At 57.2% G+C, this 57,671-nt stretch carries 47 protein-coding genes and 1 pseudogene; 19 read left to right on the forward strand and 29 right to left on the reverse strand.

The features are described 5' to 3' along the window. Positions 1-67: 67 nt before the first annotated feature. Complete coding sequence (locus ACW9IR_RS01060) at positions 68-832, reverse strand: CHAD domain-containing protein (RefSeq protein WP_095120490.1); 765 nt, start codon at positions 830-832, stop codon at positions 68-70. Between the two features lie 79 nt (positions 833-911). Then, on the reverse strand, positions 912-1,190 hold the full coding sequence (locus ACW9IR_RS01065) for a hypothetical protein (protein ID WP_016770894.1): 279 nt from the start codon (positions 1,188-1,190) through the stop codon (positions 912-914). A 216-nt stretch (positions 1,191-1,406) separates the two neighbouring features. Here ACW9IR_RS01065 and ACW9IR_RS01070 point away from each other — a divergent pair, with 216 nt between their 5' ends. Beyond that, the gene (locus tag ACW9IR_RS01070) at positions 1,407-2,444 is read left to right on the forward strand and encodes a patatin-like phospholipase family protein (protein WP_077573989.1); all 1,038 of its coding nucleotides are present in this window, start codon (positions 1,407-1,409) and stop codon (positions 2,442-2,444) included. Positions 2,445-2,568: 124 nt separating this feature from the next. On the opposite strand, the gene ACW9IR_RS01075 is transcribed toward ACW9IR_RS01070, so the two are convergent. The 6 genes from ACW9IR_RS01075 to kdpF all read right to left on the reverse strand — a co-directional run bounded on the left by ACW9IR_RS01075 (position 2,569) and on the right by kdpF (position 10,846). After that, positions 2,569-3,267 carry a response regulator gene (locus ACW9IR_RS01075; RefSeq protein ID WP_102899954.1) on the reverse strand — a complete coding sequence of 233 codons (699 nt, stop codon included), beginning with the start codon at positions 3,265-3,267 and terminating at the stop codon, positions 2,569-2,571. A gap of 48 nt (positions 3,268-3,315) precedes the next feature. Then, positions 3,316-5,967 carry a sensor histidine kinase gene (locus tag ACW9IR_RS01080; RefSeq protein ID WP_102899955.1) on the reverse strand — a complete coding sequence of 884 codons (2,652 nt, stop codon included), beginning with the start codon at positions 5,965-5,967 and terminating at the stop codon, positions 3,316-3,318. A gap of 130 nt (positions 5,968-6,097) precedes the next feature. Continuing rightward, on the reverse strand, positions 6,098-6,643 hold the full coding sequence (gene kdpC / locus ACW9IR_RS01085) for a potassium-transporting ATPase subunit KdpC (RefSeq protein WP_457461257.1): 546 nt from the start codon (positions 6,641-6,643) through the stop codon (positions 6,098-6,100). A gap of 336 nt (positions 6,644-6,979) precedes the next feature. Further along, complete coding sequence (kdpB, locus tag ACW9IR_RS01090; RefSeq protein WP_102899957.1) at positions 6,980-9,043, reverse strand: potassium-transporting ATPase subunit KdpB; 2,064 nt, start codon at positions 9,041-9,043, stop codon at positions 6,980-6,982. A gap of 10 nt (positions 9,044-9,053) precedes the next feature. Further along, the gene (kdpA, locus tag ACW9IR_RS01095) at positions 9,054-10,748 is read right to left on the reverse strand and encodes a potassium-transporting ATPase subunit KdpA (protein WP_122597149.1); all 1,695 of its coding nucleotides are present in this window, start codon (positions 10,746-10,748) and stop codon (positions 9,054-9,056) included. A gap of 8 nt (positions 10,749-10,756) precedes the next feature. Beyond that, a complete protein-coding gene (gene kdpF, locus ACW9IR_RS01100; protein WP_007899818.1) occupies positions 10,757-10,846 on the reverse strand; it encodes a K(+)-transporting ATPase subunit F in 90 nt (29 codons plus the stop codon). Between the two features lie 416 nt (positions 10,847-11,262). On the opposite strand from kdpF, the gene eat reads away from it, so the two are divergent. The 3 genes from eat (at position 11,263) to ACW9IR_RS01115 (ending at position 13,616) form a co-directional block, all read left to right on the forward strand. Further along, positions 11,263-12,627 (forward strand): ethanolamine permease, encoded by a 1,365-nt coding sequence (eat, locus tag ACW9IR_RS01105; protein ID WP_102899959.1) that lies wholly within the window; start codon positions 11,263-11,265, stop codon positions 12,625-12,627. A gap of 129 nt (positions 12,628-12,756) precedes the next feature. After that, entirely contained in the window at positions 12,757-12,924 is a 168-nt protein-coding gene (locus ACW9IR_RS01110; protein WP_007908505.1) for a DUF2897 family protein, read from the forward strand. Between the two features lie 137 nt (positions 12,925-13,061). Then, positions 13,062-13,616 carry a TetR/AcrR family transcriptional regulator gene (locus ACW9IR_RS01115; protein ID WP_038364332.1) on the forward strand — a complete coding sequence of 185 codons (555 nt, stop codon included), beginning with the start codon at positions 13,062-13,064 and terminating at the stop codon, positions 13,614-13,616. Here ACW9IR_RS01115 and fabF read toward each other — a convergent pair. The 6 genes from fabF to ACW9IR_RS01145 form a co-directional block, all read right to left on the reverse strand. After that, positions 13,613-14,887 carry a beta-ketoacyl-ACP synthase II gene (fabF, locus tag ACW9IR_RS01120; RefSeq protein ID WP_457461260.1) on the reverse strand — a complete coding sequence of 425 codons (1,275 nt, stop codon included), beginning with the start codon at positions 14,885-14,887 and terminating at the stop codon, positions 13,613-13,615. The two genes, ACW9IR_RS01115 and fabF, sit on opposite strands and share 4 nt — an antisense overlap. A 22-nt stretch (positions 14,888-14,909) precedes the next feature. After that, positions 14,910-15,713 (reverse strand): SDR family NAD(P)-dependent oxidoreductase, encoded by an 804-nt coding sequence (locus ACW9IR_RS01125; RefSeq protein WP_150706477.1) that lies wholly within the window; start codon positions 15,711-15,713, stop codon positions 14,910-14,912. Between the two features lie 315 nt (positions 15,714-16,028). Next, positions 16,029-16,364: a ComEA family DNA-binding protein gene (locus ACW9IR_RS01130; protein ID WP_110720396.1), complete on the reverse strand. Its 336-nt coding sequence runs from the start codon at positions 16,362-16,364 to the stop codon at positions 16,029-16,031. A 114-nt stretch (positions 16,365-16,478) separates the two neighbouring features. Beyond that, complete coding sequence (locus ACW9IR_RS01135; protein ID WP_102900048.1) at positions 16,479-18,473, reverse strand: polysaccharide biosynthesis protein; 1,995 nt, start codon at positions 18,471-18,473, stop codon at positions 16,479-16,481. A gap of 102 nt (positions 18,474-18,575) precedes the next feature. Further along, a complete protein-coding gene (locus tag ACW9IR_RS01140) occupies positions 18,576-19,604 on the reverse strand; it encodes an MraY family glycosyltransferase (protein WP_457461263.1) in 1,029 nt (342 codons plus the stop codon). Beyond that, positions 19,601-20,572 (reverse strand): UDP-glucose 4-epimerase family protein, encoded by a 972-nt coding sequence (locus tag ACW9IR_RS01145; RefSeq protein WP_457461265.1) that lies wholly within the window; start codon positions 20,570-20,572, stop codon positions 19,601-19,603. The genes ACW9IR_RS01140 and ACW9IR_RS01145 overlap by 4 nt, the downstream gene beginning before the upstream one ends. A 465-nt stretch (positions 20,573-21,037) precedes the next feature. Here ACW9IR_RS01145 and ACW9IR_RS01150 point away from each other — a divergent pair, with 465 nt between their 5' ends. From ACW9IR_RS01150 to ACW9IR_RS01200, 11 genes and pseudogenes are all read left to right on the forward strand, one after another. Then, complete coding sequence (locus ACW9IR_RS01150) at positions 21,038-22,018, forward strand: glycosyltransferase family 2 protein (RefSeq protein ID WP_457461267.1); 981 nt, start codon at positions 21,038-21,040, stop codon at positions 22,016-22,018. A gap of 176 nt (positions 22,019-22,194) precedes the next feature. Further along, a complete protein-coding gene (locus ACW9IR_RS01155) occupies positions 22,195-23,028 on the forward strand; it encodes an ABC transporter permease (RefSeq protein WP_412071112.1) in 834 nt (277 codons plus the stop codon). Then, positions 23,018-24,358 carry an ABC transporter ATP-binding protein gene (locus ACW9IR_RS01160; protein ID WP_102899966.1) on the forward strand — a complete coding sequence of 447 codons (1,341 nt, stop codon included), beginning with the start codon at positions 23,018-23,020 and terminating at the stop codon, positions 24,356-24,358. The genes ACW9IR_RS01155 and ACW9IR_RS01160 overlap by 11 nt, the downstream gene beginning before the upstream one ends. Positions 24,359-24,362: 4 nt before the next feature. After that, on the forward strand, positions 24,363-28,106 hold the full coding sequence (locus ACW9IR_RS01165) for a glycosyltransferase (RefSeq protein ID WP_457461270.1): 3,744 nt from the start codon (positions 24,363-24,365) through the stop codon (positions 28,104-28,106). Next, complete coding sequence (locus ACW9IR_RS01170; protein WP_457461272.1) at positions 28,103-29,449, forward strand: glycosyltransferase family 4 protein; 1,347 nt, start codon at positions 28,103-28,105, stop codon at positions 29,447-29,449. The genes ACW9IR_RS01165 and ACW9IR_RS01170 overlap by 4 nt, the downstream gene beginning before the upstream one ends. 170 nt (positions 29,450-29,619) lie before the next feature. Beyond that, the gene (locus ACW9IR_RS01175) at positions 29,620-31,029 is read left to right on the forward strand and encodes a glycosyltransferase (RefSeq protein ID WP_110720390.1); all 1,410 of its coding nucleotides are present in this window, start codon (positions 29,620-29,622) and stop codon (positions 31,027-31,029) included. Positions 31,030-31,045: 16 nt separating this feature from the next. Then, positions 31,046-31,984: an NAD-dependent epimerase/dehydratase family protein gene (locus tag ACW9IR_RS01180; protein ID WP_110720389.1), complete on the forward strand. Its 939-nt coding sequence runs from the start codon at positions 31,046-31,048 to the stop codon at positions 31,982-31,984. Positions 31,985-32,272: 288 nt separating this feature from the next. Next, positions 32,273-33,496, forward strand: coding sequence for an acyltransferase family protein (locus ACW9IR_RS01185; protein WP_110720388.1), 1,224 nt, complete (start codon positions 32,273-32,275; stop codon positions 33,494-33,496). 2 nt (positions 33,497-33,498) lie between these two features. Then, on the forward strand, positions 33,499-33,960 hold the full coding sequence (locus tag ACW9IR_RS01190; RefSeq protein ID WP_110720387.1) for a hypothetical protein: 462 nt from the start codon (positions 33,499-33,501) through the stop codon (positions 33,958-33,960). Between the two features lie 356 nt (positions 33,961-34,316). Continuing rightward, a pseudogene (locus ACW9IR_RS01195) lies at positions 34,317-34,816 on the forward strand (haloacid dehalogenase-like hydrolase); the annotation flags it as partial. Between the two features lie 28 nt (positions 34,817-34,844). Next, positions 34,845-35,339 carry a hypothetical protein gene (locus ACW9IR_RS01200; protein ID WP_457461275.1) on the forward strand — a complete coding sequence of 165 codons (495 nt, stop codon included), beginning with the start codon at positions 34,845-34,847 and terminating at the stop codon, positions 35,337-35,339. Between the two features lie 452 nt (positions 35,340-35,791). Here the strand turns inward: ACW9IR_RS01200 and ACW9IR_RS01205 are convergent, their stop codons facing one another. The 15 genes from ACW9IR_RS01205 to mtnA all read right to left on the reverse strand — a co-directional run bounded on the left by ACW9IR_RS01205 (position 35,792) and on the right by mtnA (position 53,609). Further along, complete coding sequence (locus tag ACW9IR_RS01205) at positions 35,792-36,766, reverse strand: glycosyltransferase (RefSeq protein WP_457461277.1); 975 nt, start codon at positions 36,764-36,766, stop codon at positions 35,792-35,794. Between the two features lie 29 nt (positions 36,767-36,795). Beyond that, a complete protein-coding gene (gene rfbA, locus ACW9IR_RS01210) occupies positions 36,796-37,686 on the reverse strand; it encodes a glucose-1-phosphate thymidylyltransferase RfbA (protein WP_027612427.1) in 891 nt (296 codons plus the stop codon). Then, positions 37,683-38,576 (reverse strand): dTDP-4-dehydrorhamnose reductase, encoded by an 894-nt coding sequence (rfbD, locus tag ACW9IR_RS01215; RefSeq protein ID WP_457461279.1) that lies wholly within the window; start codon positions 38,574-38,576, stop codon positions 37,683-37,685. Before rfbD ends, rfbA begins: the two co-directional genes overlap by 4 nt. Then, positions 38,573-39,649 carry a dTDP-glucose 4,6-dehydratase gene (gene rfbB, locus ACW9IR_RS01220; RefSeq protein ID WP_457461281.1) on the reverse strand — a complete coding sequence of 359 codons (1,077 nt, stop codon included), beginning with the start codon at positions 39,647-39,649 and terminating at the stop codon, positions 38,573-38,575. The genes rfbD and rfbB overlap by 4 nt, the downstream gene beginning before the upstream one ends. Before the next feature lie 222 nt (positions 39,650-39,871). Further along, positions 39,872-40,111: a lipopolysaccharide assembly protein LapA domain-containing protein gene (locus ACW9IR_RS01225; protein WP_110720384.1), complete on the reverse strand. Its 240-nt coding sequence runs from the start codon at positions 40,109-40,111 to the stop codon at positions 39,872-39,874. A gap of 27 nt (positions 40,112-40,138) precedes the next feature. Further along, positions 40,139-40,435 carry an integration host factor subunit beta gene (gene ihfB, locus ACW9IR_RS01230; RefSeq protein WP_003189779.1) on the reverse strand — a complete coding sequence of 99 codons (297 nt, stop codon included), beginning with the start codon at positions 40,433-40,435 and terminating at the stop codon, positions 40,139-40,141. A 152-nt stretch (positions 40,436-40,587) separates the two neighbouring features. Then, complete coding sequence (locus ACW9IR_RS01235; protein WP_102899978.1) at positions 40,588-40,866, reverse strand: hypothetical protein; 279 nt, start codon at positions 40,864-40,866, stop codon at positions 40,588-40,590. A gap of 204 nt (positions 40,867-41,070) precedes the next feature. Continuing rightward, positions 41,071-42,753 carry a 30S ribosomal protein S1 gene (rpsA, locus tag ACW9IR_RS01240; RefSeq protein WP_007908431.1) on the reverse strand — a complete coding sequence of 561 codons (1,683 nt, stop codon included), beginning with the start codon at positions 42,751-42,753 and terminating at the stop codon, positions 41,071-41,073. A 119-nt stretch (positions 42,754-42,872) separates the two neighbouring features. After that, positions 42,873-43,562 carry a (d)CMP kinase gene (cmk, locus tag ACW9IR_RS01245; RefSeq protein WP_064391442.1) on the reverse strand — a complete coding sequence of 230 codons (690 nt, stop codon included), beginning with the start codon at positions 43,560-43,562 and terminating at the stop codon, positions 42,873-42,875. Continuing rightward, positions 43,559-45,766, reverse strand: coding sequence for a bifunctional prephenate dehydrogenase/3-phosphoshikimate 1-carboxyvinyltransferase (locus ACW9IR_RS01250; RefSeq protein ID WP_258380136.1), 2,208 nt, complete (start codon positions 45,764-45,766; stop codon positions 43,559-43,561). Before ACW9IR_RS01250 ends, cmk begins: the two co-directional genes overlap by 4 nt. A gap of 28 nt (positions 45,767-45,794) precedes the next feature. Further along, a complete protein-coding gene (gene hisC, locus ACW9IR_RS01255; protein WP_110720381.1) occupies positions 45,795-46,907 on the reverse strand; it encodes a histidinol-phosphate transaminase in 1,113 nt (370 codons plus the stop codon). Between the two features lie 13 nt (positions 46,908-46,920). Next, positions 46,921-48,015, reverse strand: coding sequence for a prephenate dehydratase (gene pheA / locus ACW9IR_RS01260; protein WP_102899981.1), 1,095 nt, complete (start codon positions 48,013-48,015; stop codon positions 46,921-46,923). Beyond that, the gene (gene serC / locus ACW9IR_RS01265; RefSeq protein ID WP_457461285.1) at positions 48,015-49,100 is read right to left on the reverse strand and encodes a 3-phosphoserine/phosphohydroxythreonine transaminase; all 1,086 of its coding nucleotides are present in this window, start codon (positions 49,098-49,100) and stop codon (positions 48,015-48,017) included. The genes pheA and serC overlap by 1 nt, the downstream gene beginning before the upstream one ends. A 223-nt stretch (positions 49,101-49,323) precedes the next feature. Continuing rightward, positions 49,324-52,098, reverse strand: coding sequence for a DNA gyrase subunit A (gene gyrA / locus ACW9IR_RS01270; protein ID WP_034155294.1), 2,775 nt, complete (start codon positions 52,096-52,098; stop codon positions 49,324-49,326). 434 nt (positions 52,099-52,532) lie between these two features. Further along, on the reverse strand, positions 52,533-53,609 hold the full coding sequence (mtnA, locus tag ACW9IR_RS01275) for an S-methyl-5-thioribose-1-phosphate isomerase (RefSeq protein ID WP_053122467.1): 1,077 nt from the start codon (positions 53,607-53,609) through the stop codon (positions 52,533-52,535). A gap of 108 nt (positions 53,610-53,717) precedes the next feature. Between mtnA and ACW9IR_RS01280 the strand changes: the two genes are divergently transcribed. The 4 genes from ACW9IR_RS01280 to ACW9IR_RS01295 all read left to right on the forward strand — a co-directional run bounded on the left by ACW9IR_RS01280 (position 53,718) and on the right by ACW9IR_RS01295 (position 57,333). Beyond that, on the forward strand, positions 53,718-55,052 hold the full coding sequence (locus ACW9IR_RS01280) for a TRZ/ATZ family hydrolase (RefSeq protein WP_457461288.1): 1,335 nt from the start codon (positions 53,718-53,720) through the stop codon (positions 55,050-55,052). A gap of 57 nt (positions 55,053-55,109) precedes the next feature. Further along, entirely contained in the window at positions 55,110-55,808 is a 699-nt protein-coding gene (gene ubiG / locus ACW9IR_RS01285) for a bifunctional 2-polyprenyl-6-hydroxyphenol methylase/3-demethylubiquinol 3-O-methyltransferase UbiG (protein WP_016986963.1), read from the forward strand. A gap of 4 nt (positions 55,809-55,812) precedes the next feature. Then, positions 55,813-56,484 carry an N-acetylmuramic acid 6-phosphate phosphatase MupP gene (mupP, locus tag ACW9IR_RS01290; RefSeq protein ID WP_038364376.1) on the forward strand — a complete coding sequence of 224 codons (672 nt, stop codon included), beginning with the start codon at positions 55,813-55,815 and terminating at the stop codon, positions 56,482-56,484. A 108-nt stretch (positions 56,485-56,592) separates the two neighbouring features. Beyond that, positions 56,593-57,333: a YciK family oxidoreductase gene (locus ACW9IR_RS01295; RefSeq protein ID WP_085710824.1), complete on the forward strand. Its 741-nt coding sequence runs from the start codon at positions 56,593-56,595 to the stop codon at positions 57,331-57,333. Positions 57,334-57,671: the final 338 nt, after the last annotated feature.

Below are 57,671 nucleotides of genomic sequence, written 5' to 3' on the forward strand. Positions count from 1 at the left end.
GTTGTTGAATGTCAAACCGCTATCGCGAGCAGGCTCACTCCTACAGGGGATTTGTGGTGATTCAGGATTATTTGAAACAGGCTGAACTGAGTTTTTCCAGCACGCGATCAGCCTTCGCTTCGGCGTTGATCATGGTCGCCTGCCAAGTGGCGACACAAGGCTGCAGATCCGCCTCAAGCTCAGCCTTCGCCAACCACTGCCAGCAATCGTGCCAGTCACCCAACGCGCCCTGGGCCGATTTCAATCGCGCCAGCGCCGTTTCGGGCAAGCGGTCCAGTTCGGGATAAGCTTCGATGCCGTACCGCACGCGTTTGATCAGCAAGCGCAAGCGATGACGGTCGTGAGCGGGATCGTGCAGTGCTTCGTCGAGTTTCTGCCATTGCTTGCCCAGGCGTTTTTCGATGCGCTTGTCCAAGCTCTTGAGCAAGCCCTGACGCTGGGAAGCGCGCAGGAATCGCGGGAAAGCGTCGAGGATCATCAACAGCGAAGCGACCTCGGCACTCGCCGCCAGCGCCGGATAGGCCTCAGCCATTTGCGCCATGCGTCGTTGCGCCGCTTCGGGTTGATCATGCTTGAGCAGATAAGCCGCCAACACCTCGCGATCACGCCATGGAGTGGTCAATTGGCCGACTGCCGAAGCGGCGTCTTCCAGTTGCTCGACGCCTGGCAAGCCGCGCAATGGCCGCAACAGGCTGCGCAAGCGCCGCACCGTAGTGCGCAGATCATGCAACGCTTCGGGGTCGGTGCGTGCCGTCAATCGCGCCTGACAGGCCAACAGACGCACCTCCAGACTCAGGACATGAGCCACCAACCGGTCAACCAACGCAGACATCACTTGCTCCTGATTCAAATGGCTCTGACGATCATTCTGCTGCCCAGCGAACGCAGCCTCCTTGCTTCACGTCAGCAGCTTAGCGGCCGGCGCGGGATTCGCGAATGTAGAAACGCGCCTTCTCGGCCTTCTTGCTGCAACCTTCGAAACCCTCGAATTGCTGCTGGGTCTTCGCGGCGGTCAGCAGCGACAACGCCTTCGAGTAGCTGACGGTGCCGGCAAAGCCTTCGGCCTTGGCCAGATCCAGCTCATGCCAGGCCGCGTCGAGCTGACTGCCGCAGCTGTCGCGGTAAGCGGTTTTACCGGCGCAACCGGCCAATACCAGAGCCATCAACGGCACACAGATCCAGGCTTTCATCACTCACACCTCAAAATAGGTCAACAGTCGTGCAGGTAAGACGGCTTGGCTGCGAAAAAGTGCCTCGCCGGCGGGTGAAACCGCGCAACTGAGAAGGATAGCGCCGAAGGGTCATGCAGTATCGAAAAAACGACGTCACCGGCGCACCCAACGACCTCGGCGATTGAGCCAGCCCGACGATGGGTGCATTGTGCAACCTTGTCGGGAGGAGTTTTGATGAAAAAGCGTGTCGCACTGGTGCTGGGCTCCGGTGGCGCCCGGGGTTATGCCCATATCGGAGTCATTGAAGAGATCGAACGACGCGGTTACGACATCGCCTGCATTGCCGGGTGTTCGATGGGCGCGGTAGTCGGCGGGATCTACGCCGCCGGTAAACTCGACGTTTACAAGAACTGGATCGAAAGTCTCGACTATCTGGATGTGCTGCGGCTGGTCGACGTGAGTTTCCGCCTCGGCGCAATTCGCGGCGAAAAGGTCTTCGGGCAGATCCGCAAGATCGTCGGCGAGATCAACATCGAAGACTTGCGCATCCCCTACACCGCCGTCGCCGCCGACCTCACCAACCAGCAGGAGATCTGGTTTCAGGAGGGTTGCCTGCATCAAGCCATGCGCGCCTCGGCGGCAATTCCCAGCCTGTTCACCCCGGTGATGCAGGGCAATCGCATGCTGGTCGATGGCGGCATTCTCAACCCGTTGCCGATCGTGCCGGTGGTGTCGAGCCACTGCGATCTGATCATCGCGGTCAATCTCAACTCGACCAACCAGCGTCACTACAAACTGCCGGTGATCCAGCGCCCGGCCGCGTTTCGTTCGCGCTTCGACAGCCTGATCAGCTCGTTGGGGTCAAAGATGCCGTTCCGCCGTACACAGGCCGAGCAATTATTACGGCTCGAGCAGGAAGCGCTGCGCGCCGAAGCAGCAGACATCAACCCTTGGCTGGAAGGCGCCGAGCCGGAGAGCCAGCAACCGGCCGCCGCGCCCGAGCGTGAAGGCGCACCGAAATCGGCGACCGGTTCGTTCATCATCGATAACGTCGGCCCGGCCTCGCTGCTGGATTTGATCAACCAGAGTTTCGAGGTGATGCAGACCTCGCTGGCGCAGTACAAGATTGCCGGGTATCCGCCGGATATTCTGATCAACGTGCCGAAGCGGGTGTGCCGGTTTTTCGAATTTTACAAAGCGCCGGAGTTGATCGCGTTGGGGCGGGAGATTGCGCGGGATACGCTGGATCGGTATGAGAGCGAGCAGGGATGATCTGACCTGATTTCTCGGGTGTGTTTGATGGCCTCTTCGCGAGCAGGCTCGCTCCCACATTTGGAATGCATTCCCTTGTGGGAGCGAGCTTGCTCGCGAAAGCGCCAGATCGGTCACTACAGAACTACAGAGTGTTGTCACTCAACAGCCGATACCCAACCCCTGCCTCAGTCACGATAAACCGCGGCCGCGTCGGATCATCCGCCAGTTTCTGGCGCAAATGTCCCACCACAATCCGCAGATAATGGCTGTCCTCGGTGTGCGTCGGTCCCCAGATGTCCTTGAGCAATTGCTGCTGGGTAATCACTCGCCCCGGATGCCGCGCCAGTTGCGCCAGCACCGCGTACTCCTTGCGGGTCAACGCCACTTCGACACCGTCGAGCAACACCCGCCGATAGGCCAGATCCACCGTCAACGGGCCGAAACTCAATGCCGCCTGCTGCGCCTCCCCCGCCGGCGCCTGACGTAACAACGCGCGGACCCGAGCAAGGAATTCCTGAATGCCGAACGGCTTGGTCACGTAGTCATTGGCGCCGCCATCCAGCGCCTGGACTTTCTGCCCTTCACTGGCACGCACCGACAACACCAGCACCGGTGCCGTGGCCCACTCGCGAAACTCGCGCAGCACCTGCTGGCCGTCCATGTCCGGCAGGCCGAGGTCGAGCACCAGCAAGTCCGGTTTGTTCAGCGCGGCCTGCGCCAACCCCTCGGCACCGGTGCCGGCCTCAAGCACTTTGTAGCCTTGGGAAGCGAGGCTGATGCGCAGGAATTTGCGGATCTGCGGTTCGTCGTCGATGACCAAAATGGTCGCGGTCTGGCTCATGAATTCACATCAACACAAATGATTGGCAAGAGAGTAGCGCAGTCGGCTTCAGCCTTCATCGTCCATCCCCGGTTGGGTTTGCAACGGCAGGTGCAAGGTGATGCAGGTGCCGCGCCCGTCGATGCCGTCGGCGACACTGATACGCCCACCGTGCGCGCCGACCATGCCCTGACAGATCGCCAGCCCGAGGCCGGTACCCTGCCCCCCGCGATCACCCCGGGCAGCGGTGTAGAACATGTCGAAAATCTTCGCCCGCTCGTCCTCGGGAATCCCCGGCCCCTCGTCACTGACCGAGAAGAAAATCTCCTCGTCATTAGCTCCCGCACTGAGTTGCAAACGTCCGTGAGCGGGTGAAAAGCGCGCGGCGTTTTCCAGCACATTGACCAGCGCCTGTTCAATCAACGCGGCATGCACGAACAACAGCGGCAACTCGCTCGGCACATCGGTGCTGACCTGCAACGGCGCCAGCACCGCACGCAGACGATTGAGCGAACTGCCGACGATATCTGCCGGCGATACCCAGTCCCGCGCCAGCTTCAGCGCGCCGTGGCCGAGCCGGGTCATGTCGAGCAGATTCTGGATATAGCGGTCGAGGCGTTCGGCTTCGTCGCGGGTGCCTTCGAGCAGTTCACGACGATCCTCCAACGGGATCGCCTCGCCGAGGGCCAGCAGGCTGTCGATGCTGCCGCGCATGGCGGTCAGCGGCGTGCGCAAATCGTGAGACACCGATGCCAGCAAGGCGCTGCGCAATTGTTCGGTCTCACCGTGCAGGCGCGCGGCTTCCAGATCATCCGCCAGTTGCGCGCGCGCCAGCGCTTGGGCGAGCGGCTGACTCAATGCGGTGAGCAAGCGGCGACGCTGGCCACTCAAGGTCTGGCCTTCTTTGGCGCAGACACCGAGCAGCGCCAGCGGTCCGTCCTCGACCGATAACGGCCACCACCACCAGCGCCCGAATGGCAGCGTGCCGGTACCCATGCCCGCCGGTTGATCGTGCTGCCAGGCCCAGTCGGCGGCGGCACGCTCGGACTCGGTAAACTCCAACGGCCCGCCGGTCTCGACTTTCCAGCCGCCCTGGCCGTCGCGATTGAGCAGGCACAGTTGCAGATCGCTCCAGCCATTGAGGTGTTGCGCGGCGGCGCTGACCACGGCTTGGCGATCGGTCGCGGCGGTGAGTTTGCGCGACAGGTCGAGCAGTTCGGTGGTTTCTTCCTGGGTGTCGCGCAACGCCTGCAATTGCCGACGCTGACGCGCCGCCAGGTTGCCGGTGAGCGCCGCCATCAGCAGGAAAAACAGCAAGGTCAGCACGTCTTCTTCGCGCTGAATGCTGAAGGAGAAATTCGGCGGAATGAACAGAAAATCGTAGGTAAGAAACGACAGCGCCGCACAAGCCAGCGCCGGGCCGAGGCTGCTGCGCACCGCGACCAGCAACACGGCCGCGAGGAACACCAGCGAGATATTCGGCAGTGGCAACACACTCGACACCGCCCACGCCAGAGCACTGGCCAACACGGTGGCGACCAGCGCCAGCGCATAGTCGAACCACACCAGTGTCAGCGGGTTTCGCGGGCGTGACTGCGGGTGTTCATGATCATTGTCGAGGACGTTGATTTCCAGCCCATGGGCTTGACGCAACAGACGCGCCGCCAAGCCACCCCCGAACAGTCGACGACGCCAACTCGGCCGAGACTGGCCGACCAGCACCAGACTCGCACGGCGCTCGGCAGCATGCTGGACCAAGGTTTTCGCGACTTCACCGGCGCGCAATAAAACCACTTCACCACCGAGGCGCTCCGCCAGTTGCTGAGCGCTTTGCAGGCGCAGACGCGATTGCTCGTCGCGCACCGCACCGTTATCGACATGCACCAGGCTCCACGGCAGATGCCGGCGCTGGGCGACGCGACTGGCATGGCGCACGAGGCGTTCGGCTTGCGCATCACCATCAACGCCGACCAGCAAGCGCCCACGTACCGCTGGGGCGGCCTGACCGAGCTGGCGATAGCCTTGGGCGAGATCGTTATCGACCTGCGCGGCGGCGGTTTGCATCGCCAGCTCACGCAGCGCGGTGAGGTTGGTTTGGGTGAAAAACGCATCGATCGCCGCGCGCGCCTGCTCCGGCACGTAGACCTTGCCTTCACGCAAGCGCTCGAGCAATTCGCGCGGCGGCAGGTCGATCAGCAGCAGTTCGTAAGCTTCTTGCAGCACCCAGTCCGGCAGGGTTTCGCGCACTTGCACACCGGTGATGCCGCGCACCTGATCGTTGAGACTTTCCAGATGCTGGACGTTGACCGTGGTGAACACGTCGATGCCGGCGGCGAGCAGTTCCTGAATGTCTTGCCAGCGTTTCGCGTGGCGACTGCCGGGGGCGTTGCTGTGAGCGAGTTCATCCACCAGCACAAGTTTCGGCTTGGCGGCGAGCAGGCCGTCGAGGTCCATTTCTTCGAGCATCACGCCACGGTATTCCGAGCGTACCAACGGTTGCTGCGGCAGTCCGCCGAGCAGTGCTTCGGTTTCAGCGCGGCCGTGCGTTTCTACGACGCCCGCAATAACTTTCACGCCTTGGCGCAGCTGTGTGTGCGCAGCCTGAAGCATGGCGTAAGTCTTGCCGACACCGGGGGCGGCGCCGAGAAAAACCTTGAGCCGGCCACGGCCGTCACGGGGCAGGTCTGCTAACAGCGCGTCGGCGCGGCCGGAGTCGCTCATGCTTGATGTTCTCTCTTGCTGATGTTGATTCGGTGTCCGTTATGGCCCCTTCGCGAGCAAGCTCGCTCCCACATTTGGAACGCGTCCTCCTGTGGGAGCGAGCTTGCTCGCGAATGGCAGCACCACAGAACTACAGTTTTTCCAGGGCCATGTTCAACTCAAGCACATTCACCACCGGCGGCCCCACCAGCGACTGTTCGATATGCGCATCGAGCAGTTGCTGCAGAGTCGATACCGGCACATTTCGCGCTGCCGAGACACGCGCCAGTTGATAGGCAATTGCTGCCGGTGGCAAGTGCGGATCGAGGCCGCTACCGGAGGTGGTCAGCAAGGCCAACGGCACCGGACCCTGGCCGGGAACCTGCAATTTGTTGGCGTCGTCGATCACCCGTGTGGCGAGTGCCGGATTGCTCGGCGCCAAGTTGCTCGCGCTGCTGGAAACCGTAGCAAACGCACCGGCGGATGGCCGTGGATGGAACCAGGCATCGCCGACAAAATCCTGAGCAATCAGCGACGAGCCGCGGACTTTGCCGTCGGCGTCGTGCACCAGGCTGCCATTGGCCTGCTCGGGAAAAGCGATTTGCGCGACGCCGGTTACTACCAGTGGATAGGCGACGCCGGTGACCAGGGTCATCAGCACCAGCAGGCTCAGGGCCGGACGTATCATTGTGGACATTTCAAGATCCTCGAATTCGTTGGGCAAACTTTGGTGGGGTATCAGGGGGATCTTTTCCCCCTCACCCCAGCCCTCTCCCCCGAGGGGGAAAGGGAGCCGATCTTTGTGCAGTTCAAACCTGAGTTCGACTCGGGATTTCAGGTCGGTACAGCTTCCGTAAACACCTAGGTCAGTTCCCTCTCCTCCAAAAGTCGCCATGGGGATAGGGAGCCGATTTCTGTGCTTTTCAAAACCTGAGTTCGGCTCGATATTTCAGGTCGGTGCAACTCTCGTAAACACCTCGGTCAGTCCCCTCTCCCTCCGGGAGAGGGTTAGGGTGAGGGGCTCTTTTCCGCCTCACACCAGATGCAGCGCCGTGAGCAACATGTCGATCGCCTTGATCCCCACGAACGGCACCAGAATCCCGCCCAATCCATAAATCAACAGATTGCGTCGCAACAACGCCGCCGCACTCGCCGCTTGCACCCGCACACCGCGCAGCGCCAGCGGAATCAGCACGACGATGATCAAGGCGTTGAAGACAATCGCCGAGAGAATCGCGCTCTGCGGACTGGTCAGCTGCATGATGTTCAGCACGCCCAGTTGCGGATAGATCGAGGCGAACAGTGCCGGCAGAATCGCGAAGTATTTGGCCACGTCGTTGGCGATGGAAAATGTCGTCAACGCACCGCGAGTCACCAGCAATTCCTTGCCGATCTGCACCACGTCGAGCAGCTTGGTCGGATCGCTGTCGAGGTCGACCATGTTCGCCGCTTCGCGTGCCGCTTGCGTGCCGTCGTTCATCGCCATGCCGACGTCAGCCTGGGCCAGTGCCGGGGCATCGTTGGCGCCGTCGCCGCACATCGCGACCAGACGACCGTCGTTTTGCTCATGACGAATGCGCGCGAGCTTTTTCTCCGGGGTGGCCTCGGCAAGAACGTCATCGACGCCCGCTTCAGCGGCGATGGCAGCGGCGGTCAGCGGGTTGTCGCCGGTGACCATCACGGTGCGAATGCCCAGTTTGCGCAGTTCTGCGAAACGTTCGCGGATCCCCGGTTTGACCACGTCCTTGAGGTGAATCGCGCCGAGCAATTTACCGTCGGCGCAGACCAGCAATGGTGTACCGCCGCTCTGCGCAATCTTGTCGATTTCCCGCGACAGCGCCGGGGCCAGGTCCGAGCGTTTCTGGCCGAGGAAACTCAGCAGCGAATCCACCGCACCTTTGCGGTAGACACGGCCCTGATAGTCGACGCCGGACAAACGGGTTTCCGCGCTGAACGGCACCGCGGTCAAGGTTTCCGGCGCCGGTTCAGGCTGCGGATGCAGACCGCGCAGGTATTCGACGATGGATTTGCCTTCAGCGGTTTCATCGGCAAGCGAAGCAAACAACGCACCTTCAGCCAGCTCGCGACCACTCACACCCGGCGCGGCATACACCGCGCTGCAACGACGATTACCGAAGGTGATGGTGCCGGTCTTGTCCAGCAACAGCACATGCACGTCGCCCGCCGCTTCCACTGCGCGACCGGACTTGGCGATCACATTGAGGCGCACCAGACGATCCATCCCGGCGATACCGATCGCCGACAGCAAACCGCCGATGGTGGTCGGAATCAGCGTAACCAGCAGCGCTACCAGAAACACCAGCGGCAGGCTGCCATTGGCAAAATGAGCGAATGGCTGCAGCGTTACGACCACCAGCAGGAAGATCAGGGTCAGGCCGATCAGCAGGATATCCAGCGCCACTTCGTTGGGCGTCTTCTGGCGCTTGGCGCCTTCGACCAGCGCGATCATGCGGTCGAGCGTCGACTCGCCGGGGTTGGCGGTGATCTGCACCAGCAGCCAGTCGGACACCAGTCGTGTATTGCCGGTAACGGCCGAACGGTCGCCACCGGACTCACGAATCACCGGCGCCGATTCACCAGTGATCGCCGCTTCGTTGACCGCCGCGATGCCTTCGATGACTTCGCCGTCACCGGGGATCATCTCCCCGGCTTCGACGCGCACCACATCGCCCTTGCGCAGACTCGCCGCCGGCACTACCTGAAAGCTGCCGTTGGCCAGTTTGCGTCGCGCGCTGAGGCCTTCGCTGCCAGCCTTGAGGCTGTCGGCGCGCGCCTTGCCGCGACCTTCGGCCAAGGCTTCGGCGAAGTTGGCGAACAGCACGGTGAACCACAGCCACAGGGCGATTTGCGCGGCGACGAAGGTCGGCACGTCGGCGTCGGGAATAAAGCACAGCACGGTGGTGAAAATCGCCGTCAGCTCAACCACCAGCATCACCGGCGAACGCTTCAGTTGCCGTGGGTCGAGCTTGACGAAAGCTTGCAGCAGCGCCGGCCGCCATAGGGCCGAGATCGCGGTTTTCGGTGCTTCTGCCGACTTGGTCGGCTCTGCAGGTTTTGCAGGAACGTGCATATTCATGATGGATTCCTTAGAAGCCCATACTTAAATGTTCGGCAATCGGGCCGAGCGCCAGAGTCGGCAGAAAGGTCAGGCCGCCCACCAGCAAAATGGTCACGGTCAACAGCGTCACGAACAACGGGCCATGGGTCGGGAAGCTGTTCTGGCCAATCGGTGCGGTTTTCTTCATCGCCAGGCTGCCGGCCAGAGCCAGAACCGGAAGGATGTAACCGAAGCGACCGATCAACATGCCCAGACCGAGCATCAGGTTATGGAAAGGCGTGTTGGCGCTCAGACCACCGAACGCCGAACCGTTGTTGGCGCTGGCCGAGGTGTAGGCGTAGAGCAACTGGCTGAAACCGTGCGGGCCGGGGTTGCTGATGGTTGCCGCAGCACTGGGAACCGCGGCGGCAATCGCACCGAGCACCAGCACGCCAACCGGCATGACCAGCAAGGTCACCACCAGCAATTGCACCTCACGCGCCTGGAGTTTCTTGCCGAGGTATTCCGGGGTTCGCCCGATCATCAGGCCGGCGAGGAACACCGCGATCAGCACGTTGAGCAACATGCCGTAGAGCCCGGCACCGACGCCGCCGAAGATCACTTCGCCAACCATCATGTTGACCAGCGCGACCATGCCGCTGAGCGGGTTGAGGCTGTCGTGCATGCCGTTGACCGAGCCGTTCGAGGCCGCCGTCGTCGTCACCGACCACAGCACGGTGGCGGTGGTACCGAAGCGTGCTTCCTTGCCTTCCAGCGGCGCAGTCTGTTCGACGGCAGCGTTGTTCAGGGTCGGGTTCGGCTGATATTCGGCCCACAGCGAGGTCGCGCCGCCGATCAGGAACAGCGCGAGCATGCAGGCGATGATCGCGCGGCTCTGGCGTAGGTCTTTGACGTAGTGACCGAAAGTGAACACCAGCGCCACCGGGATCAGAATGATCGAAGCGACTTCGAACAGGTTGCTCCACGCGGTCGGGTTCTCGAACGGGTGCGCCGAGTTGACGCCGAAGAAGCCACCACCGTTGGTGCCCAGTTGCTTGATCGCAATCTGGCTGGCGGCCGGGCCGAGCGGGATCACTTGATCGACGCCCTGCATGGTCACTGCATTCACATATTGCGCGAAGGTTTGCGGCACGCCCTGCCAGACCAGGTACAGCGCCAACAACAGGCACAGTGGCAGCAAGCCGTAGAGGGTGGCGCGGGTCATGTCGACCCAGAAGTTGCCAAGGGTTTTCGTCGATTTGCGGCCGATGCCACGGCACAGCGCAACCAGCACGGCGAGGCCGGTGGCGGCGCTGACGAAGTTCTGCACGGTGAGGCCGACCATCTGGCTTAGGTAGCTGAGGGTGGCTTCACCGCTGTAGGACTGCCAGTTGGTGTTGGTCATGAAACTGACCGCGGTGTTGAACGCCTGCGTCCATTCCTGGCCCGGCAGATTTTGCGGGTTCAGTGGCAAGTGATCCTGGAACAACAGGATCGCGAACAACAGCAGGAAACCGGCGAGGTTGAACGCCAGCAGTGCCAGCGTGTATTTCTGCCAGCTCTGTTCAGCCTGCGGATCGACGCCGGCGATGCGATAGCAACCGCGCTCGACCGGGCCGAGAACCGGCGTCAGCCAGGTGCGCTGACCTTCCATTACCTTGTAGTAAAAGCGCCCAAGGAACGGCGCCGGCAGCAAGACCAACGCAAAAAACGCGAGGATCAGCCAATAGTCATAACTGTGCATAGCCGCTCCTAGTTCCGATCCGCGCGCAACAGCGCAACCAACAGATAAATGAACAGCCCCACTGCCAATAGCAGTGACACCCCGTCCAGAACGCTCATGGAAGATCTCCGTGTTACGGCGTATTGCCGTGTGTGCAGGCATTGTCGGAAAGGAGGCTGTAAAGGAACGAGAGCGAGGGTGTTGGCTGTGCATAAAGAAAGCGTAAAGAGTGGGTTTATGCGGGCGTTACAGGAGAAGTTGGGGCGTCTGGGCCAGCCTCTTCGCGAGCAAGCTCGCTCCCACAGGTGGCTTGCGCTGTCTGCGCGAGCGCATTTCAAAATGTGGGAGCGAGCTTGCTCGCGAAGACGGCATGACTAGCAACATCGCACTCAACTGGCGCACAAAAAGCAGCTATCCCATCGCGAACATCCCCGATACGACAGCTTTCAACTCATTACGACTTGTTTCAGCGCACTGGCACGTCCACTGCAAACGCCCTACCCCGAGCTTTCCAAACCGTTCAGGGGGCAAACGCATGAACACACAACTCAAACCCACACTAGGCACCTTGCACCTGTGGGGCATCGCCGTCGGGCTGGTGATTTCCGGGGAGTATTTCGGCTGGAGTTACGGCTGGGGCGTCGCCGGGACGCTGGGTTTCCTGGTGACCTCGTTCATGGTCGCGACCATGTACACCTGCTTTATCTTCAGCTTCACCGAACTGACCACCGCGATTCCCCATGCGGGTGGGCCGTTTGCCTACAGCCGTCGCGCCTTCGGTGAAAAAGGTGGATTGGTCGCAGGTCTGGCGACGCTGATCGAATTCGTCTTCGCGCCACCGGCCATTGCTCTGGCGATTGGCGCATACCTCAATGTGCAGTTTCCGGCGCTTGACCCGAAACATGCAGCGGTCGGCGCCTACATCGTGTTCATGGGCCTGAACATTCTTGGGGTGAAACTGGCGGCTACTTTCGAGCTGATTGTTTGCGTGCTGGCCGTCGCCGAGTTGCTGGTGTTCATGGGCGTGGTCGCGCCGGCGTTCAGTTTCAGCAACTTCGCCCTCAATGGCTGGGCGGGGTCGGATGTGTTTGGCGCACCGGCGATTGCCGGGATGTTTGCGGCCATTCCGTTTGCGATCTGGTTCTTCCTTGCCATCGAAGGCGCAGCGATGGCTGCCGAAGAAGCCAAGGATCCCAAGCGCACGATTCCCAAGGCCTACATCAGCGGCATCCTGACCCTGGTGTTGCTGGCGATGGGCGTGATGTTCTTTGCCGGCGGCGTTGGCGACTGGCGCACCTTGGCCAACATCAACGACCCGCTACCGCAAGCGATGAAAACCGTGGTCGGCGACAACTCCGGCTGGCTGCACATGCTGGTGTGGATCGGCCTGTTCGGTCTGGTGGCCAGTTTCCACGGGATCATCCTCGGCTACTCGCGGCAGTTCTTCGCACTGGCCCGCGCCGGTTACCTGCCGGCCTCGCTGGCGAAACTCTCGCGCTTCCAGACGCCGCACCGCGCAATCATCGTCGGCGGCATCATCGGCATCGCGGCGATTTACAGCGACGGTCTGATCAACCTCGGCGGCATGACCCTCACCGCCGCGATGATCACCATGGCCGTGTTCGGTGCGATCGTGATGTACATCATGAGCATGCTCAGCCTGTTCAAACTGCGTAAATCGGAACCCAATCTCGAGCGTACTTTCCGCGCGCCGTGCTATCCGTTGATTCCGCTGATTGCCTTGGTACTGGCGGTGGTGTGTCTGGTGGCGATGGCCTGGTTCAACGCGTTGATCGGCTTGATCTTCCTTGGCTTCATGGCGGTCGGCTTCGGTTACTTCCTGCTCACCGGACAACTGCGTGCAGATGCACCAGCCGATGCGATGCTGACAGGTAATTGAGGGATTTCGGGTGTACCGGGTGCAAGCGGCCTAGAATGGAACCACTGCGAAGTCACTTCGCTCAAACGTGGTATGCAGCGTCGCACGGCGAAATCCTCGCCCGTCGACCTGCCATTAAGGAGAGCCGTTATGCCTTGGTATGCCTGGTTGATTCTGGTCGTTGCAATCGGCTCGATCGTCGGCGGATTGATGATGTTGCGCGACACCGCCAACAAGGTCGATCTGACCGATGAAGAACGCCGACGCGTTGCCCAACGCAATGCCGAAGCTGATGCCAAAGATGCACAAGACCGTTGAACACAACCCCGCCTGATCGGCGGGGTTTGTGCTTTTTATAGCCATTGGACCTATCTGCACGCTTTTAAGAAGTAGAAGTACAGTCACCATCTAATTTTCCTTGGTTAAGATGGGGACATTGTTGCGGAGAGTTCCAGATGCGTTATTCGCAGGACCATAAAGCCCAGACCCATCAGCGCATCATCAAGGAGGCTTCGGCACGCTTTCGCAAGGACGGAATCGGCGCTACCGGTCTGCAACCCCTGATGAAAGCGCTGGGTTTGACCCATGGCGGTTTCTACTCACATTTCAAATCCAAGGACGAGTTGGTCGAGAAGGCTTTGCAAGAGGCCGGCAACCAGGTCGACGGGTTATGTGCCGAGATTTTTTCGCAGGATAATCCGCTTGATGCCTTTATCGAGACGTACCTGTCCGAATGGCACCAGACATCGCCACATGAGGGTTGTCCGTTGCTGACCATTTCTTCCGAGCTGGGCCTGCGCGGCCAACCGAGTCCCACCAGCGACGTGGTCCTCAATGCTCGGCTGGAGCAGATCGAGAACAGCCTCGAAGGTGAGAACAGCGCAGACCGCGCCATCGTCATCATGTCGACACTGGTCGGCGCGCTGCTGCTGTCACGCAGCGTCGCGGATGCCGAGTTTGCGCAGCGCATTCTCGATGTCACCCGCGATCACCTGAAGAACCGCGACTAAGCCTGCCAGCGCTTGAACAGTACGCTGGCATTGACTCCACCAAACCCGAAACCATTGGACAGTGCATATTCGATCGACATCGGCCGCGCCTGGCCATGGACGATGTCCACCCCTGCGCTTGCCGGATCCGGATTGTCGAAATTCAAAGTCGGCGGTACCACCTGATCACGAATTGCCAAGAGCGTGAAGATCGCTTCAAGCCCGCCAGCGGCGCCGAGCAAATGACCGGTGGCTGACTTGGTCGAGGTCACGGCGATTTTATTCTGCGTGCCGAACAACGCTTTGATCGCCGCCAACTCGCCGAGGTCGCCCACCGGGGTCGAGGTCGCGTGAGCATTGAGGTGCTGCACCTGATCCGGCGTGATTGCCGCCTGCGCCAATGCCAGCGTCATCGCCCGCCGCGCGCCACTGCCATCTTCAGGCCCGGCCGTCAGGTGATAGGCGTCGGCGCTGGTGCCATAACCGACCAGTTCCGCCAGCGGCGTCGCGCCTCGGGCCAAGGCATGCTCCAGGGATTCGATCACCAGCAGCCCCGCGCCCTCGCCCATCACGAAACCGTCGCGCCCGCTGTCGAACGGCCGAGATGCGCGCTCCGGGGTGTCGTTGTAACCGCTCGAGAGTGCCCGTGCTGCCGCGAAACCGGCCAGACTGACGCGGTCTATGCAAGCTTCCGCGCCGCCACACACGGCAATATCCGCTTCGCCGGCGCGGATCAATCGCGCCGCATCGCCGATCGCTTGAACACCCGCAGCGCACGCCGTCACCGGCGCGCCCAAAGGACCTTTGAGGCCATGCTGAATGGACACGTGCCCTGCCGCGAGATTGACCAGAAACGACGGGATGGTGAATGGCGACAAACGCCGAGGACCGCGGCTGTCGGTCATGCGAACAGCGTCGGCAATCGCGCCAAAACCGCCGACACCGGAGCCGATGATCGTCGCTGTACGTTCTTGGTGTTTGCTCTCTGACGGATGCCAGCCAGCCTGTTCCAGCGCCTGCCGGGCAGCCTCCATGGCGAACAGAATAAAGCGGTCCATCTTCTTCTGTTCCTTGGGTGGCGTGGCGCGATCCGGATCAAATCCTGCTTCAGCGTCCTCTTCCAGCGTCGGCACCGCGCCGCCGACTCGTGTCGGCAAATCAGCGACCGTTGCCTCAGGCAAGTTACGCAAACCAGAACGCCCGGCCAGCAAACGCTGCCATACGACTTCAAGATCGCTGCCCAAGGGTGAAACCAGGCCCATGCCCGTGACGACTATTCGACGCGAATCCATACCGTGGTGACCTCTGATCATTTCAATTGCCGGACTTGTAACGTTGGGCTGCCGCACTGCGGGAAAGGTTCGGCGCCATGACATGGCGAGCCGCAACAAAGGCGTGCCATTCGCCTGCGTCAGGCAGCGAAGGAATGGTGATCAACTCGCCCTGATCCAGCCCTGCCAGCGCCGCATCGACCATCTCGCCTGCATCCATGACCATTTCTGCCGGAATGCCGCTGGCATCGATACCGGAGCGTTCCCAGATTTCGGTGCGGGTTACACCCGGCAGCACGGCCTGGATCTGCACGCCGGTGCCTTCGAGTTCAGTGTTCAGCGACTGAGTCAGGCTCAGTACGTAAGCTTTGCTGGCGCTGTAGGTCGCATTGAAGCGCTCTGGAAACAACGCCACCACCGAGGCGATATTGATGATCGTGCCACGCCCGGCCTTGGCGAAACCGGCGGCGGCTGCCGACGCCAGGCGCGTGACGGCGGTGATGTTCAACTGAATCAGTTGCTCCAACTGGTCCATATCGGCGTTGGCCAGCAGTCCGTCCGCCGCCACACCGGCGTTATTGACCAGCAAGCTGAGGCTGGAATCGCTGCGCAAGCGTTGTTCGAGTTTGAGCACATCGTCCTTCTGGGTCAGATCTGCCTTGAGCACTTCAACCTGAACGCCATGGGCATCACGCAACTGGCTCGCAGCACTTTCCAGACGCTCCTTGTCACGGGCAACCAGCAACAGATCAAAACCACGTGCCGCCAAACGGTCAGCGTAAATTGCGCCGATACCGGACGATGCGCCAGTGACTAAAGCTGTACCTTGGGAATGGGCAGAATTCATGACGATGCTCCTGATGCGCTTAAAGGGAGATTGATCTTTGAATCGGAGACTCAAGCGAGACGCAAATTATTATAGGCATAATCCCGCAGCAATATGATAGTCGTAATTTTTACTCTTCCGAATGGCTCCCATTGGGCAGCCGAAGCCACGAGCACCGCAGAATATAAAAGGCCAGTCAGTGACCGGCCTCATGGTGTTGAACAGGTAGCTTAGTCGATAGCGCAGCGATCGCTGAGCAGCGAGACGGTTCTGCGCAGGTTCTAACGCCAATGAAAAAGCCGATCAAATGATCGGCTTTCTGAATCGAGAAGGGCCTTAATTGACTTCGAGTTTATCGCGATTCCGATCCAGGATCGCTTTACCGATACCCTTCACTTCCAGCAATTCGTCGACCGAAGCAAAAGGCCCGTTGGTCTCACGGTAAACCACAATGGCCTTGGCTTTCGCCTCCCCCACACCCGCCAGTTCACGTTGCAAGGTCGCCACATCCGCGTCGTTCAAATTGACTTTACCATCCTGCGTCTTGGTCGCAACGTCCTGCGTCAGCGAGACATTGGCAGCCTCTGGGCTGGGCGCCGGCGCTGCGATAGCCGCAATCGAGGCGCTGGTGAGCAGGGCAAAAACCAGAGAGTAGAAGTAACCAGTACGCATAAGTGACGCTCCATGACATCGATTGATTAGAAGCAGCTTTTCCTAAGCTGCCTCCCAACGTTAGGCGATGTGTGCGAGCTGTCAAAAATGTGTCAGTTACAGAATGTGAGGAGGTTACGGATCGAGCCGGCGCTGCTGATAAATCCAGTCCACGATATCGCCGGAGGGTACGTAACCACTCACGGTTTCTCGCAGCAACTGACGCACGCGAGCGTAATCATCACACTCGACTGCCGCCAACAACTCGCTCAGACGCCCCTTCAGCACGTCCCACGCAATGTGATCCTCACTGGCCGTCATGATCATCGGATGCGAAGTCGCTGAAACATCGTCACCAATCAGCAACTCTTCGTACAGCTTTTCTCCAGGTCGCAACCCCGTGAACTCTATGGAAATATCACCTTGGGGATTGCGCTCCGAGCGAATGCTCAACCCAGACAGATGGATCATCTTTTCCGCCAGCTCGACGATCTTCACCGGCTCCCCCATGTCGAGGACGAAGACATCACCGCCCTGCCCCATGGACCCCGCCTGAATGACCAACTGCGCCGCTTCGGGAATGGTCATGAAGTAACGGGTGATTTTCGGATGGGTGACTGTAAGGGGGCCACCGGACTTGATCTGGCTATGGAACACCGGGATGACCGAACCCGACGACCCGAGGACATTGCCGAAACGCACCATAGTGAATCGGGTCTTGTTCACCCTCGACACATTGGCCTTGTCGCCGAACAGTACCGGAGCCACCTCACGGCTGAGGGCTTGCAGCGTCAGCTCGGCCAAGCGCTTGGTACTGCCCATTACATTGGTCGGACGTACGGCCTTGTCGGTAGAGATCAAAACGAAATTCGACACCCCTGACTGCAACGCCGCTTGAGCTGTATTAAGCGTGCCGATCACATTATTGAGCACGCCTTCAGCGATATTGTGCTCAACCATCGGTACATGCTTATAGGCTGCCGCATGATAGACCGTGTCTACTTTCCAGGATTTCATGACGTCGAGGAGTTTGTCCGGATGACGAATCGATCCAAGGATCGGCAGCAACCTGACGGATATCGACTTACGACTGCCACGCTGCTCCAGCTCCGACAAAATGCTGTACAGGTTGAACTCGCTATGGTCGAACAAAATCAGGGTAATCGGGCCCAAGGCAAATATTTGCCGACACAGCTCCGAACCGATAGAGCCGCCCGCGCCAGTGACCATGACCGTCTTGCCTTTGATGCAACGCTCAAGCAAATCAGGTTGCGCAGGCACCGAATCTCGCCCTAGCAAATCCGCGATATCCACTTCCTGAATATCTTCGACCTTGACCCGACCGCTGGCCAGATCGGTAAAGTTCGGGACGCTGCGGATATGAAGTGGAAAGCCCTCAAGCAGATTCAGGATTTCCCGGCGCCTGGCACGGGTAGACGATGGCAACGCAAGCAGAATTTCCTTCGCTCCGGTCACGTCGATCATCTGCTGAATATGCTTGGGCTTGTAAACCTGCAGACCCGAGATGGAGCGATCAGAAATGCCCGGATCATCGTCGATGAACGCGACCGGGCGCATGACGCGCCCCATGCGCAGGGCCGCCACCAGTTGATTCCCGGCAACGCCCGCACCATAGATGGCGACCTTGGTCAGCCCATCATCTCGGTTGGTGAAGGGGACGTGCTGTACCGCAGTAAACCAGTCACCCATAAAATACTGGCGCATCAACAGACGCAGTCCGCCGATGATCACCATGCTCAACCACCAATAGTTGAAGATAATCGAGCGCGGCACAACCGTTTCATGGTTGCTGTACCAGTAAACAATCAACGCGAGGATCAACGATGAAAGACTGACAGCCTTGATAATTGCGACCAATGCGTCATTGCCAAAATAGCGCATGACAGCCCGGTACATGCCGAACCGGATAAACAGGGGAATCGCCACGAGAGGCGCGGAAGCGAACAACCACATATGGACCCGCAACGGGTTGTACATGTCATCGATGCCGAGGCGGACAATAAAGGCCAACCACAGCGCCAGCCAGACCAGTACGATATCGGTGGCGACCTGAATCAACCTTTTGCGACGCCGGGGCAATCCCAGCAGATACGCTCGAACCTTATCCATCATCCCGTCCACTACCTCAGCACGTTCCTTTCAACTGAATTACTGCGCCGAATCCTGTGATGCAGACGACGTTGACAGCACACTAAACATTAACATTGTTTTTCAAATATTGGAGGTTCGACCTTCCAATTGTCCCGCCTTGTACTTGACTGCCAGGCATACCAGCGGCACATAGGCCAGGATCAGAGCCAGGGTGCCATCCCAATTGTAGAGGACCACTCCCAACGCAATGGGCAGTAGCCAAAGCAGGTTGATCAGGCCAACGACAAGCGTGACAGGACGATGGCTGCCGTGCGAACGGGATGCAAACTGATACGCATGGCTGCGATGCGCTTCGTAGACCTTGTCGCCGCGAAACAGGCGCCTGAACAGCGTAAACGTGGCATCAACAATGAACACGCCCAGCAGAACCAGCCACCCCCACAACAAACCGGGTGAGACCCAGGCCGCTTGCAGGGACAGAAGCCCCAGCACGACGCCGAGAAAACCACTGCCTGCATCGCCCATGAAAATTTTTGCCGGCGGAAAATTCCAGCACAAGAATCCCACGACACATGCAGCCAGAAGCACAACGGGCCATGCAAGCTGCAGATTGCCACTGACCCCGTATAGAAGTGCCCCGCCGACGCACACGGTGATCGCTTCAAGGCTGGCAATACCGTCGATACCGTCCATGAAATTGTAGAGATTAAGCATCCACACCAGGTAAACCACAGCCAGAAGGTGCCCGATCCAACCTGCGTCGATGGCAAACCCAAGCACAGTAAACGGCGCCAGCCCGCCCAGCCAATAAGCCCCCCACGCTGCAGCGAAGAAATGCGCAAGCAACCGCCACCGCGCGGCAATATGCCCATGATCATCGAGAAAGCCGATCACAGCCGTGATGCCGCCCGCGCCGAGGAAAGCGATCAACACAGCAGAAGAAATCAGCCCCCAACCGAACAGCGCCACCAGAGCAGCGCTATAACTCAGGACGATTGCCACGCCTCCGCCACGCGGAGTCGGCACGGAGTGAGAACTGCGACCGTTTGGAACATCCAGCAGACTGCGCGCCAGCGCATAGCGTCGCAGACCGGCTGTAAGGGCAAATGAAACAGCCGCCAGCAGCGGAACAATCCAGTAAAGGTTCATGACTTGTGAGATTCCAGATAAGCCCGCACGGTAGCGCTCAGTCCTTGATCAAGACTCACTGGGGGGACCCACCCCAAGAGCCGTCCATTTTTGCTTATATCAACTTGAAGGGAGCCGAAAAGTCGCTGAGCAAGTGCTTCCTTACCCACAAGTCTCGCGCCCAGACGCATAAGCGGCACAGGAAAAGGCATCAACCTTGCGGGTTTGTTAAGCGCATGACCGATTCTGCGCAGTAACTCCGTTGTGGATACATCCTCCCCATCACTGGCAAAGAACGTCTGATTGGCTGCTGCCGGATGGGAGAAACACGTCACGATCAGATCAATCAGGTTATCAATTCCCACCAGACTGCGCTTATTGTCGATCGCACCAAATGGCAATGGCACTCCTCGTTCCAGCCAGCGCATCATGCTGAGAAAGTTTGCTTTCACACCCGGACCGTACACCAGCACGGGCCTGACAATGACGACCTCCATCGGTGACGACGAAGAGAGTTGGCGCAGTGCTTCTTCAGCCTCGCATTTGGAAATGCCATAGGGATCAGTGGGGGCAAAAGGATCGTCTGCCGTAAATGCTCGACCCGCAACAGTGGACTCGCCATTCACCTTGACCGAGCTGATGTAGATAAACCGTCGCACACCCGCTTTGACGGCCTGCCGTGCCAGATTCAGCGTGCCATCGACATTGATCAGGCGAAACTCGGCCAAGGGGTTCCCGGCCTGCTCGTCCATCACATGGACACGTGCAGCGGCATGCACGACAACGTCGACACCGGCCAAGGCATCCTGCCAATCCGCTGTTGCTGTCAGGTCCGGGACATTGAACTTGAGCACCGACGCTGGCAACGCCACGCTGTCGCGCCTTATGGCCGTGCGCAAGGAGTATTCACCGCGTTCGGCCAATTTCCTTAACAAGGCGCCGCCCAGAAAGCCCGATCCACCTGTTACTAAGAGGGTGCTAGCGCTCATCTATCTCATTCTTCAAAAGCAAAATCATTGTGAACAAGGCATTCGCCTTGTCCCTTAGCGCCTGAAACGCATTTATTGAAATGGCGATGCATCGTACTGGCCAACAAGCCACGTCACAAAATGCGTAATCGCACGGATTTGTTACACGGTTATCCAGAAAATCAAGCACGCATCACGGCGGGGCACCCTGTAAACCCGGGCTGCCGCTCTCAACAGTGAAAACTGATGCATGAACATGTTACCTGATTGAGCTCCGTCCGCCGGTCCATCTCCCTGCGCGCGGGCTGCTAAGCACTACTAGGGCAAAGGTATTTTCGCTACAATGCGCGTTTTGACTTTGGTCATTTAACATTAGTCAGAGGGCGCGTTTCGCAGTAATGCCTTCGACAAGGACTTTTCTGACCATCGAGTCATTTATTCGCAACGGAGTGCTAGGTGCATAGCCCCTCAACAACAGATTCCAAAGTGGATACTCACCAAGCAAATCAACTCGGGCAGACAAACTCCTTTAACCGCTTATCGTCCAGACGTGTCGCGGTACTCATGTGCACGTTCAACGGCCAGCGTTTTCTGTCCGAACAATTAGCTTCCATCGCCGCTCAGACCCACGAAAACTGGGAGGTTGTGGTCTCCGACGATGGCTCCACCGATCAGACCCTGGACATTATCGCTACATTTTCCGCAAGCCAGAACAGAGCAGACCGTGTCCGCGTTTTCAATGGCCCGAAACGCGGTTTCGCCACCAATTTTCTGACCCTCACCTGTAACGAGGCTATTCAGGCAGATTTTTATGCCTGGTCTGATCAGGACGATATCTGGCTGAACAGCAAACTCGAGACGGCATTGACCTGGTTGCAAACGGTTCCCGCAGGCGTTCCCGCACTTTATTGCGGTCGAACCCGTGGGATGAATGCTCAGGGAAAACCCATGGAGTGCTCCCCTCTGTTCTCTCGCCCGCCGACGTTTGCCAATGCGCTGGTACAGAGCCTGGCGGGAGGCAATACGATGGTGTTCAACCAGGCGGCGCGCGACTTGATGCTCGATGCAGGCGGCCATCTGGATATCGTCTCCCATGACTGGTGGGCCTATCTCCTGGTAACGGGTGCCGGTGGCCAGATTGCCTACGACGCACAACCGTTCGTTCTGTATCGTCAACATGACGGCAATCTGGTAGGCGCCAATTCCGGATTGAAAGCCCGACTGTCAAGGCTTGGCATGATGTTCAAAGGACGATTTTCCAACTGGAACGACCAGAACATTCGCTGCCTGACTTCGGCGCGCCGATTACTGACTGCCGAGAATCAGCAAAAGCTCGACTGCTTTCGACTGGCGCGAAAAAGCCACCTTCCAGGCCGTCTGCTTGGACTGCTGCGCGCCGGCGTTTACCGCCAGACACTGCCAGGCAACATCGGACTTTTCCTGGCTGCCATCGTGAAGGGCATTTGATCGATGACCGCCCATCAAACGTTTCGCAGCGGCGATTACAGTGTCTACGCACAGGCAGACTTCAGCCATGGCGCTGCGTCAACCGGACATTTCCAGTCGCCAGTTTCAGGCGATCCGACTAACGTCGCCCACACCCTCTTTCCACTTACCGAACGGCCGCCATTGGAGCTTTTGCCTTGAACATGCATGATTCATTTCCAACGTCGCCTTTGAGAATGCTGATCAGCGCAATCAAAAACCGTCAGCTGATCATGCAACTGACTAAGCGGGAGATTTCCTCTCGTTATCGCGGTTCCGTTGGAGGCGTAGCATGGTCGTTCATCAATCCATTGCTATTGCTAGCCATTTACACATTTGTTTTCTCGACCGTATTCAATGCACGTTGGGGTGGCGCTGCGGGCACAGGGTCAAAGGTCGACTTTGCATTGATTCTGTTTACCGGCCTGATCATTCATGCGTTTTGCGCCGAGTGCATCAACTCGGCACCGAAATTGATCACCAGTAACGTCAACTTCGTGAAGAAAGTCGTTTTCCCGATCGAAACCCTGGCCCCTACTTCAGTGCTGAACGCCTTGTTCCATCTGTGTGTCAGCCTGTCGGTATTGCTGGCCGCACAACTGGTGTTCAATCATTCAATACCTCTCACCGCGCTGCTATTCCCTTTCGTTCTGCTGCCTTTGATCCTGATGGTAATAGGCCTTTCCTGGATCCTGTCCGCACTCGGCGCCTACATTCGCGACATCGGCCAGGTCACGGGCATGGCAGCCACAGCGCTGCTGTTCCTTTCACCCGTTTTCTATCCAATCAGCGCCTTGCCTGAAGAGTATCGCGGCTGGCTGTATATCAACCCGCTGACCGCGATCATCGAAAACGGTCGTGCGACCATGCTTTTCGGTCAGGCTCCGGATCTGCACACATTGGGCACGAGCTATATCGTCGGCATCGTCATTTGCTGCCTCGGCTTTGCATTCTTTCAAAAAACACGCGCAGGCTTTGCTGATGTCCTCTAAAGATGTTGCCATTCACGTCAATGGCCTCTCTAAGCGTTTCAATATGTACGAGAAAGCACACGACCGCTTGCTCCAGATGATCCTGCCGTCGAAGAAACTTCACCATGAGTTCTGGGCACTCAAGGACATCAACTTTGAAGTGGCACGTGGCGAATCCGTTGGCATCATCGGCAAAAACGGCTCGGGCAAATCCACCCTCCTGCAGATTATCTGCGGCACGCTGACGCCGACCTCCGGCACGGTTAATGTCGATGGGCGCATTGCTGCGCTGCTTGAGCTTGGCTCAGGTTTCAATCCGGAATTCAGCGGGCGGGAAAACGTTTATCTCAACTGTGCGATTCACGGCTTGAGTCGCAGCAAGACCGATGAACTGATGGATGACATCCTGTCTTTTGCGGATATTGGCGAGTTCGTCGACCAACCCGTAAAGACTTATTCCAGCGGTATGTTTGTGAGGCTGGCTTTTTCTGTGCAGGCCAACCTGAAACCAGAAATCCTGATTGTCGACGAAGCCTTGGCGGTCGGCGATGCGCTGTTTCAGAAACGCTGCTACGAACGAATCGAAAAGCTCACCAGCAATGGCACCACCCTGCTGTTCGTCTCCCACGATGAAGAATCGGTGCGGACCCTGACGCAGCGGGCGATCTTCCTGTCGAATGGGAAAATTGAAAGCATCGGGTCTTCGGCAGACGTCATCCTCGATTACCGCAGGAACCTGCACGAACAGGAAAGTCTTTACCTGCAACAGTTGACGAAAAACCTTTCCGACAAGGCTGCGCAACATCAGAAGGACGATAACAAGGCTGCCAGGACCGAATCGAAAACTGCAGACCGGTTCTCCTTCGGTAATCAGGATGCCGAGGTTCTGGATGTGCGCGTGTTGAACGCCGAGGGCGAAGAGACCCAGGTTTTCTATGCCACGCAGACGGCTGTCATTCGCGTGTCCTTCCGCTGCAACGTCGATCTTGAGCACCTGAATGTGAGCCTGCGTCTTCGCAACAAGGAAGGCGTCAAGATTTACTCCTGGGGCACGCTGAACCAGGACATGGCCATTGCCGCCAATCTGGCGACGGGCGAGACCTTCTGGACCAAGACATTCACTGCCGGCACCGAGTCATCGGTTGATTTTCAGTTTGAATGCAGTCTGGGCGCCAACCTCTACGAAATTCAGGCTGCCATATCCCAGGAAGGCAAACCTTACTACGCCGAACAACGCATTCTTCACTGGCGAGACGAGGCGGCATTTTTTACGGTGGCTACCAAGCCCCGCGAATACCATTTTGGCGGTGTCCTCGACCTCCGCATGAAAGCAATCGAAATCAAGGGCTGAGCCAATGACTATTTCCACCACAAACATTTGCTCGGCATCACTGACGGCAGGGGAACGCCAACAACTGGTCTCGCAGGTACTTTCAGCCTGTGGTAATGGCAAAGTGCTGCATATCGGCCTGCCTGATACAGAGCTGCTGCGGGCCTTCCTGCTGGCGGGTGTGCAGGCGTACAACGTCTTCCCGGGTGCTGAAACCGAGTGCGGCAATGCACAGCTTCCAGGACGTTTCATCGCATGGGACGGTGCTGACCTGCCATTGGACGACGAGAGTTTTTCGACGGTATTGATCACTCATGCCGACGACGCAGCTCTCTCCCTCAAGCGCTTGGCTGTCGAAGCGCCAAGAGTCTCGAAGCGCAACATCTTCCTGTTTCTGGACACCAGTTCCGAACCCGACACGAAAGAAGCCCGCAAGGCATGGGAAATGCTGTTCTTCGAAAACGGCGTACGCAAACACCCTGCCTACTATCGCGTCAACGACTACCAGTCGCTGCAATATGAACAAGGCAAAATTGCCATTCCGCTTGAGAAGCTTCCCAAGGAAGCCGCCACCGCTTATCCATTGGAAGCGCTGAAAGACGAGCGCGACCTGCACATGGACATGACGCGCGAGCCTGGCAGTCGCTCCGATGGCCATATCATTCGCTACCTTCTGGCCAGTCGCTATGTGCGCAACGGCGACCGCATCCTCGACGCAGCCTGCGGACTGGGTTACGGCGCCTATACTTTGTTCAACTGCTCGGACGCCAGCTCGATCCTCGGCGTTGATGGCAGCAACTACGCAGTCAAATACGCTGAAAAAAACTTCTCTGCGGTCAATTCGCAACTCACCTTCAAAGAAGGCTGGCTGCCGGAAGCGCTGAACGATATTCCGGATAACTCGATCGACCTCATTACCTCGTTTGAAACCTTGGAACACGTACCGGATCCGGTTGGATTGCTGGCAGAGTTCTACCGGGTCCTGAGTCCGTCCGGGCGAATCGTACTTTCCGTTCCAAATGACTGGTCAGACGAAACCGGAGAAGATCCGAACGAATTCCACTTTCACGTCTACACGTGGGAGCGCATCGTTAAAGAACTGGAAAAAGACTTCATCGTCGAAGCGGCTTACGCCCAGACAGCGGATCAATACAAACCGAAAATCAACAACGCTTACGAGTGGGCAGTCGGTATTCGCGAGCTGTATGAAGTAGACCCCAAGACATTGATCGAAAAAGATCCGTCTTGTGAATGGTGCCTTCTGGTCGGCATGAAATCGCCGACACTGGGCGCAACCGTGCCTTACCGCGAAACCACCTACGATCTCTATCCGGAAAATCCGGGATGGAAGGTCACGCGTTTTGACGACTATGCCAATCCCTGGCTGGTGAAAGGCCTGGTCACGATCGGTCATCGCATCGAAGACAGTCAGAAGCTGCTCGAACTGTCCCGCGAAGTAGCCGCTCAATCCTCGGCAACCTCACCGGACCTGGGGGCGGCACTGTGCATTCAGGCTTACCAACTGCTGCAGGCACCCACACTGACGGTGAATCAGCTGGAAGTGTTTGCAAAAGATGCTGACGCTTACATGGATCAGGCGGATCATTCACCGCAGCAGTTGCGCTGGAAAGTATCGATATCGTTCGTTATGGCCCAACTCTGGCAAGCCGCAGGCGACACTGATCGCGCCATTGATCTGTATAAGACTTGTGTGGCCTATGACTGCACCCAATACAGCCCGACTCTGATTACCAAGCAAATCAGGTCGTACCTGAATCTGGGTTTGATCGAATCCGGCAAAGGCAACAATCAACAAGCTGCGTTGTATTGGCGTACAGGCGTAACCAGCGCAGAAAAGGCCCTCGCCATCGATTGGTGCGCCTCAATGGGCTCGCTCGAAAAACCGACCGATTTTGGTATGTCCGAACTGGGCGCCATTGTCGAACTCGCTTCTTCGTGCGCTTATGCCTTGCGATACGTTTCCAACACTGAGGATCGCACCCCGCAATGGTGGCATCAGCATCTTCGTGACCGCGACTCTCAACTGTCGAGAGTGCCAGGTATCGTGGCGGAAACCGCGCGACTGAATCGGGTGGTCATCGACAAAGAGGCGACCATTCAGTCTGTGATCACGCAGACCGAGGTCGCCGTACAGGCCGCCATCACCAAGACTGAGGCGGCGTTTCACTCTGCGATCACACAGACGGAAGAAGCGTTCGTGTCCGCCATCTCGCAAACCGAGGCAGCGTTCCAATATCTCATCAACAAAACAGAGGCGGTTGCTGAGTCCGCCATCAATCAGAGTCAGAATCTGAACTCCACGCTGGATGAGGTTAATGACGCCCTGCAAGAAGCACTGGCTGCTTCTGAAGCAAGGCAGCAGGAGATCAGCGCCCTGAAACAGCACCTGGAACAAAAGAACGCCATCGTGCAACTGCTTAACGCTGAAGTCGCACATCGCGAGCAACGGCTACAAACCATCGGCCGGAGCCGACTGTTTCGTTTGAGTCAGGCATTTGCAGCGCAACCCAACGATCTGAAGAAATACCTGCGCATCGCCTACACGCTCGCCTCCCTCGTGACCCCCGCCCCCGCACGTCGTTTGCTGAGTCCGACCGTCTCGGCCTTGAAGAAAAGCCTGAGAGGCCAGCCACCGGCTATTGTGTCGAACACTGACGCGCCCGCCGACATCAATGAAGACACTTACATCGTCAAGCAACCAGCCAGGCTGAACGCGGTCCGGCCGCGGGTGCTGCATGTCATCGCCAACTTCATGACCGGCGGCTCCTCACGCCTGGTGGTGGACATCTACGAATACCTGGGCGACCGGTTCGAGCAAAGTATTCTGACCAGCCATGCGCCGACCCCCGCCGCGTATTCGGGCATCACCATCAAGGAAATCAAACTGTCTGCAGACGAGATGCCTTTTGTCGAGTACCTGCAAGCACTACAACCAGAAGTCATTCACATGCACTACTGGGGCGATTGTGATGAACCCTGGTATGACCAGACCATGCGTGCCGCGCAACAATTGGGCATTCCTGTCATCCAGAACATCAACACACCGGTTGCGCCTTACTTATCGCCCGCCATCAAGCGTTACGTGTACGTAAGTGATTACGTTCGCAACGTTTTTGGACAAGCAGAAGCACCGAATGCAACGGTTTATCCCGGCTCCGACTTCTCGATGTTCAAAGCCGATGCGCCCAATCAGACTGCTATCGACACGATCGGCATGGTTTACCGACTGGAAACGGACAAGCTTAATGCTGACTCCATTACTCCGTTCATCAAAGCTGTACAGAAACGCCCGCAAACCCGCGTATTGATTGTCGGTGGCGGAAGTCTGATGGAGACCTTCAAGGAAGCGGTGAACTCGGCAGGCGTATCAGACAACTTTGAGTTCACCGGTTATGTCGCCTACTCGCAACTGCCGGACTTGTACCGCCGCATGAAGCTGTTTGTTGCGCCGGTCTGGAAAGAAAGCTTCGGCCAGGTCAGTCCTTTTGCGATGCGCATGCATGTTCCGGTTGTCGGGTATGACATCGGTGCAATTGGCGAGATTGTCGATGACAGCAGCCTGCTCGCCCCTTACGGAGATGCGGACAAGCTCTCTGACATCATCGTAGATCTGCTGAATGACAGTGCTCGTCGCACCTACATTGCCGACCGTCACAGCGAAAGAGCCGAGGCTCACTTCTCGATCCAGGCGATGATTGAGAACTACGACCAGATCTATGCCGAAACCCTGGCGGAAACCAAACAATGAAGATCGTTTTTTTTGTGCACTGCTTCTTTCCGGATCATTTCTACGGAACAGAAACCTATACGCTGGAACTGGCCAAGAATTACCGCAAGTGGGGCCACGATGTAGTCATTGTCAGCGCCTTGTTTCAGGGCGAACCCGCGGCGGCGGAATTGATCACTCGATATGAGCATGAAGGCTTTGAAGTTGTCCTGGTCGACAAAAACAAAATCCCTCACGTCAATATCAAGGAAACGTACTACCAGGCGGAGATGCGTCCGGTTTTGACCGATATTCTCGCCGACTTGAAACCGGACATCGTTCACGTCACCCATTTGATCAACCACACCAGTGCCTTGCTCGAAGCGACCAAGGCCTTGGGCATTCCGACCTACGCAACTTTCACGGACTTCTTCGGTTTCTGCCTGACCAATAAACTGGAAGCAGCCGACGGTGCACTGTGCGCAGGCCCGTCCAGAACTCGCAGCAACTGCGTGGCCTGCTACTTGAAAGAGACTGCGCGCACGTCGAAAGAGGGCTGGATCAAATACGCGAACAATGGCACGTCAGCCAAGCTCATCGCCAGCGCCGTAACTGCTCTGCGCAAAATGCCGGGCGTGAAAAACAGTGTGTTCGATCAAACGATCGACTACATCGCGGAGCGCCCGGACATTCTTGGGGCTCTTTACAACGGCTCCTACGCCGGTGCCGTCGCGCCAACCACCTTTTTAAGGGAAGCCTATGTCAACAACGACATCAAGGTCCCCATGAAAACCTTGTGGTTCGGCATCGACGTCGACCGCACGCCGAAGCCGGAACGAGACGCCGAACACATTCCAGTGATCGGTTTCATCGGCCAGATAGCACCGCACAAAGGTACAGATCTGCTGATTGATGCCTTCAATCGCCTGCCAAAAGGCAGTGCACGATTGTTGATCTATGGTCCGACCGACCAGGATCCGGCGTACATGGAAGAATTGAAAGCCAAAAGCGCTGGCACGCAAATCGAATTCCGTGGCGTTTTCGAGAGCAAGGATATGGTCAATATCCTGCGCGACATGGACACCCTGGTGATCCCGTCACGCTGGTATGAAAACAGCCCACTGGTGCTGTTGAACGCTCTGGCCACCCACACCCCTGCCCTGGTATCGGATGTGCGCGGCATGACCGAGTTTGTAGAGGCCGGGGTAAACGGAGAGATATTTGATCGCGGCAGCGCCGAAGATCTTTATCGCAAGCTGTCGGCCTGGGTTGCCAACCCGCAAGCCCTTTACGATCTCGCGAAAACCACGAACTACGAGAGGACGCCGGAAATCATGGCCCGAGAGACATTTGCCATGTACTCAAAGGCAACTGAATCAGCCTGAGGATTGTCTACGAACGGCGTGGCCAGGGACGGCCACTACCGGATTTATCCCCAATACTGTTTTAGAGTCCACCCTCTCCCCGACTGACAGTTGCTGAACGACTCGAGCGCTCAACGCCCGTCGAATGGAAGCCTGTAAATCGGTCTGCACAATCGGAACCATCAAAATGCATGAAACAATTCATCACCATGCAATCTGATAAGCCATTGGCCATCGGCAAGCGCATCCTCTTATGCGTTCACCAGTTTTTTCCGTTTTTTTCTGCGGGAACAGAAGTCCTGACTCTATCGACCGCTCAAGCGCTAAGAGCACAGGGCCATCAAGTCGAAATCGTCACAGCAAAACTAGACGATATCGAGTCGCTAGAGCGTTCAACATACGTATACAAAGACTTTACTGTGCATCAATTCAACATTCCCTATGCACCGGGAAAGTTCTCCCGCACCCGAATGATCGACGAGTACCACAATGCTTCCATCTACCAGCCATTCAGAGTCCTTCTCGAACAACTCAAGCCGGATCTGGTGCATTTTTTTCATCTGAAGAACCTGACGATCGCAGCACTGAACGCTTGTTTTGACGAGAAAATACCGACGGTCTATACACCGACCGATTACTGGATAAGCTGTCGATCCTGCCAACTAGTAAAGCCATGGGGAAAGGCTGAATGCACAGGCCCGAACTTGCTGGCCGGAAACTGCTTAAAACATGTTGCCATCAACAACAAAAAGGGAAAAACTCGTACGCTGCTGGCATTGACACCTCAATTAATGTTTTCATCTATTGCTCTGACCGCCTCAACCCTTATCAACACTCCACTGAAACGACTTGTTTCCCCCTTGGTTGATTTGAGCAATAGAAAAAAAGTTATTACAGAAGCGCTATTAAAAGTCGACAGAATATTGCCGCCGACATTATTTATAGAAAAATTATTGCTCCAGACGGGACTTCCACAAAGCAGAATCCAGCGCCTGAGGTACGGTATTCAACCACCACTGATTCACCCTAAAGAACCGGACCTTGCTACACCGACTAAAACAACTGCAACCTTTGGCTTCATCGGTACGCTGACGGAACATAAGGGCTGCCACATCTTCATGCAGGCGATCAAATCGCTGCCGCACGTCAATGCCCGTTTTTTAGTTTACGGTGACAAACAACAATATCCGGAATACTTCAACACGCTCGAATCCATTATCCAGGAAGATAAGCGCGTCCGATTCATGGGCACTTTCCCCCATGAAAATATTGGCAACATCTTGAGTTCTCTGGACGCGCTGGTCATACCCTCGACATGGAGAGAGAACGCACCGCTTGTGCTATTGAACGCATTGGCTTGCGGCACACCGGTCATTGCCAGTGATGTAACGGGCATAACGGAGTACTTGGGCAAGGACGATAACGTAGCTGTATTTGAGCCCGGTAACGCCCGACAACTGGCACAACGAATAGAGTCTCGTCTTGCAATGGTAAATGACCCGGCCCACAATCAGAGCCAGGGAAGGATGGCAGGTGAATCGCTAGATGCCTATGTGAATGTACTTTCAGGCGTTTATGCCGAACTCATCAAATCCTCATGAATAATTGGAATAAATCATGAAATACGTAATTTTTGGCGGTGGTGGGTTTATCGGTTCTGCGATCGCGGACAAACTGCTGGAAGAAGGGCACAGTCTACGAATTTTCGAACGCCCTCGCGTGCCGCCCTACAGAGCGTTCGAACCCCACGAAAGCGTTGAATGGATCTCGGGAGATCTGCAGAGCAAACACGACCTTGAAGAAGCGATCACTGGCGTCGACGGCGTGCTCCATCTCGTTTCCACTACCCTGCCAAAATCTTCCAACGATGATCCCATTTATGACATTCAGACCAATGTCATCGCCACATTAAACATGCTTGACGTTATGGTTGAACAGAACGTTCAGCAAATTGTTTTTATTTCATCAGGCGGAACCGTATACGGCAAACCTGTACAGTGCCCCTTGACTGAAGAGCACCCGACAGACCCTGAAGTCTCATACGGAATAAGCAAGCTGACCATTGAGAAATATCTCTATCTGTACAGCAAGCTTCATAATATAAAGCCGGTCATTCTGCGTGTCGCCAACCCGTACGGTGAAAGACAAAGAATCGAAACTGCTCAAGGCGCAATAGCCGCTTTCGTCAGCCGCGCAACCGCCGGCCAATCAATCGATATCTGGGGCGACGGTTCGGTGACTCGCGACTATATATACATAAAAGATATCGCGAATGCATTTTCAAAAGCACTAAAGTATTCAGGGCCAAAAACCGTTTTCAACATTGGTTCTGGCGAAGGTACTGCACTCAGTACTCTAATAGAACTTATCGAAAAAATCACCGACACGCCTGTCGCGAGAAACTTTCTTCCAGCGAGACCATTTGACGTCCCCGTTAATGTGCTGGAATGCTCTCTTGCTGAACGGGAACTGGGCTGGAAAGCAGAGTTTAGCCTTCAGGAAGGCCTGAAGCGCACGATTGCCTGGTATATCGAAAGCAAGCGCTCAACAAAGTAACCGGGTAAATCCGCCTTCCATATCATGGGGGAGCGACAAGCTCATCAGGCTTGTCCTTTCCCAGTCCAAACCGATACGGGCCACTGGCGAAGTCAATGTCAGGGGCACGCTCAGCACAACTATTCAGAACGTGGGCAACGCGTGATGAGCTCATCCACTTGCTCGGCCGCTCCCACCGCGACCGCCAACACCAGTGATTTCTGAATCAGCACCCTCGCCCTGCGATCTTTAAAATGCCATGACATAGCGATACCATACGCCCCCCCTTTTTTTATCCTGGTAGGAATTGTGAACGTTAAGCACAAATTGGACGCGCTGACGTCCCTGCGATTTTTCGCTGCTGCGATGATCGTGCTTACCCATGCGCACCCGATATTCGGGTCATTCGGGATTGCCGAGGCTGCTCCTCTGGGTCAGGGCGTTTCATTTTTCTTCGTGCTTAGCGGATTCATTCTGGCGTACAACTACAAAGACTTTTCAAAGGACGGGTCGATCAAGAGGTTTCTGGTTGCCCGGTTTGCCCGGGTCTGGCCGCTCCATTTAGTGACATGCATCATTTGGATAGGCCTGATTTTCCACTTTGACCGGTACACCTACTTTGGTGGCGAGACAGGCATGCTGCGCCTGATTTCAAACCTGACACTGGTCCAATCATGGATTCCACTGAAACTATGGGCCCTGTCATTCAATGGCGTGGCATGGAGCATTTCCAACGAAATGTTCTTCTACCTTCTGTTTCCGCTACTCATCGGGTTGTGGAGCAAACACTGGGCCAAGCTGTTTTTTGCTGCAACCCTGGTTGTCGTGGCATTTATCTGGGCCGGTAACGCCTTGGAGTTGAAGTCTACCGACAATTACAACGGCGTCAGTTTGCTCGGAACCCTCTATTTCAACCCGCTGGTCAGGGTATTTGAATTCATGTTTGGTATTTTCCTGGCCAAGGTTTTCATGACGCCAGCGATTCATGAGTTCAAAGCCAGTCAATTGGGCTGGCTGTATTTAGAGTTGATGGCACTTGGCTTGGTCGTCGCAGGCATGTTGCTGGCTGGCAACCCTGCACGTATCGCCGATACATTTGGAACCGCCGCCGGTTACTACTTCCAGCGGGAGGGTATCTGGCTCATTTGGGGAACGTTGATCCTCGTCTTTGCACTGAGCAAAGGGCCGATCGGGGCACTGCTCTCGACCAGACCGCTGGTGTTTCTGGGGGAAATCAGCTTCTCCCTTTACCTCGTTCACGCGATTCTGATCACATTCATTGAGCCATACACCGCAGCGATCAAGCCGTACGGGCTGACTGGGTACGCAATATTCTGGATAGTAGCGCTCACATCATCGGCACTCCTCTATAAAGGCATTGAAGACCCTTGCAGGCATCTGATCATGAATGCCTGGGATCGCCGTCACGCCTCCGTGAAGGACAACCTCAGATCCAGTTATGGTCCAGTTGCGATCAGTTGCGTACTGGCGCTGATTGCCACTGTCGCAGCCTTCCACTTGAACAGGTTCTGAACATGAAAAAGTATTGGTTGCTCCCCGCCATAGCAATAATTGCCATCACCACCAGCATGGTTTACTCCATGGCAAGCATTGAAAAGTCAAAATCGGTCGATGGCAAAGTGATCTTCATCGACGGCACGACGATTTCCAATCTTAGCTATCAACCCACTGACACAGAGGACAAGCATAAGGTTGTATTTTTCAAGCTCGTCCCCGGAACGCAGGCTGGTCTGATTTTCGCCATTCACCTGAATGACTCGAATCAAAAAATACTCATCAACGCGGGTGATTTCCCCCTGGCAAAATATTGCCAGGGCGACAAAGTTCTCGAATGCAGATTCCCTATCCCTGATAAAGCACTTGAACAATCCGAGACGCTGGGCATTGCCGCCTATGCGATTCCCGGCCAATTGATTCAGATTCAGGAAGGCAGGGCGGACTGGGATGACCATCGCGCCATTTTCCCAACTCGCTAAAACAACGCGATGGCGTCCTGCCCATCCGACGCCTCGATCTTGCAAGCACCCATTCCTGGACGGGTGCGCGCTTGATTAGATCACCGCAGGAGCTCCTGGTCACGCAATCAAGTCGTCCTGAATGGATTCGCGAGGAAGCTTCCCGCAATGGAAAACAGCAGAAAACGCACAAGCATTTACAGATGAGACCGAGGCCCGACGAAGGGCAGAAAAAAATCTGGAGTACCCTTCAACCCATGAAAAAAAGCTCTGCTCGTGCTATGTTCGCGCGCTTAATGAATACCCGCTGGCCTTACTGATTGATTGTCGCCCAGCGGCGCTGTTCTCCTCGACTCACTACCCTGGGACAAGCCTTAATGCTGGCCAGCACTCAGGGAAGAACCCTCGTGACCGGCTCAGCTCCACCCCTTGTCGTTGAGCTCGACGCACTCTGTTGCGCTCCGATCTGTTGCTCGAAACCGGTATGGCCTTCTTGCGCAGTCACCCACTGCAATTGCTCAAGCCATTCAAATGGTTGGGCAACGGCAAAGCCACGCTGAAATCAAAGCTGGCCAATGCGACTCATATCGATGTCAACGTTCTTCCATACAATCGGGAAGTTATCGCGCTGATCGAAACCGCCCGCAGTGCAGGTCGTTCGGTAGTGTTGGCGACTGCAAGCCATCACTCATTGGCCGAGCGCATTGCCGAGCATCTTGATTTGTTCGACAGCGTGCTGGCGTCCGACGAAAAGACCAATCTGTCGTCCCACCGCAAGCGAGATCTGCTGGTCGAGCATTATGGCGTGCAAGGCTTCGACTATATCGGCAACTCCCATGACGATATCTCCGTCTGGGCCGCGGCACGAATGGCCTTACAGCGCCTGCAGCATCCCTGAAATCATCATGAATTATGATTTCGTGGGCGAGTTCGATACCGATTTCTGGACGAAACTTCTCGGCCGCGGCGCTAAACTCTATCGCAAGAACACCTCGAACCTGCTGCCTATCGGGCAGTATGTCAGTGACCCGGTGCTTGGAGAAAAATACGGCATCGTCCGCCAAAACACCGAGCGCCAGACATTGTTTGTGCATCCAGGGGACACACCGACCGCCTTTAATCTGGAAGTGTCTAGCCTCATCACCAGCCCCGGCAAAACACTGCCAGTAGTGGTCGCCATCTCCAAAGGCGTTCCCGACAGCGCAGTGGCCAGTGGTGGAGCGACCGCCGGCGTAACGATCTATCTGGATGGAAAAATTTTCAAGGAAAGAAGCGTTATCAAAATGGGGACTTCGCTGTCTGTCGACCTTCCTTACTCACAGGGCCGACCTTACAGGTTCTCCGTAGATAACAACGGAATGTCCAACAACAACTGGGTTGATCTGTCGGCTAGCTATTAAAGAGACATCCAGAAATTCTCCGTTTTTTGAAACAGGATCAATTTCGGGTGTGAGTGGAAAAACACGCCATCGAGAGGTTATCAGTTGACCTGATAACCTCCGCTGCCAAAACAACGCTTTAAGGCACCGACAACACGCTGCAGTGACCTCACTTCCCAAGAATCCTCGATAGGTGGAAATGCATCTATCGAGGATTTTTCATTCTGGGCAACCACAGCGTTTCGGTAGCAACCCACTCATCCTGGAAACGCATCAGGTCTTTCCTCGGCCGGGCACGCAGGCACGAGCCCATCATTGAACTGATGAGGTCGCATGCATTTTTATCGATAAATGAAGAGAAGGAGATAGCGCTTTGAGAGTACCAGGCCACTGATACATCCCAAGGCTTGAAAGACGTCGCTTCGCACCTGACAGACAGGCTCTCACTCACGCGAGAGACGCCTCGTTGAACCTTACTTTTTCGCAGCGGTGATAGTGCTATCAGCACATTGTAGAGGCTGCCACATTGCTGCATTGATCCAGCAAACACAGAAGAATAAAAACTTGTCACGCGCCCGGCGCCGACACTTCAAGGCACTCATTGAAAGCGATAGAAGTTGCAGCCTGCCCAACGCCCGCCATTGCAAAACAAAGGGGTGCACATCCAAACCAACCAGCGATGCGATGAGTTTGACTTGAGAGAACCACCATCCGTTGTTAATGCTTTTGTACCGCGAAACAAGCGACTTTATTCCGGTATTAGCGCCGACCTGATTCCTCTCATGCTGGCGATAACGCAACGTTGAGCGAGAGTCGATAAACCATTTATATCCCGCACTGCGCGCAAAGGCATAGACATACCAATCGTGCAGCGACACAGATTGAAGCCTCTCCCAAGTCTGAAGCATTAATGCCTTCAACGGGTCGGCGACCTTGCGGCTCATCAGATAAGTACAGCCGGGACCAGCGGCCTCAAATAGATAATCCCACTCCACCTGAGACTGCGCCTTGTCCAACAGAAGCGTTTTGCCACTTGGCCAGAATGCGGTGACATTACTGGAATACGCATCAACGCCATGACTCTGCAGCATCCGGACAGAATGCTCGAGCTTGTCTGTATCCCAGATATCATCCTGGTCAGAAAACGCAACATAGTCATAACCGTCGAACGCGACGTCACGAATCAGGCGGAAAAAGTTGCGAGCAGCGCCTCCGAACACCTCGGAGACAGGCAGAAGAACTATGTCGGAGTACTTCGCAGCGCTCGCGGCGCACCACTGCTCGGTACCATCAGTGGATGGATCGACACTGATGTAAATCGTCAAATCCACCGCCGTCTGGCGGCGAATTGACTCAATCTGTTCTTCTAGCCAGTGCACACCATTGTAGGCCGCCAGCAAAACAGCGATTCGGGGTTTTACCGGCGTATGATTTTGGCGAGCACTCACGAAACATCCTTTGCATCAAATCGCCATTTTCAGCGATTAGTTGGCTCCAAGAGTTTCTGCAAGTACTGGCCATAACCAGTCTTCTTCAGCGCATCGGCTTGGGCACCGAGTTGCTCGGCAGTGATCCAGCCGTTGTGGTATGCGATCTCTTCCAGGCAAGCCACCTTGAGGCCCTGACGCTGTTCGATGGTGTGTACGAAGTGACTGGCCTCAAGCAGCGAATCGTGCGTGCCTGTATCGAGCCAGGCAAATCCACGACCGAGCATTTCAACACTCAGCGTCTTTCTTTCAAGGTACGCACGGTTGACGTCAGTAATTTCCAACTCACCACGCTCGGATGGCTTGATGCCCTTCGCGATCTCGACGACATCGTTATCGTAGAAGTACAGCCCGGTCACGGCGTAGTTGGATTTAGGCTTGAGCGGTTTCTCTTCAATACTCAGAGCACGGCCCGTTTCGTCGAATTCGACAACACCGAAACGCTCTGGATCAGACACGTGATAACCGAAGACAGTAGCGCCTGTTTGCTGAGTGCTCGCAGAACGCAAATTGTCCGAGAAGTGCTGCCCGTAAAAGATATTGTCACCAAGAATCAGGCAGCAAGGATCTTTGCCAATGAACTCTTCACCGATGATGAATGCCTGGGCCAGACCGTCGGGACTAGGTTGTTCTGCATAGGTCAGCTTGATCCCGTAAACGCTTCCATCACCTAGCAATTTGCGAAAACAAGGCAAATCTTCCGGCGTGGAGATGATCAGGATTTCGCGCATCCCCGCCAGCATCAACACGGACAGCGGATAGAAGATCATCGGTTTGTCGTAGATCGGCAGCATCTGCTTGGAAACGCCAAGGGTCAGCGGGTGCAGGCGTGTACCCGAACCACCAGCGAGGATGATGCCTTTACGATTTGTCGTGGTCATTTGTTCAGAACTTCCCTAAGCATTCGGTTCACACCACTTTGCCAATCCGGCAAGTGTAGATAAAATTTGGCACGTAACTTCTGGGTATCAAGACGTGAGTTCAGGGGCCGTTGCGCAGGAGTCGGGTAAGCAGTCGTATCGATTGGATTGACGGCCGTTACTGCAAGTTTTTCCCCATTGGCCTGAGCGAATGCAATGACATGAGTCGCATACCCATGCCAAGACACTTCGCCGCTGGCCGCCAAGTGATAAACACCTGAAAGCTCCGGCTGCTGCAACGCCTGGCGAATGGCCAAAGCGCTTACATCCGCTATCAGATCAGCCCCTGTCGGAGCTCCGATCTGGTCCGCGATAACATTCAGCGTTTCCCGATCCTTTGCCAGCCGCAACATCGTCTTGGCGAAGTTGTTGCCGCGCGCTGCGTAGACCCAACTGGTCCGGAAGATCAGATGCTTGCAGCCCGACGCAATGATCGCCTGCTCGCCTGCCAGCTTACTCGCACCGTACTGATTCACCGGGCCGACAGCATCCGTCTCCAGCCATGGAACGGAACCAGTACCATTGAAGACATAATCGGTTGAATAATGAACCAGCCAGGCATTCAGAGCAGCTGCCTCTTCGGCCAAGACCTGCATCGCCTGGCCGTTCACAATGAAGGCCAGCTCAGTTTCTGATTCTGCCTTGTCGACTGCGGTGTACGCAGCGGCGTTGACGATGACATCGGGCTTGATCTGTCGGATCGTCGCACGCACGGCGGCCAGATCGGCGAGATCACCACACAGCCCATCGGCAGTCTGGCGATCCAGCGCAATCAACTGACCAAGCGGCTCGAGCGAGCGCTGCAGCTCCCAACCTACCTGACCGTTCTTACCCAGCAGAAGGATTTTCATGCCTTGTTCGAGCGATCCGCATAGTTCTGATCGATCCACTGCTGGTAGCTGCCGCTCTTCACGTGCTCAACCCACTCAGCGTTATTCAGATACCATTCGACAGTCTTGCGAATACCGGTCTCGAAAGTTTCTTCCGGCGTCCAACCCAGCTCACGCTGAATCTTGCTCGCATCGATTGCATAACGCACGTCATGACCTGGACGATCCTGAACATAAGTAACCAGGCTGGCATGAGGGCGGTGGGGCGAATCAGGACGCAACTCATCGAGCAACGCACACAGGGTTTGCACCACTTCGATGTTTTGTTTCTCGTTATGACCACCGATATTGTAAGTCTCACCGATGACGCCTTCGGTGACGACTTTGTACAACGCGCGCGCGTGATCTTCGACATACAACCAGTCACGAACCTGATTACCTTTGCCATACACCGGCAGAGGTTTGCCTTCCAGCGCATTGAGAATGATCAGCGGGATCAGCTTCTCAGGGAAATGGCACGGGCCGTAGTTGTTCGAACAGTTGGTTACCAGAGTCGGAAGACCATAGGTACGAGCCCAAGCGCGAACAAGGTGATCAGAGCTGGCCTTGCTGGCCGAGTATGGCGAGCTTGGCTGGTAAGGCGTGGTTTCGGTGAAGAGGTCTTCCGGACCTTCGAGGTCTCCGTAAACTTCGTCAGTCGAAATGTGGTGAAAGCGGAAATTGGCTTTACGCGCATCATCCAGCGCAGCCCAGTAGTGGCGGGCAGCTTCAAGCAGCGTGTACGTGCCGATGATATTGGTCTGGATGAACTCGGACGGACCGGAGATCGAGCGATCAACGTGGGATTCAGCGGCCAGATGCATGATCGCATCTGGCTGGTGCTCGCGCAGGACACGGTCGATCTGATCACGATCACAGATATCGACTCGTTCAAATGCGTAGCGCGAATTCTGGCTGACTTCTGCCAAGGACTCCAGATTGCCGGCGTAAGTCAGTTTATCGACGTTAACGACAGCATCGGACGTGTTGGAAATGATGTGACGGATGACTGCCGAGCCAATAAAGCCGGCGCCGCCGGTAACTAGAATTTTCACGCGAACGATACCCTTGAGCTGCGGACAGCGCTGCCGATGAGCGCTGTCTAATCCATGAATGCAGAAGCCACTCGCAGTTGGCATCTGTCAGAGTCAGTCTGAATCGACATGCAATAAGGCAAGATCGAACAAGGGACGCATTTTACAGCTTAATGATGGTTTTACTAATGGATAAAGACAGGCAGAGGCGCAATTTCGACAGACGCCCCGCCCCTTGCCGCTTCAGACCAGTCGCTTGCGCGCAGATCTGGACGAGCGTCCCAAAAACCAGCCCAGCACTGGACCAATCAACATGCCAATGAGCAACGCCAATACGACGACCAGCGAAACCGGCAACTGCGGCCCAGACAAACCTAGAAACAATAAAGACACCGATTGCTGATTCTCCAGCACAAACGCCAGAATCGCCAAGACCAGTAAAAGAATGAATACACCAAGAAATATGCGCTTAAGGTTACGCATGAGTAACCCCTTGAGAGATAGCGACTGTCAAACCCCCTCCTCCTCTTCTTCGTTCACGCGATCACGCAACTCCTTGCCCGGCTTGAAGTGCGGAACGAATTTACCGTCCAGACTGACCGATTGACCGGTCTTGGGATTACGACCAACGCGCGGTGCACGGTAGTGCAGAGAGAAACTGCCAAACCCACGGATCTCGATACGATCACCGGTAGCCAGACATTGGGACATTTGTTCAAGCATGGTCTTGATGGCCAACTCCACATCCTTGGATGAGAGCAGCCCTTGATGGGTGACAATTCGTTCGATCAACTCCGACTTCGTCATATTTTTCCCTTCTTTTTCAAGCAGCTAGATCAGCGCTTGAAAGGTTTTAGCACGCCCGGAAGATTTTGAACAGCCCAGGGATTGACATATCTTCCACCGCGTCGAAACGCCCGTTTTCAGGGCATCACAGCAACAAACAGGGCACAGCATGCTTAACGGCATATCACCAGCATGGTTCGCGTTACGTAACCCGCCGGGTTGAAGCCAAAAGGAAACTCATCTTCCTCCTTGGCATCATCTGATCTCGTGATCACTTTGTAGCCTGCGCCCTTGCACTCCTTCGCCGCGCGCTTCTGGCATTTCTCCCAGCCAGAGCCCAGCCCAGAGCAGTCGACCTCTATACCACTGACACCACGCACGGCATGGGTCTTGGCACTGGTCGTACAGCCAGCCAGAACCAGTACAGCCATGAGGACAATAAACTTTTTCATCCACTTCCTTATGCCAGGCAACTGCCCGACGACTACACACTTAAGACCAAGCTTAGTCGTGAATAGGCGATTGATCCGATTAAAGAAACAGACCGCCCGGAAGCCAGATTGGTTTCACCAAAACCATCATGCAAGCCGCGGACACTAAATCACAGGCACAAAAAAGGGCGACCGAAGTCGCCCTTTTTCATGATCAAGCAGAACTTAGTTCTGTTTGGCCATTGCCTGGCGCAGCAGTGCCGCCATGGTGGTGTCGCCAGCAGGAGCTTCTTCAGCCTTCAGGCTTTGGATAGCTTCTTTCTCTTCAGCATCGTCTTTCGACTTGATGGAGAGCTGGATCACGCGGCTCTTGCGGTCAACGCTGATGATCTTGGCTTCTACTTCCTGGCCTTCTTTCAGAACGTTGCGCGCGTCTTCAACGCGGTCACGGCTGATTTCGGAGGCTTTCAGAGTCGCTTCGATATCGTCGGCCAGAACGATGATGGCGCCTTTGGCGTCAACTTCTTTCACAGTGCCTTTAACGATGGCGCCTTTGTCATTCTCTTGAACGTACTCGGAGAACGGATCGCTTTCCAGTTGCTTGATACCCAGGGAGATACGCTCGCGCTCTGGGTCAACCGACAAGATAACGGTGTCCAGCTCGTCACCCTTCTTGAAACGACGTACGGCTTCTTCGCCCACTTCGTTCCAGGAGATGTCGGACAGGTGAACCAGACCGTCGATGCCGCCGTCCAGACCAATGAAGATACCGAAATCGGTGATCGACTTGATGGTGCCGGAGATTTTATCGCCCTTGTTGAACTGGCCAGAGAAATCTTCCCATGGGTTAGATTTGCACTGCTTGATGCCAAGGGAGATACGACGACGCTCTTCGTCGATGTCCAGAACCATAACTTCCACTTCGTCGCCGACTTGTACGACTTTCGAAGGGTGGATGTTCTTGTTGGTCCAGTCCATTTCCGAAACGTGTACCAGACCTTCAACGCCTTCTTCCAGCTCAGCGAAGCAGCCGTAGTCGGTCAGGTTGGTTACACGAGCGGTAACGCGAGTGCTTTCTGGGTAACGGGCTTTGATAGCAACCCATGGATCTTCGCCCAGTTGCTTCAGGCCCAGGGAAACACGGTTGCGTTCGCGATCGTATTTCAGAACCTTAACGTCGATTTCGTCACCAACGTTGACGATCTCGGAAGGATGCTTGATGCGCTTCCAGGCCATGTCGGTGATGTGCAGCAGGCCGTCCACGCCACCCAGATCGACGAATGCGCCGTAATCGGTGAGGTTTTTGACGATACCTTTGACTTGCTGGCCTTCCTGCAGGGATTCCAGCAGAGCTTCACGCTCGGCGGAGTTCTCGGCTTCCAGGACGCTGCGACGGGAAACGACAACGTTGTTGCGCTTCTGGTCCAGCTTGATGACCTTGAATTCCAGCTCTTTGCCTTCCAGGTGCGTGGTGTCGCGCACTGGACGGACGTCAACCAGGGAACCTGGCAGGAACGCACGGATGCCGTTAACGTCGACAGTGAAGCCGCCTTTAACCTTACCGTTGATAACGCCCTTGACCACTTCCTCAGCTGCGAAGGCTGCTTCCAGAACGATCCAGCACTCAGCGCGCTTGGCTTTTTCACGGGACAGCTTGGTTTCACCGAAACCGTCTTCAACCGAGTCCAGAGCAACGTGAACTTCGTCACCGACATTGATAGTCAGATCGCCAGCGTCGTTGTAGAACTGCTCAAGCGGGATGAGTGCTTCAGACTTCAGGCCAGCGTGAACGGTTACCCAGCGAGCCTGGTAATCGATATCAACGATAACACCGGTGATGATGGAGCCTGCCTGAAGGTTCAGGGTTTTTAGGCTTTCTTCAAAGAGTTCCGCAAAGCTTTCGCTCATTTTAATTCCTGTAAATGAGGGCGAAGGATACGCCCATCTCCACACCCCAGACGGTGTGGGTTAGTTTCATATAGAAGAAGCGCCACAGGACTATGACTGGTCCCCTGCAACCTTCTTGGTCACCCGGCGATATCGCGAATGGCGATCTCGCTCATGATGCGTTCAAGCACCTGATCGATGGACAACTCCGTGGAATCCAGCTGTATGGCGTCAGCCGCCGGCTTAAGCGGGGCTACCGCTCGCTGGGTGTCACGCTCGTCGCGTGCACGGATCTCATCTAGCAGACTCGACAGACTAACACCCTCGACTTTGCCCTTCAACTGCAAATATCGACGGCGCGCCCGCTCCTCGGCACTGGCGGTCAGGAAAATCTTCAATGGCGCATCGGGAAAAACCACCGTACCCATATCGCGGCCGTCGGCCACCAGGCCCGGCGCTTCCTGGAAAGCACGCTGACGCTGCAGCAGCGCCTCACGTACGGCGGGCAATGCAGCCACTTGCGAAGCGCCGGAGCCGACGCTTTCGGTGCGAATGACATCGCTGACTTCGTCACCTTCCAGGATGATCCGTTGCAGCTGACCTTCGGTCGCGGCAATGAACTGAACATCCAGATGAGCGGCGAGTTTCTTCAGCAGCTCTTCATTGGTCAGGTCGACACCATGATTGTGCGCAGCAAACGCCAGCAGGCGATAAAGCGCACCGGAATCCAGCAGATTCCAGCCCAGACGCTTGGCCAGAATCCCGGCGACCGTGCCCTTGCCCGAGCCGCTTGGCCCATCAATGGTGATGACCGGTGCAATGTTTTTCACGACTGAGCCTCTTGTGCCACACGAATACCGACCTGCCCGCACAGCGCGAGGAAGTTGGGGAACGACGTCGCGACGTTGGCGCAATCATGGATGCGGATCGGTGCAGTGGCGCGCAACGAGGCAACGCTGAACGCCATCGCAATACGGTGATCGCCGTGACCATGCACTTCGCCGCCGCCGATCTGGCCGCCATCGATGATAATGCCGTCTGGGGTTGGCTGGCATTTCACGCCCAGCGCCAACAGACCGTCCGCCATCACCTGGATACGATCCGATTCCTTGACCCGCAGCTCTTCAGCGCCAGTCAGCACGGTACGACCTTCGGCGCAGGCAGCCGCCACGAACAGCACCGGGAATTCGTCGATGGCCAGCGGAACCAGCTCTTCGGGAATCTCGATACCTTTGAGTTTAGCTGCCCGCACGCGCAGGTCAGCCACCGGCTCGCCGCCGACTTCACGCTGGTTTTCCAGGGTGATGTCAGCACCCATCAGGCGTAGGATGTCGATCACGCCGGTACGAGTCGGGTTGATGCCGACGTGCTCGAGCACCAGCTCGGAACCTTCGGCGATCGAGGCCGCTACAAGGAAGAACGCCGACGACGAGATATCGCCAGGCACTTCAATGTGAGTCGCGGTCAACTTACCGCCAGACTCAACCGAAGCCGTCGCACCTTCAACGCTGACCGGATAACCGAAACCACGCAGCATGCGCTCGGTGTGGTCGCGAGTCGGCGCTGGTTCGGTCACGGTGGTCTTGCCTTCAGCGTACAGACCGGCGAGCAACAGGCAGGACTTCACCTGAGCACTGGCCATCGGCATGGTGTAAGTCAGGCCTTTGAGCTTGTGGCCGCCACGAATGGTCATCGGCGGACGACCTTCAGCAGCAGTTTCAATCACCGCGCCCATTTCACGCAGTGGATTGGCTACGCGATTCATCGGGCGCTTCGAAAGCGACGCATCACCCGTCAAAACACTGTCGAAGTTCTGCGCGGCCAGCAAACCGGACAGCAGACGCATCGAGGTACCGGAGTTGCCCAGATAGATCGGGCCCGGCGCCGGTTTCAGACCGTGCAGGCCGACACCGTGAATGGTCACGCGGCCGTGATGCGGGCCTTCGATAACCACGCCCATGTCGCGGAATGCCTGCAAGGTCGCCAGGGCGTCTTCGCCCTCAAGGAAGCCTTCGACTTCGGTGACGCCTTCGGCAAGCGAGCCGAGCATGATCGAACGGTGGGAAATGGATTTGTCACCCGGTACGCGAATCCGACCGGACAGGCGGCCACCAGGTTGAGCCAGGAAGATCAGATCGTTGGAATTCATAGCGTCCACATAGGCCCTGCGGGCCAGGATTTTACTGAAATGCTCGCGGGCAACCCGGGCGCGCGTGAAAACGCCCAACAATTGGTGCCCATCCCCTGCATCGACCGCGTCGCGCAAGGCGTCGAGGTCGCTGCGAAATGTATCGAGTGTGCGCAGGACAGCCTCGCGGTTGGCGAGGAAGATGTCGTGCCACATCACCGGGTCGCTTCCGGCGATTCTTGTGAAATCGCGGAAACCGCCCGCAGCGTAACGGAAGATCTCAAGATTTTCATTGCGCTTGGCCAACGAATCGACCAGACCGAAGGCCAGCAGGTGCGGTAGATGACTGGTCGCGGCCAGCACCTCATCGTGACGCTCGACCTGCATGTGCTCGACGTCGGCGCCCAATTCGCGCCACAGACGATCGACCACAGCCAGCGCCGCCGGATCGGTTTGCTCGAGCGGCGTGAGAATCACTTTGTGACGACGGAACAGCTCGGCATTGGAGGCTTCCACCCCGCTCTGCTCGGAACCGGCAATCGGATGCCCCGGCACGAAACGCGCCGGCATACCACCGAACGCCTCGGTCGCCACGCGCACCACATTGCCTTTGGCGCTGCCGACATCGGTCAGAATCGCCTGCCCCAGATCCATGCTCGCCAGACGCGCGAGTACTTTTTCCATGGCCAGAATCGGCACCGCCAGCTGAATCACATCAGCGCCTTGGCATGCAGCTGCCAAGTCATCCTCACAACGATCAACCACACCCAACTCGACCGCCAGCTTGCGCGATTGCGGATCGAGATCGACCCCGACCACTTCGCGGCAGATACCGCTTTCACGCAAGCCTTTGGCAAACGAACCACCGATCAAACCCAGACCGACCACCACAAGGCGACCGATCATAGGTGCAGCAGATTGCAGTGCAGTGACATCACCCACGAGCCAGAACCTTGCGCAGCGCTTCAAGGAAGCGGCTGTTTTCCGCCGGCAGACCGATGGTCACCCGCAGATGGTTCGGCATGCCGTAGTTGGCCACCGGACGCACGATCACGCCTTCGCGCAGCAAGCCCTGAAACACCGGGGCTGCGACTTGAGCGAGATCGACGCAGATGAAGTTGCCTTTGGATTCGATCCAGTTCAGCCCCAACTCACGGAAACCGGCTTGCAGCTGCTGCATGCCCGACTCGTTAAGCTGGCGGCTTTGCGCCAGATATTCCTCATCCTTCAGCGCCGCACAGGCTGCCGCGAGAGCCAGACTGTTAACGTTGAACGGCTGGCGAACACGGTTCAGCACGTCAGCGACAACCGGAGTCGACAGACCGTAGCCGACGCGCAATGCCGCCAGACCATAGGCCTTGGAGAACGTGCGCGACACCAGCAGATTCGGGTAAGCGGCAAGGAAATCCAGACCGTCCGGCAGATCACTGCCTTCGGCGTATTCGATGTACGCCTCGTCCAGCACTACCAGCACGTGCTCCGGAACATCCTGGAGGAATTCGTCCAGCGCTTCTGCGCCGAACCAGGTCCCGGTCGGGTTGTTCGGGTTGGCGATAAACACCACGCGGGTGTTGGCATCGATAGCGGCGAGCATTGCCGGCAGGTCGTGCCCCCAATCCTTGGCCGGTACCACTTTGGCCTGAGCACCGACCGCTTGAGTAGCAATCGGATACACCGCGAACGCATGCTCACTGAACACAGCGTTCAGGCCCGGCGCCAGATAGGCACGCGCAACCAGCTCAAGAATGTCGTTGGAACCATTACCCAAGGTGACCTGGTTCAGCTCGACACGGCATTGCTCGGCCAGCAGGGATTTCAGCGCGAAACCGTTGCCATCCGGATAACGGGTCAGCTCGGCCAGCTCTTCGCGGATGGCCGCCAAGGCTTTCGGACTGGCACCCAGCGGGTTTTCGTTGCTCGCCAGTTTGACGATTTTCGCCGGATCCAGATCCAGCTCGCGCGCCAGTTCGTCCACAGGCTTGCCCGGAACGTACGGCGAAAGTTGTTGCACGCCCGGCTGTGCCAGAGCGAGGAAGTTGCCACTCATTTGCTACCGCCCCTTAGAGAACTGCTTTCGGGTAGGAACCCAGCACTTTGAGTGCTACCGCTTCCTGACTGATCTTTTCCAATACACCTTTGATCAACGGATCACGGTGATGGCCGACGAAGTCGATGAAGAACACGTAAGTCCATTTGCCACTGCGTGACGGACGCGTTTCGATACGGGTCAGGTCGATCCCGTTGTCGTGGAACGGCACCAGCAGCTCGTGGAGCGCGCCGGGCTTGTTGCTCATCGACACGATGATCGAAGTCTTGTCGTCGCCGGTCGGCGGCACTTCCTGGTTACCGATCATCAGGAAGCGCGTCGAGTTGTCCGGACGGTCTTCGATCTTCTCGGCCAGACGGGTCAGGCCATACAGCCCTGCCGCCATGTCACCGGCAATCGCCGCCGAATTCCACTCACCTTTGACCCGCTTGGCGGCTTCAGCGTTGCTCGACACCGCGACGCGCTCGACATTCGGGTAATGCGCATCCAGCCACTTGCGGCACTGGGCCAGCGACTGCGCGTGGGAATAGATGCGGCTGATGCTATCGGTCTTGGTACTTTCACCGACCAACAGGTGATGGTGAATACGCAGCTCGACTTCGCCACAGATGACCATGTCGTGCTCAAGGAAGCTGTCCAGCGTGTGGTTGACCGCGCCTTCGGTGGAGTTTTCCACCGGAACCACGCCAAAATTCACCGCACCGGCTGCCACTTCACGGAACACTTCGTCGATCGCCGCCATCGGCTTGCTGATCACCGCGTGACCGAAATGCTTCATGGCCGCCGCTTGGGTGAAGGTGCCTTCAGGGCCGAGGTAAGCCACTTTCAGCGGCTGCTCCAGCGCCAGGCACGACGACATGATTTCGCGGAACAACCGCGCCATCTCTTCGTTGCCCAGCGGCCCCTGATTGCGCTCCATGACACGCTTGAGCACCTGAGCTTCACGCTCAGGACGATAGAACACTGGCACTTCGCCTTCGGCCAGCGAGGCCATCTTTACTCGCGCGACTTCCTGGGCGCAACGCGCACGCTCACTGATCAGCTCCATGACCTTGGTGTCCAGAGCGTCAATGCGAACGCGCAGTGCCTTGAGTTCTTGCTCGGACATCAGCCGTGTTCCTTCTCGAATTCAGCCATGTACGCCACCAGCGCGTTGACCGCGGTGATGTCGACGGCGTTATAGATGGAGGCGCGCATACCGCCCACGGAGCGGTGGCCCTTGAGATTGAGCAGGCCGCGCTCTTCGGCACCGACGAGGAACGGCTTGTCGAGACGATCATCGGCCAGACGGAACGGCACGTTCATCCACGAGCGGTCCGACTTGTTGATCGGGTTGCTGTAGAGGCCGCTGGCGTCGATGAAGTCATACAGCGTGCGCTGCTTGACGTCATTGAGTTTAGCGATGGCTTCAACGCCACCCTGCTCTTTCAGCCACTGGAACACCAGACCGGACAGGTACCAGGCCAGAGTCGGTGGGGTGTTGTACATCGAGCCGTTATCCGCCGCGACTTTGTAGTCGAGCATGGTCGGGCACAGCGCACGCGCCTTGCCGAGCAGGTCTTCGCGGATGATGTTGACGACGATACCGCTCGGGCCGATGTTTTTCTGCGCGCCGGCGTAGATCATGCCGAAACGCGAGATATCGACCGGACGCGAGAGGATGTCCGAAGACATGTCAGCCACCAGCGGAACGTCGCCGACTTCCGGGATCCACTGGAACTCCAGACCGCCGATGGTTTCGTTCGGCGCGTAGTGAACGTAAGCGGCGTCTTTCGACAGCTTCCACTCGTTCTGGCCCGGGATAGCGAAATAGTCGTAAGGCTTGGCGGTAGCAGCAACGTTGACATGACCGTAGCGCGAGGCTTCTTCGATGGCTTTCTGCGACCAGATACCGGTGTCGATATAGTCGGCCGAGCCGTTTTCCGGCAACAGGTTCAGCGGGATCTGCGCGAACTGCTGGCTGGCGCCACCTTGCAGAAACAGCACTTTATAGTTCGACGGGATATTCAGCAGGTCACGCAGATCCTGCTCGGCCTGGGTGGCGATGGACACGAACTCATCGCTGCGATGGCTCATTTCCATGACCGACAGACCCTTGCCGTGCCAATCAAGGAGTTCACCCTGGGCGCGCTGCAGGACAGCTTCGGGAAGCGCCGCAGGACCGGCGCAGAAGTTATAGGCTCGCTTGCTCACATCCAATCTCGCTCTGATTTGGTGGTATCACATATCAGTCGGCGCCAATCGTGTGTGGGAGCGAGCTTGCTCGCGAAGGCGGACTGACATTCAACAATAATGTCGCCTGATACTCCGCTTTCGCGAGCAAGCTCGCTCCCACAAGGATCTCCATGGGCGTCGAAATTTCATACCGGACAAATAACAAGGGGGCGAATTCTCATCCGCCCCCTTGTTTGTCCGCTTATTCTTGCGGTTCTTCGTCTGCTGCGGCGTCGAGTTGCTGGTCTTCACCGGCATCGTCGTTTACGACAGTGCCTTCGAATTCCTCGCCCTCTTCACCCTCGAGCTCTTCACCTTCGACTTCCGAAGGTTCCTGAACCCGCTCCAGTCCGACCAGGGTTTCATCCTTGGCCAGCTTGATCAGCGTCACGCCCTGAGTGTTACGGCCCAGGCTCGACACTTCGTCGACACGGGTACGCACCAGAGTGCCCTGATCGGAGATCAGCATGATTTCTTCGCCATCCTGCACCTGAACCGCGCCGACCAGACGGCCATTACGCTCGTTGCTGACCATGGCGATTACGCCCTGACCGCCACGCTTGTATTCAGGGAACTCGGTGATCGCCGTGCGCTTGCCGTAGCCGCGCTCGGAAGCCGTCAGGATTTCGCTGCCTTCTTCCGGAATCAGCATGGAGATCAACTTCTGCCCTTCCGGCAGACGCATACCACGCACACCGCGGGCGGTACGGCCCATGGCGCGAACTTCGGATTCCTTGAAGCGAGTCACTTTGCCGCCGTCGGAGAACAGCATGATTTCCTGCTCGCCATCGGTGATGGCGGCGGAGATCAGGATGTCGCCTTCGTCCAGCTCCAGCGCGATCAGACCGACGCTGCGCTGACGGCTGAAGGCCACCAACGGGGTCTTCTTGACGGTACCGTTGGCGGTCGACATGAAGATAAACGGTGCTTTCTTGCGGTCGGCAGCCTTGATGCGAGCGCGACGCTCTTCATCAGTCTCGTTGCTGTTTTCGATCTCTTCTACATCAGCTTCAGCGCCTTCGGCTTCTTCTTCATCAGCCTGACGCTTCATGGCTTCGAGATCGACCGGCAGCATGGTGGTGATGTACTCGCCTTCGCTCAATGGCAGAAGGTTGACCAGCGGACGACCACGGGCAGCGCGGGAGGCTTCCGGAATCTCGTAGGTCTTGAGCCAGTACACCTTGCCCTTGCTGGAGAACAGCAGCAGCGTGGTGTGGCTGTTGGCAACCAGCAGGTGAGCGATGTAGTCCTCATCCTTGACGCCGGTCGCTGATTTGCCTTTACCGCCACGACGCTGAGCCTGGTACGCAGCCAGCGGCTGGGTCTTGGCGTAGCCACCGTGGGAGATGGTCACGACGCGTTCTTCTTCCGGGATCATGTCACCCAGGGTCAGGTCGAGACGGGCATCGAGAATTTCGGTGCGACGCACGTCGCCGTATTCGGCACGAATCACTTCCAGCTCTTCGCGGATCACTTCCATCAGGCGCACAGCGCTGTTGAGGATGCGGATCAGCTCGCCGATCTGATTGAGGATCTCTTGATACTCAGCCAGCAGTTTTTCGTGTTCCAGACCGGTCAGACGGTGCAGACGCAGTTCCAGAATGGCTTGCGCCTGTTCTGGCGACAGGAAGTACTTGCCTTCGCGCAGACCGTATTGCGGGTCGAGGTTTTCCGGACGGCACGAATCGGCACCGGCACGCTCAACCATCGCCACCACTGCCGAGGATTCCCACGGCGTGCTGATCAGCGCTTCTTTGGCTTCCGAAGGGGTCGGCGAGGCTTTGATCAGGGCGATGACCGGGTCAATGTTCGACAGGGCAACGGCCTGGCCTTCGAGGATGTGACCACGCTCGCGCGCCTTGCGCAGTTCGAACACGGTGCGACGGGTAACGACTTCGCGACGGTGACGGACGAAGGCTTCCAGCAGATCCTTGAGGTTGAGGATGCGTGGGCGGCCGTCGATCAGCGCAACGATGTTGATGCCGAATACCGATTGCAGCTGGGTCTGGGCGTAGAGGTTGTTGAGGATCACCTCAGGCACTTCGCCGCGACGCAGTTCGATCACGACGCGCATACCGTCCTTGTCGGACTCGTCGCGCAGTTCGGTGATGCCTTCCAGCTTCTTCTCTTTGACCAGCTCGGCGATCTTCTCGATCAGACGCGCCTTGTTCAGCTGGTAAGGGAGTTCGGTGATGACGATCTGCTGACGACCACCGACCTTGTCGATGTCTTCAATGATCGAGCGGGCACGCATGTAAATACGCCCGCGGCCGGTGCGGTAGGCTTCGATGATGCCGGCGCGACCATTGATGATCGCGGCGGTCGGGAAGTCCGGACCGGGGATGTATTGCATCAGTTCATCGACGGTCAGCTCAGGGTTGTCGATGAGCGCCAGGCAGCCGTCGATGACTTCACCGAGGTTGTGCGGCGGAATGTTGGTCGCCATGCCCACGGCGATACCGCTGGAGCCGTTGACCAGCAGGTTGGGGATCCGGGTCGGCATGACCGCCGGGATCATTTCGGTGCCGTCGTAGTTCGGCACCCAGTCCACGGTTTCTTTGTGCAGGTCAGCCAGCAATTCGTGCGCCAGTTTGGTCATGCGCACTTCGGTGTATCGCATGGCCGCAGCGTTGTCGCCGTCGACCGAACCGAAGTTGCCCTGACCGTCTACCAGCAGGTAACGCAGGGAGAAAGGCTGAGCCATACGAACGATGGTGTCGTACACGGCAGTGTCACCGTGCGGGTGATACTTACCGATCACGTCGCCGACAACACGGGCAGATTTCTTGTACGGCTTGTTGAAGTCGTTGCCCAGCTCGCTCATCGCAAACAGTACGCGACGGTGCACGGGCTTGAGGCCATCGCGCGCATCCGGAAGTGCACGGCCGACGATCACGCTCATCGCGTAGTCGAGGTAGGACTGTTTCAGCTCGTCTTCGATATTGACCGGGAGGATTTCTTTGGCCAGTTCGCCCATGAGAAGCCTGATTCCTTTTTCTGGTGAAACTTCGTCATATCCATGTGGGAGCAACGAAGCTCGTCGGGGCCGGCCGAGTGCCATGCGCCGACTTACGACAAATCAACATTGGATCGCGGATTTGCGCAGTAAAGACAGCTCCGTGGAGCTGCCTCGGAAAACGCCGGATGTTATCACAAAGGCCGCCACGCACCTATCCCCCTGATGCGCATGGAGCATAGTTAGTTGACCGGTGACAGGCTTAACGGGGACGAGAGAGGCTCAGAGCTTCTTTGAATGCAGATTTTAGGTTCGGTTTAGCGATGTTTATTGACTTTTAGGGGGACGCACACCTGTAGGAGCTGCCGAAGGCTGCGATCTTTTGATCCTGACCTCTAAAAAGCAAGATCAAGAGATCGCAGCCTTCGGCAGCTCCTACATTGAGTGTCACCGCATCAATGCAGGCGCTTGCGGCACATCAACTGGGCCATTTTCGCGGTATCCGGACGCTCGACGATGCCTTTTTCGGTGACGATCGCGTCGATGAGATCCGCCGGCGTCACGTCAAACACCGGATTGAACGCTTCAACGTCCGCGCCGACACGCTTGCCGCCTACTTCCAGCAACTCGGCACCATCACGTTCTTCGATCGGGATGTCATCACCGCTGGCCAGATTCATGTCGATGGTCGAACTCGGCGCCACGACCATGAAGCGCACACCATGGTGCATGGCGTTGACCGCCAGTTGATAGGTGCCGATCTTGTTCGCCACATCACCGTTGGCCGTGATGCGGTCAGCGCCGACGATCACCCAGGTCACGCCTTTGGTTTTCATGATGTGCGCAGCGGCGGAGTCGGCATTCAGAGTTACCGGAATGCCTTCGTTGGCCAGTTCCCACGCAGTCAGGCGCGAGCCCTGCAGCCATGGACGGGTTTCGTCGGCATAAACACGCTCGACCATGCCTTCAATAAAGGCTGCACGAATCACTCCCAACGCCGTACCGAAACCACCGGTAGCCAGCGCGCCGGTATTGCAGTGGGTCAGAATCGCCTGGGCATTGCCCTGATGTTTGCGGATCAGATCAACGCCCAACTGCGCCATGGTCAGGTTGGCTTCACGGTCGCTTTCATGAATGGCGATGGCTTCGGCTTCCAGCGCCGCCAGCGGATCGGCGTTTTCTTTCAAGCGATCGAGGCGATCGTGCATGCGACCCAGCGCCCAGAACAGATTGACCGCTGTCGGACGAGAATCCGCCAGCAAGGCAAAATCCTCCTCCAGCGCCGCGTACCAGTCGCCACCTTCGGCGATCCGCGCACGCGCCGCGAGGACAATGCCATACGCCGCACTGATGCCGATAGCCGGCGCGCCACGCACCACCATCGAGCGAATTGCCTCGGCCACGCCGGCGGCGCTGGTGTAGGCAATCCAGGTTTCCTCGAATGGCAAAATACGCTGATCCAGCAGGTGCAGCGCGCCGTCTCGCCAATCGATGGCCTTCACTTTCTCCGCAGCCAACAGTCGATCGCGCATCCCACACCCCGCACTCATGAACAAAAGCCGCCGATTATAGCGATCCCCCTGCGAAGACGCTCGGGTATACTTCGCCATCCTTTACAAAAGCACTGGAACCGACCCTCGATGCCGAAACCTGCCATTGCGCTCGACTTATTATTGCTGCCGACCTGGCTGGTACCCGTCGAACCTGCAGGCGTTGTGCTCAAGGAGCACGGCCTGGGCATCCGCGACGGTCGCATCGTGTTTATCGGCCCGCGCGCCGAAGCATTGAAGTGTAACGCCACGGAAATCCGCGAACTGCCGGATGTGTTGCTGGCTCCGGGCCTGATCAATGCGCACGGCCACGCAGCGATGACCCTGTTCCGCGGCCTGGCCGATGATCTGCCGCTGATGACCTGGCTGGAAAACCACATCTGGCCGGCCGAGGCCAAGTGGGTCGATGAAGACTTCGTTCGTGACGGCACTGATCTGGCCATTGCCGAGCAGATCAAGGGCGGCATCACTTGTTTCTCGGACATGTATTTCTTCCCGAAAGTCGCCAGCGAGCGCGTGCACAACAGCGGCATTCGCGCGCAGATCGCCATTCCGATCCTTGATTTCCCGATCCCGGGCGCCAGTAGCGCCGATGAAGCCATTCGTCAGGGCGTCGAACTGTTCGGCGATCTGAAGCATCACGAACGCATCAAGATCACCTTCGGCCCCCATGCACCGTACACCGTCGGCGACGAAAACCTCGAGAAAATCCGCGTGATTGCCGAGGAGTTGGACGCCTCGATCCACATGCATGTCCATGAAACCGCGTTCGAAGTTCAGCAGTCACTGGAGCAGCGCGGCGAACGTCCGCTGGCCCGCCTCGGTCGTCTTGGCCTGCTCGGCCCGCGCTTCCAGGCCGTGCACATGACCCAGATCAGCGATGATGACCTGGCGTTGCTGGTAGAAAGCAACACCAGCGTGATCCATTGCCCGGAATCCAACCTGAAACTCGCCAGCGGCTTCTGCCCGGTCGAGCGTTTGTGGCAGGCTGGGGTAAATGTCGCGGTCGGCACCGATGGCGCCGCCAGCAATAACGATCTCGACCTGCTCGGCGAAACCCGCACCGCCGCGCTGCTGGCCAAAGCCGTCGCCGGCTCCGCCACCGCGCTGGACGCCCATCGGGCGCTGCGCATGGCCACCCTGAATGGCGCGCGGGCACTGGGGATCGAAACGCAAGTTGGCTCGCTGGAGATCGGCAAAGCCGCCGACATCGTCGCTTTCGACCTGTCCGGTCTGGCGCAGCAACCGGTGTATGACCCGGTTTCGCAGCTTATATACGCCACCGGCCGCGACTGCGTGAAGCATCTGTGGGTCGCTGGCAAACAACTGCTCGACGACCGCCGCCTGACGCGACTGGACGAAGCACAACTGGGCGCCACCGCCCGTGCTTGGGGCCAGCGCATCAGCGGCCACAAAGAATCGTAAAAACCCCGGAACACACTCCGGGGTTACAGCCCTTCTTCAAGTTTCAGAGGATTTAACATGAGCAACGTCGACCACGCCGAAATCGCCAAATTCGAAGCCCTGGCCCATCGCTGGTGGGATCGTGAAAGCGAGTTCAAACCACTGCACGACATCAATCCGCTGCGGGTCAACTGGATTGACGAGCGGGTCAATCTGGCCGGCAAGAAAGTCCTCGACGTCGGTTGCGGCGGCGGCATCCTCAGCGAAGCCATGGCCCAGCGCGGCGCAACGGTGATGGGCATCGACATGGGCGAAGCGCCGCTGGCGGTCGCGCAACTGCATCAGCTGGAATCCGGCGTCAACGTCGAATACCGCCAGATCACTGCCGAAGACCTCGCGGAAGAAATGCCTGAGCAGTTCGACGTGGTGACTTGCCTGGAAATGCTCGAGCACGTACCGGATCCATCGTCGGTCATCCGCGCCTGCTTCCGCATGGTCAAGCCCGGCGGCCAAGTGTTCTTCTCGACCATCAACCGCAACCCGAAGGCCTACCTGTTCGCCATCATCGGCGCTGAATACATCATGAAGCTGCTGCCGCGCGGCACCCACGACTTCAAGAAATTCATTCGCCCGTCCGAGCTCGGCGCGTGGAGCCGCATGGCCGGCCTGACCGTCAAGGACATCATCGGCCTGACCTACAACCCGCTGACCAAGCACTACAAGCTGGCCAATGACGTTGACGTCAACTACATGATCCAGACCCTGCGCGAGGAGTAAGCCGATGGCCATCAGAGCAGTTCTCTTCGACATGGACGGCACCCTGCTCGACACGGCGCCGGACTTCATCGCCATCTGCCAGGCGATGCGTGCAGATCGCGGCTTGCCGCCGATCAACGACAAGCACATCCGCGACGAGATTTCCGGCGGTGCCAAGGCGATGGTCGCGGTGACGTTCTCGATGGATCCGGAATCGCCGGGCTTCGAAGAACTGCGCCTGGAGTTTCTTGAGCGCTATCTGGTCGGTTGCGCCGTACACAGCAAACTGTTCGACGGCATGGGTGAACTGCTCGCCGATATCGAGAAGGCCAATTTGATCTGGGGCGTGGTGACCAACAAGCCGTTGCGTTTCGCCGAGCCGATCATGCAACAACTGGGACTGGCCGAGCGTTCGGCGCTGCTGATCTGCCCGGATCACGTGAAGAACAGCAAACCGGATCCTGAGCCGTTGATCCTTGCGTGCAAGATGCTTGATCTGGATCCGTCGACGGTGCTGTTTGTCGGCGATGATCTGCGTGATATCGAATCGGGGCGCGATGCCGGCACGAAAACCGCGGCGGTGACGTTTGGCTACATCCACCCGGACGACAACCCGCGGCATTGGGGGGCGGACGTGGTGGTGGATCATCCGTCGGAGTTGCGCAAGGTGCTCGATAGCGCGCTTTGCAGTTGCTGATCAAAGTCAAAAGATCGCAGCCTGCGGCAGCTCCTACAGGACAGTGACTATCTGCAGGAGCTGCCGCAGGCTGCGATCTTTTAGCTATTAATGGATTGTGAGGTTTTTATGTTTGATTACTCCGCTCGTCCCGAATTGCTCAAGGATCGGGTCATTCTGGTCACCGGTGCCGGTCGTGGCATTGGCGCGGCGGCCGCGAAAACCTACGCCGCTCATGGCGCTACGGTATTGCTGCTGGGCAAAACCGAAGCCAATCTGACCCAGGTCTACGACGAGATCGAAGCCGCCGGCCATCCGCAACCGGCAGTGATTCCGTTCAACCTCGAAACCGCCCTGCCCCACCAGTACGATGAGCTGGCCGCGATGATCGAGAGCGAATTCGGCCACCTCGACGGATTGCTGCACAACGCTTCGATCATCGGCCCACGCACGCCGATCGAGCAGTTGTCCGGTGAAAACTTCATGCGCGTCATGCAGGTCAACGTCAACGCCATGTTCATGCTGACCAGCACTCTGCTGCCGCTGCTCAAGCTGTCGCAGGATGCATCGGTGGTGTTCACTTCCAGCAGCGTCGGGCGCAAGGGTCGGGCGTACTGGGGCGCCTATGGCGTGTCGAAGTTCGCCACCGAAGGCCTGATGCAAACCCTGGCCGATGAAGTCGACGGTGTGGCGCCAGTACGCTCGAACAGCATCAACCCCGGCGGTACGCGCACCAGCATGCGTGCTCAGGCCTATCCGGGGGAAAACCCGCTGAACAATCCGACGCCGGAAGAAATCATGCCGGTCTACCTGTACCTGATGGGCCCGGACAGCACCGGCATCAACGGCCAGGCATTCAACGCGCAATAACTGCCATACGTCGCATTTGTTGCCGCGGCAGATTCCTGTCGCGGCATGCATTTGCCGCTGATGACTGTCATATTTCAGTCAATTTTCCAGCGCATCCATCCCTCATCACCAGCCAACTCATTGATTCAAAACGGTTTAAATAAAACCGAACCGAATGGCACGACTTTCGCTCTAATTTCTCTCAAAACAAGCCACGTGAAGGCAATGGGGCGAGCCCGATTTCGATAGCTTACTAATCGTCATCCGGCAGACTAGACTTACGCCAAACGTCCTACGGGACTGATGGATCAGTACGACGCGCAGCCCATAGCCGCTCTCACCCAGCCTGTAAGACAGAC

The sequence above is a fragment of the Pseudomonas sp. SDT291_1_S447 genome (genome assembly GCF_054070155.1).

What these genes read in the sequence shown, in the direction of transcription:
- ACW9IR_RS01060 (WP_095120490.1), bottom strand. Translation starts at nt 832, where the DNA reads ATGTCTGCGTTGGTTGACCGGTTGGTGGCTCATGTCCTGAGTCTGGAG.
- ACW9IR_RS01065 (WP_016770894.1), bottom strand. Translation starts at nt 1,190, where the DNA reads ATGAAAGCCTGGATCTGTGTGCCGTTGATGGCTCTGGTATTGGCCGGT.
- ACW9IR_RS01070 (WP_077573989.1), top strand. Translation starts at nt 1,407, where the DNA reads ATGAAAAAGCGTGTCGCACTGGTGCTGGGCTCCGGTGGCGCCCGGGGT.
- ACW9IR_RS01075 (WP_102899954.1), bottom strand. Translation starts at nt 3,267, where the DNA reads ATGAGCCAGACCGCGACCATTTTGGTCATCGACGACGAACCGCAGATC.
- ACW9IR_RS01080 (WP_102899955.1), bottom strand. Translation starts at nt 5,967, where the DNA reads ATGAGCGACTCCGGCCGCGCCGACGCGCTGTTAGCAGACCTGCCCCGT.
- kdpC (WP_457461257.1), bottom strand. Translation starts at nt 6,643, where the DNA reads ATGTCCACAATGATACGTCCGGCCCTGAGCCTGCTGGTGCTGATGACC.
- kdpB (WP_102899957.1), bottom strand. Translation starts at nt 9,043, where the DNA reads ATGAATATGCACGTTCCTGCAAAACCTGCAGAGCCGACCAAGTCGGCA.
- kdpA (WP_122597149.1), bottom strand. Translation starts at nt 10,748, where the DNA reads ATGCACAGTTATGACTATTGGCTGATCCTCGCGTTTTTTGCGTTGGTC.
- kdpF (WP_007899818.1), bottom strand. Translation starts at nt 10,846, where the DNA reads ATGAGCGTTCTGGACGGGGTGTCACTGCTATTGGCAGTGGGGCTGTTC.
- eat (WP_102899959.1), top strand. Translation starts at nt 11,263, where the DNA reads ATGAACACACAACTCAAACCCACACTAGGCACCTTGCACCTGTGGGGC.
- ACW9IR_RS01110 (WP_007908505.1), top strand. Translation starts at nt 12,757, where the DNA reads ATGCCTTGGTATGCCTGGTTGATTCTGGTCGTTGCAATCGGCTCGATC.
- ACW9IR_RS01115 (WP_038364332.1), top strand. Translation starts at nt 13,062, where the DNA reads ATGCGTTATTCGCAGGACCATAAAGCCCAGACCCATCAGCGCATCATC.
- fabF (WP_457461260.1), bottom strand. Translation starts at nt 14,887, where the DNA reads ATGGATTCGCGTCGAATAGTCGTCACGGGCATGGGCCTGGTTTCACCC.
- ACW9IR_RS01125 (WP_150706477.1), bottom strand. Translation starts at nt 15,713, where the DNA reads ATGAATTCTGCCCATTCCCAAGGTACAGCTTTAGTCACTGGCGCATCG.
- ACW9IR_RS01130 (WP_110720396.1), bottom strand. Translation starts at nt 16,364, where the DNA reads ATGCGTACTGGTTACTTCTACTCTCTGGTTTTTGCCCTGCTCACCAGC.
- ACW9IR_RS01135 (WP_102900048.1), bottom strand. Translation starts at nt 18,473, where the DNA reads ATGGATAAGGTTCGAGCGTATCTGCTGGGATTGCCCCGGCGTCGCAAA.
- ACW9IR_RS01140 (WP_457461263.1), bottom strand. Translation starts at nt 19,604, where the DNA reads ATGAACCTTTACTGGATTGTTCCGCTGCTGGCGGCTGTTTCATTTGCC.
- ACW9IR_RS01145 (WP_457461265.1), bottom strand. Translation starts at nt 20,572, where the DNA reads ATGAGCGCTAGCACCCTCTTAGTAACAGGTGGATCGGGCTTTCTGGGC.
- ACW9IR_RS01160 (WP_102899966.1), top strand. Translation starts at nt 23,018, where the DNA reads ATGTCCTCTAAAGATGTTGCCATTCACGTCAATGGCCTCTCTAAGCGT.
- ACW9IR_RS01165 (WP_457461270.1), top strand. Translation starts at nt 24,363, where the DNA reads ATGACTATTTCCACCACAAACATTTGCTCGGCATCACTGACGGCAGGG.
- ACW9IR_RS01170 (WP_457461272.1), top strand. Translation starts at nt 28,103, where the DNA reads ATGAAGATCGTTTTTTTTGTGCACTGCTTCTTTCCGGATCATTTCTAC.
- ACW9IR_RS01175 (WP_110720390.1), top strand. Translation starts at nt 29,620, where the DNA reads ATGAAACAATTCATCACCATGCAATCTGATAAGCCATTGGCCATCGGC.
- ACW9IR_RS01180 (WP_110720389.1), top strand. Translation starts at nt 31,046, where the DNA reads ATGAAATACGTAATTTTTGGCGGTGGTGGGTTTATCGGTTCTGCGATC.
- ACW9IR_RS01190 (WP_110720387.1), top strand. Translation starts at nt 33,499, where the DNA reads ATGAAAAAGTATTGGTTGCTCCCCGCCATAGCAATAATTGCCATCACC.
- ACW9IR_RS01200 (WP_457461275.1), top strand. Translation starts at nt 34,845, where the DNA reads ATGAATTATGATTTCGTGGGCGAGTTCGATACCGATTTCTGGACGAAA.
- rfbA (WP_027612427.1), bottom strand. Translation starts at nt 37,686, where the DNA reads ATGACCACGACAAATCGTAAAGGCATCATCCTCGCTGGTGGTTCGGGT.
- rfbD (WP_457461279.1), bottom strand. Translation starts at nt 38,576, where the DNA reads ATGAAAATCCTTCTGCTGGGTAAGAACGGTCAGGTAGGTTGGGAGCTG.
- ACW9IR_RS01225 (WP_110720384.1), bottom strand. Translation starts at nt 40,111, where the DNA reads ATGCGTAACCTTAAGCGCATATTTCTTGGTGTATTCATTCTTTTACTG.
- ihfB (WP_003189779.1), bottom strand. Translation starts at nt 40,435, where the DNA reads ATGACGAAGTCGGAGTTGATCGAACGAATTGTCACCCATCAAGGGCTG.
- ACW9IR_RS01235 (WP_102899978.1), bottom strand. Translation starts at nt 40,866, where the DNA reads ATGAAAAAGTTTATTGTCCTCATGGCTGTACTGGTTCTGGCTGGCTGT.
- rpsA (WP_007908431.1), bottom strand. Translation starts at nt 42,753, where the DNA reads ATGAGCGAAAGCTTTGCGGAACTCTTTGAAGAAAGCCTAAAAACCCTG.
- ACW9IR_RS01250 (WP_258380136.1), bottom strand. Translation starts at nt 45,766, where the DNA reads ATGATCGGTCGCCTTGTGGTGGTCGGTCTGGGTTTGATCGGTGGTTCG.
- hisC (WP_110720381.1), bottom strand. Translation starts at nt 46,907, where the DNA reads ATGAGTGGCAACTTCCTCGCTCTGGCACAGCCGGGCGTGCAACAACTT.
- pheA (WP_102899981.1), bottom strand. Translation starts at nt 48,015, where the DNA reads ATGTCCGAGCAAGAACTCAAGGCACTGCGCGTTCGCATTGACGCTCTG.
- gyrA (WP_034155294.1), bottom strand. Translation starts at nt 52,098, where the DNA reads ATGGGCGAACTGGCCAAAGAAATCCTCCCGGTCAATATCGAAGACGAG.
- mtnA (WP_053122467.1), bottom strand. Translation starts at nt 53,609, where the DNA reads ATGCGCGATCGACTGTTGGCTGCGGAGAAAGTGAAGGCCATCGATTGG.
- ACW9IR_RS01280 (WP_457461288.1), top strand. Translation starts at nt 53,718, where the DNA reads ATGCCGAAACCTGCCATTGCGCTCGACTTATTATTGCTGCCGACCTGG.
- ubiG (WP_016986963.1), top strand. Translation starts at nt 55,110, where the DNA reads ATGAGCAACGTCGACCACGCCGAAATCGCCAAATTCGAAGCCCTGGCC.
- mupP (WP_038364376.1), top strand. Translation starts at nt 55,813, where the DNA reads ATGGCCATCAGAGCAGTTCTCTTCGACATGGACGGCACCCTGCTCGAC.
- ACW9IR_RS01295 (WP_085710824.1), top strand. Translation starts at nt 56,593, where the DNA reads ATGTTTGATTACTCCGCTCGTCCCGAATTGCTCAAGGATCGGGTCATT.